At 62.0% G+C, this 54544-nt stretch carries 58 protein-coding genes (2 of these 58 only partly in view); 29 read left to right on the forward strand and 29 right to left on the reverse strand.

Annotation, left to right across the window (positions count from 1 at the left end):
- The 4 genes from rng to tldD form a co-directional block, all read left to right on the forward strand.
- Positions 1-105, forward strand: partial view of a ribonuclease G gene (rng, locus tag LMH93_RS05035; RefSeq protein ID WP_003255158.1) — the 3' portion only. 1353 nt of this gene lie to the left of the window's left edge; only the last 105 of its 1458 coding nucleotides appear in the window; the start codon falls outside the window, past its left edge; the stop codon is at positions 103-105.
- Between the two features lie 82 nt (positions 106-187).
- Positions 188-4009, forward strand: a complete 3822-nt coding sequence (locus LMH93_RS05040) for a YhdP family protein (RefSeq protein WP_230064880.1) — start codon at positions 188-190, stop codon at positions 4007-4009.
- A gap of 8 nt (positions 4010-4017) precedes the next feature.
- Positions 4018-4869: a carbon-nitrogen hydrolase family protein gene (locus LMH93_RS05045; RefSeq protein WP_108192159.1), complete on the forward strand. Its 852-nt coding sequence runs from the start codon at positions 4018-4020 to the stop codon at positions 4867-4869.
- 2 nt (positions 4870-4871) lie between these two features.
- The gene (gene tldD / locus LMH93_RS05050) at positions 4872-6311 is read left to right on the forward strand and encodes a metalloprotease TldD (RefSeq protein WP_003255154.1); all 1440 of its coding nucleotides are present in this window, start codon (positions 4872-4874) and stop codon (positions 6309-6311) included.
- A 57-nt stretch (positions 6312-6368) separates the two neighbouring features.
- On the opposite strand, the gene yjgA is transcribed toward tldD, so the two are convergent.
- Positions 6369-6890, reverse strand: coding sequence for a ribosome biogenesis factor YjgA (yjgA, locus tag LMH93_RS05055; RefSeq protein ID WP_003255152.1), 522 nt, complete (start codon positions 6888-6890; stop codon positions 6369-6371).
- 109 nt (positions 6891-6999) lie between these two features.
- Here yjgA and pmbA point away from each other — a divergent pair, with 109 nt between their 5' ends.
- From pmbA to LMH93_RS05085, 6 genes are all read left to right on the forward strand, one after another.
- Positions 7000-8346 carry a metalloprotease PmbA gene (gene pmbA, locus LMH93_RS05060; protein ID WP_003255150.1) on the forward strand — a complete coding sequence of 449 codons (1347 nt, stop codon included), beginning with the start codon at positions 7000-7002 and terminating at the stop codon, positions 8344-8346.
- Between the two features lie 246 nt (positions 8347-8592).
- Positions 8593-8994, forward strand: a complete 402-nt coding sequence (locus tag LMH93_RS05065) for a hypothetical protein (RefSeq protein WP_012051310.1) — start codon at positions 8593-8595, stop codon at positions 8992-8994.
- Positions 8987-10363 carry a class II fumarate hydratase gene (locus LMH93_RS05070; RefSeq protein WP_014755434.1) on the forward strand — a complete coding sequence of 459 codons (1377 nt, stop codon included), beginning with the start codon at positions 8987-8989 and terminating at the stop codon, positions 10361-10363. The genes LMH93_RS05065 and LMH93_RS05070 overlap by 8 nt, the downstream gene beginning before the upstream one ends.
- Before the next feature lie 27 nt (positions 10364-10390).
- Positions 10391-10852 carry a DUF2753 domain-containing protein gene (locus LMH93_RS05075; RefSeq protein WP_230064881.1) on the forward strand — a complete coding sequence of 154 codons (462 nt, stop codon included), beginning with the start codon at positions 10391-10393 and terminating at the stop codon, positions 10850-10852.
- Position 10853: 1 nt separating this feature from the next.
- Entirely contained in the window at positions 10854-11465 is a 612-nt protein-coding gene (locus LMH93_RS05080) for a superoxide dismutase (RefSeq protein ID WP_230064882.1), read from the forward strand.
- A gap of 11 nt (positions 11466-11476) precedes the next feature.
- Positions 11477-12370: a ZIP family metal transporter gene (locus LMH93_RS05085; protein ID WP_003255142.1), complete on the forward strand. Its 894-nt coding sequence runs from the start codon at positions 11477-11479 to the stop codon at positions 12368-12370.
- 27 nt (positions 12371-12397) lie between these two features.
- On the opposite strand, the gene LMH93_RS05090 is transcribed toward LMH93_RS05085, so the two are convergent.
- The 10 genes from LMH93_RS05090 to LMH93_RS05135 all read right to left on the reverse strand — a co-directional run bounded on the left by LMH93_RS05090 (position 12398) and on the right by LMH93_RS05135 (position 19409).
- On the reverse strand, positions 12398-12670 hold the full coding sequence (locus tag LMH93_RS05090; RefSeq protein WP_003255140.1) for an HPr family phosphocarrier protein: 273 nt from the start codon (positions 12668-12670) through the stop codon (positions 12398-12400).
- A gap of 18 nt (positions 12671-12688) precedes the next feature.
- Entirely contained in the window at positions 12689-13543 is an 855-nt protein-coding gene (gene rapZ / locus LMH93_RS05095; protein WP_003255139.1) for an RNase adapter RapZ, read from the reverse strand.
- A gap of 2 nt (positions 13544-13545) precedes the next feature.
- Positions 13546-14010, reverse strand: coding sequence for a PTS IIA-like nitrogen regulatory protein PtsN (gene ptsN, locus LMH93_RS05100; RefSeq protein WP_019750560.1), 465 nt, complete (start codon positions 14008-14010; stop codon positions 13546-13548).
- A gap of 12 nt (positions 14011-14022) precedes the next feature.
- Positions 14023-14331 (reverse strand): ribosome hibernation-promoting factor, HPF/YfiA family, encoded by a 309-nt coding sequence (hpf, locus tag LMH93_RS05105; RefSeq protein ID WP_003255135.1) that lies wholly within the window; start codon positions 14329-14331, stop codon positions 14023-14025.
- Positions 14332-14410: 79 nt separating this feature from the next.
- Positions 14411-15904: an RNA polymerase factor sigma-54 gene (locus LMH93_RS05110; protein ID WP_003255133.1), complete on the reverse strand. Its 1494-nt coding sequence runs from the start codon at positions 15902-15904 to the stop codon at positions 14411-14413.
- Between the two features lie 175 nt (positions 15905-16079).
- Positions 16080-16805: an LPS export ABC transporter ATP-binding protein gene (gene lptB, locus LMH93_RS05115; protein ID WP_003255132.1), complete on the reverse strand. Its 726-nt coding sequence runs from the start codon at positions 16803-16805 to the stop codon at positions 16080-16082.
- Entirely contained in the window at positions 16806-17330 is a 525-nt protein-coding gene (gene lptA, locus LMH93_RS05120; RefSeq protein WP_003255131.1) for a lipopolysaccharide transport periplasmic protein LptA, read from the reverse strand. It abuts the gene before it with no gap.
- A complete protein-coding gene (lptC, locus tag LMH93_RS05125; RefSeq protein WP_003255130.1) occupies positions 17317-17889 on the reverse strand; it encodes an LPS export ABC transporter periplasmic protein LptC in 573 nt (190 codons plus the stop codon). Before lptC ends, lptA begins: the two co-directional genes overlap by 14 nt.
- Before the next feature lie 8 nt (positions 17890-17897).
- Positions 17898-18422, reverse strand: a complete 525-nt coding sequence (locus LMH93_RS05130) for a KdsC family phosphatase (RefSeq protein ID WP_020192841.1) — start codon at positions 18420-18422, stop codon at positions 17898-17900.
- A 12-nt stretch (positions 18423-18434) separates the two neighbouring features.
- Positions 18435-19409 carry a KpsF/GutQ family sugar-phosphate isomerase gene (locus LMH93_RS05135; protein WP_003255128.1) on the reverse strand — a complete coding sequence of 325 codons (975 nt, stop codon included), beginning with the start codon at positions 19407-19409 and terminating at the stop codon, positions 18435-18437.
- A 248-nt stretch (positions 19410-19657) separates the two neighbouring features.
- Between LMH93_RS05135 and LMH93_RS05140 the strand changes: the two genes are divergently transcribed.
- The 10 genes from LMH93_RS05140 to hisC all read left to right on the forward strand — a co-directional run bounded on the left by LMH93_RS05140 (position 19658) and on the right by hisC (position 27739).
- Positions 19658-20467, forward strand: coding sequence for an ATP-binding cassette domain-containing protein (locus LMH93_RS05140; protein WP_003255127.1), 810 nt, complete (start codon positions 19658-19660; stop codon positions 20465-20467).
- The gene (mlaE, locus tag LMH93_RS05145) at positions 20467-21264 is read left to right on the forward strand and encodes a lipid asymmetry maintenance ABC transporter permease subunit MlaE (protein ID WP_003255125.1); all 798 of its coding nucleotides are present in this window, start codon (positions 20467-20469) and stop codon (positions 21262-21264) included. Before LMH93_RS05140 ends, mlaE begins: the two co-directional genes overlap by 1 nt.
- Positions 21264-21749, forward strand: a complete 486-nt coding sequence (mlaD, locus tag LMH93_RS05150; protein ID WP_003255124.1) for an outer membrane lipid asymmetry maintenance protein MlaD — start codon at positions 21264-21266, stop codon at positions 21747-21749. The genes mlaE and mlaD overlap by 1 nt, the downstream gene beginning before the upstream one ends.
- 9 nt (positions 21750-21758) lie before the next feature.
- Positions 21759-22406: an MlaC/ttg2D family ABC transporter substrate-binding protein gene (locus LMH93_RS05155; protein WP_003255123.1), complete on the forward strand. Its 648-nt coding sequence runs from the start codon at positions 21759-21761 to the stop codon at positions 22404-22406.
- A complete protein-coding gene (locus LMH93_RS05160) occupies positions 22403-22705 on the forward strand; it encodes an STAS domain-containing protein (RefSeq protein WP_003255122.1) in 303 nt (100 codons plus the stop codon). Before LMH93_RS05155 ends, LMH93_RS05160 begins: the two co-directional genes overlap by 4 nt.
- Before the next feature lie 117 nt (positions 22706-22822).
- Complete coding sequence (locus tag LMH93_RS05165) at positions 22823-23062, forward strand: BolA family protein (RefSeq protein WP_003255121.1); 240 nt, start codon at positions 22823-22825, stop codon at positions 23060-23062.
- 23 nt (positions 23063-23085) lie between these two features.
- Entirely contained in the window at positions 23086-24351 is a 1266-nt protein-coding gene (gene murA / locus LMH93_RS05170) for a UDP-N-acetylglucosamine 1-carboxyvinyltransferase (RefSeq protein ID WP_003255119.1), read from the forward strand.
- A 91-nt stretch (positions 24352-24442) separates the two neighbouring features.
- Positions 24443-25078 carry an ATP phosphoribosyltransferase gene (gene hisG, locus LMH93_RS05175; RefSeq protein ID WP_003255118.1) on the forward strand — a complete coding sequence of 212 codons (636 nt, stop codon included), beginning with the start codon at positions 24443-24445 and terminating at the stop codon, positions 25076-25078.
- A 286-nt stretch (positions 25079-25364) separates the two neighbouring features.
- Complete coding sequence (gene hisD, locus LMH93_RS05180; RefSeq protein ID WP_003255117.1) at positions 25365-26690, forward strand: histidinol dehydrogenase; 1326 nt, start codon at positions 25365-25367, stop codon at positions 26688-26690.
- Positions 26691-26692: 2 nt separating this feature from the next.
- Positions 26693-27739 (forward strand): histidinol-phosphate transaminase, encoded by a 1047-nt coding sequence (gene hisC, locus LMH93_RS05185; protein WP_004574500.1) that lies wholly within the window; start codon positions 26693-26695, stop codon positions 27737-27739.
- Positions 27740-28272: 533 nt separating this feature from the next.
- Here the strand turns inward: hisC and LMH93_RS05190 are convergent.
- Positions 28273-29457 carry an alkaline phosphatase family protein gene (locus LMH93_RS05190; RefSeq protein ID WP_230064883.1) on the reverse strand — a complete coding sequence of 395 codons (1185 nt, stop codon included), beginning with the start codon at positions 29455-29457 and terminating at the stop codon, positions 28273-28275.
- A gap of 139 nt (positions 29458-29596) precedes the next feature.
- Here LMH93_RS05190 and LMH93_RS05195 point away from each other — a divergent pair, with 139 nt between their 5' ends.
- The 4 genes from LMH93_RS05195 to LMH93_RS05210 all read left to right on the forward strand — a co-directional run bounded on the left by LMH93_RS05195 (position 29597) and on the right by LMH93_RS05210 (position 32461).
- Positions 29597-30247 carry a FadR/GntR family transcriptional regulator gene (locus LMH93_RS05195; protein WP_004575660.1) on the forward strand — a complete coding sequence of 217 codons (651 nt, stop codon included), beginning with the start codon at positions 29597-29599 and terminating at the stop codon, positions 30245-30247.
- 13 nt (positions 30248-30260) lie between these two features.
- Positions 30261-31541, forward strand: coding sequence for a CynX/NimT family MFS transporter (locus LMH93_RS05200; protein ID WP_230064884.1), 1281 nt, complete (start codon positions 30261-30263; stop codon positions 31539-31541).
- A 109-nt stretch (positions 31542-31650) separates the two neighbouring features.
- Positions 31651-32127, forward strand: a complete 477-nt coding sequence (locus tag LMH93_RS05205; RefSeq protein WP_003255111.1) for a nuclear transport factor 2 family protein — start codon at positions 31651-31653, stop codon at positions 32125-32127.
- On the forward strand, positions 32120-32461 hold the full coding sequence (locus tag LMH93_RS05210) for a GIY-YIG nuclease family protein (RefSeq protein WP_003255109.1): 342 nt from the start codon (positions 32120-32122) through the stop codon (positions 32459-32461). The genes LMH93_RS05205 and LMH93_RS05210 overlap by 8 nt, the downstream gene beginning before the upstream one ends.
- Here LMH93_RS05210 and yejK read toward each other — a convergent pair.
- The gene (gene yejK / locus LMH93_RS05215) at positions 32409-33416 is read right to left on the reverse strand and encodes a nucleoid-associated protein YejK (protein ID WP_021781869.1); all 1008 of its coding nucleotides are present in this window, start codon (positions 33414-33416) and stop codon (positions 32409-32411) included. The genes LMH93_RS05210 and yejK overlap by 53 nt on opposite strands.
- Before the next feature lie 369 nt (positions 33417-33785).
- Between yejK and LMH93_RS05220 the strand changes: the two genes are divergently transcribed.
- Positions 33786-34067: an HU family DNA-binding protein gene (locus tag LMH93_RS05220; RefSeq protein ID WP_003255106.1), complete on the forward strand. Its 282-nt coding sequence runs from the start codon at positions 33786-33788 to the stop codon at positions 34065-34067.
- Positions 34068-34114: 47 nt separating this feature from the next.
- Here the strand turns inward: LMH93_RS05220 and rlmF are convergent, their stop codons facing one another.
- The 5 genes from rlmF to LMH93_RS05245 all read right to left on the reverse strand — a co-directional run bounded on the left by rlmF (position 34115) and on the right by LMH93_RS05245 (position 40635).
- Positions 34115-35068 (reverse strand): 23S rRNA (adenine(1618)-N(6))-methyltransferase RlmF, encoded by a 954-nt coding sequence (gene rlmF / locus LMH93_RS05225; RefSeq protein ID WP_004575659.1) that lies wholly within the window; start codon positions 35066-35068, stop codon positions 34115-34117.
- Positions 35069-35246: 178 nt separating this feature from the next.
- Entirely contained in the window at positions 35247-38093 is a 2847-nt protein-coding gene (locus LMH93_RS05230; protein ID WP_064615018.1) for a valine--tRNA ligase, read from the reverse strand.
- A 198-nt stretch (positions 38094-38291) separates the two neighbouring features.
- Positions 38292-38657 (reverse strand): DNA polymerase III subunit chi, encoded by a 366-nt coding sequence (locus tag LMH93_RS05235; protein ID WP_230064885.1) that lies wholly within the window; start codon positions 38655-38657, stop codon positions 38292-38294.
- A 5-nt stretch (positions 38658-38662) separates the two neighbouring features.
- Positions 38663-39091, reverse strand: coding sequence for a DNA polymerase III subunit chi (locus tag LMH93_RS05240; protein WP_004575657.1), 429 nt, complete (start codon positions 39089-39091; stop codon positions 38663-38665).
- A 50-nt stretch (positions 39092-39141) separates the two neighbouring features.
- On the reverse strand, positions 39142-40635 hold the full coding sequence (locus LMH93_RS05245; RefSeq protein ID WP_004575656.1) for a leucyl aminopeptidase: 1494 nt from the start codon (positions 40633-40635) through the stop codon (positions 39142-39144).
- A 301-nt stretch (positions 40636-40936) separates the two neighbouring features.
- On the opposite strand from LMH93_RS05245, the gene lptF reads away from it, so the two are divergent.
- Complete coding sequence (lptF, locus tag LMH93_RS05250; protein ID WP_003255096.1) at positions 40937-42052, forward strand: LPS export ABC transporter permease LptF; 1116 nt, start codon at positions 40937-40939, stop codon at positions 42050-42052.
- A complete protein-coding gene (lptG, locus tag LMH93_RS05255) occupies positions 42045-43106 on the forward strand; it encodes an LPS export ABC transporter permease LptG (protein WP_003255095.1) in 1062 nt (353 codons plus the stop codon). The genes lptF and lptG overlap by 8 nt, the downstream gene beginning before the upstream one ends.
- A gap of 148 nt (positions 43107-43254) precedes the next feature.
- Here the strand turns inward: lptG and LMH93_RS05260 are convergent, their stop codons facing one another.
- The 10 genes from LMH93_RS05260 to LMH93_RS05305 all read right to left on the reverse strand — a co-directional run bounded on the left by LMH93_RS05260 (position 43255) and on the right by LMH93_RS05305 (position 52997).
- On the reverse strand, positions 43255-43743 hold the full coding sequence (locus tag LMH93_RS05260; protein ID WP_003255094.1) for an RDD family protein: 489 nt from the start codon (positions 43741-43743) through the stop codon (positions 43255-43257).
- Between the two features lie 90 nt (positions 43744-43833).
- A complete protein-coding gene (locus tag LMH93_RS05265) occupies positions 43834-44043 on the reverse strand; it encodes a cold-shock protein (RefSeq protein ID WP_003255093.1) in 210 nt (69 codons plus the stop codon).
- Between the two features lie 357 nt (positions 44044-44400).
- A complete protein-coding gene (gene gcvT / locus LMH93_RS05270) occupies positions 44401-45522 on the reverse strand; it encodes a glycine cleavage system aminomethyltransferase GcvT (RefSeq protein ID WP_230064886.1) in 1122 nt (373 codons plus the stop codon).
- A gap of 27 nt (positions 45523-45549) precedes the next feature.
- Positions 45550-46926, reverse strand: coding sequence for an L-serine ammonia-lyase (locus LMH93_RS05275; protein WP_004575653.1), 1377 nt, complete (start codon positions 46924-46926; stop codon positions 45550-45552).
- Positions 46927-47076: 150 nt separating this feature from the next.
- Positions 47077-49932: an aminomethyl-transferring glycine dehydrogenase gene (gene gcvP / locus LMH93_RS05280; protein WP_230064887.1), complete on the reverse strand. Its 2856-nt coding sequence runs from the start codon at positions 49930-49932 to the stop codon at positions 47077-47079.
- Positions 49933-49943: 11 nt separating this feature from the next.
- On the reverse strand, positions 49944-50327 hold the full coding sequence (gene gcvH / locus LMH93_RS05285) for a glycine cleavage system protein GcvH (protein WP_003255087.1): 384 nt from the start codon (positions 50325-50327) through the stop codon (positions 49944-49946).
- 302 nt (positions 50328-50629) lie between these two features.
- A complete protein-coding gene (locus LMH93_RS05290) occupies positions 50630-51097 on the reverse strand; it encodes a DoxX family protein (RefSeq protein ID WP_230064888.1) in 468 nt (155 codons plus the stop codon).
- Entirely contained in the window at positions 51090-51863 is a 774-nt protein-coding gene (locus LMH93_RS05295; RefSeq protein WP_230064889.1) for an HvfC/BufC N-terminal domain-containing protein, read from the reverse strand. Before LMH93_RS05295 ends, LMH93_RS05290 begins: the two co-directional genes overlap by 8 nt.
- Entirely contained in the window at positions 51860-52693 is an 834-nt protein-coding gene (gene bufB / locus LMH93_RS05300; RefSeq protein ID WP_230064890.1) for an MNIO family bufferin maturase, read from the reverse strand. The genes LMH93_RS05295 and bufB overlap by 4 nt, the downstream gene beginning before the upstream one ends.
- A 16-nt stretch (positions 52694-52709) precedes the next feature.
- Positions 52710-52997: a BufA1 family periplasmic bufferin-type metallophore gene (locus LMH93_RS05305; RefSeq protein WP_003255083.1), complete on the reverse strand. Its 288-nt coding sequence runs from the start codon at positions 52995-52997 to the stop codon at positions 52710-52712.
- A gap of 224 nt (positions 52998-53221) precedes the next feature.
- On the opposite strand from LMH93_RS05305, the gene LMH93_RS05310 reads away from it, so the two are divergent.
- Both LMH93_RS05310 and LMH93_RS05315 read left to right on the forward strand, forming a co-directional pair.
- Positions 53222-53806 (forward strand): sigma-70 family RNA polymerase sigma factor, encoded by a 585-nt coding sequence (locus tag LMH93_RS05310; protein WP_003255081.1) that lies wholly within the window; start codon positions 53222-53224, stop codon positions 53804-53806.
- A complete protein-coding gene (locus LMH93_RS05315; protein WP_230064891.1) occupies positions 53796-54437 on the forward strand; it encodes a DUF1109 domain-containing protein in 642 nt (213 codons plus the stop codon). The genes LMH93_RS05310 and LMH93_RS05315 overlap by 11 nt, the downstream gene beginning before the upstream one ends.
- A gap of 61 nt (positions 54438-54498) precedes the next feature.
- On the opposite strand, the gene gltS is transcribed toward LMH93_RS05315, so the two are convergent.
- Positions 54499-54544 carry the 3' end of a sodium/glutamate symporter gene (gene gltS, locus LMH93_RS05320; RefSeq protein ID WP_014860118.1) on the reverse strand. The gene runs 1160 nt beyond the window's last position, so the window shows 46 of its 1206 coding nt (coding positions 1161-1206); the start codon falls outside the window, past its right edge; it ends in the stop codon at positions 54499-54501.

A 54544-nucleotide genomic window follows, 5' to 3' on the forward strand; every position in this document is an offset into this window, starting at 1 on the left:
GAGTCAGGCAACGTGGCGGAACTGGAAGCCTTTATCGGTCGAACCATTCGCTTCCAGGTCGAGTCGATGTATTCGCAGGAACAATACGACGTGGTGCTGCTCTGAGGTCTTCTGAAACACGCCACTGCATTGTCGTCCTGGCAAAACCGGCACGACGGGCCATCATGGATAAACGACTTGGAGGGCCATGGCCATGGGACGTCTGAACCGCGTTCTTGTTGCTCTGACCCGCTGGGGGTTGGGCATATGTGCCCTGCTGGCCGTATTGGTGGCGCTGTATGTCAGCCTTGGTCGTGAACTGGTGCCGCTGGTAGCCGAGTACCGTGCCGACGTAGAAAGCAAGGCCGAGCAGGCGCTGGGCCTGCCCGTGCATGTCGGTGCCCTGGAAGGGCACTGGAGCGGACTGGCCCCTGTGCTGCGGGTGCGCGACCTGCAATTGGGCGAAGGCACCAAGGCGCTCCGGCTGGACGACGTCATGGTGGTGCCCGACATCTGGGCCAGCCTCACCGCCCGCGAAGTGCGCCTGGCGCGCATCCAGCTGGGCGGGCTGCAACTGATCCTTCGCGAGAACGAGCAGGGCGCCTGGAGCCTGGAAGGCCTGCCGAAGAAGGACGACGCGCCGCTGGACCCTGCCGACTTGCTGCAGCGCCTGCGCCAGCTGGGGCGCATCGATGTGTTCGACAGTCTGGTCACTCTGCACCCCTGGCAGCGCGACCCGCTGACCCTGACTTATGTGAGTGCCGGCCTGCAGGCCGGTGCCACCCGTCAGGCCTTGGATTTGCGTGCGACCCTGCCTAACGGCCAACCCCTGGCGTTGAGCCTGAACAGCCGTATGTCGGCCGACGCTTGGCGTGATGGCGAGGTAGACGCCTATGTCAGCCTGCCGCAAAGTGACTGGGCACATTGGTTGCCGCCCAAGGTGTTGGGTCAGTGGCATGCTGACACCCTGCGGGCGGGCGGTGAGTTCTGGATCGGCTGGGGCAAGGGGCAGTTGCAACGGGCCGTCGTAAGGCTCAATGCACCCAGGCTGGAGGGGGCCTATGCCGGGCGCAAGGCTGCCAACCTGAATAATCTGGCTTTGGGCGCCTGGTTCCAGCGCCGGGAGCAAGGCTTCGATGTGGTCGTCGACTCGTTGGCCATGGACCTCGGCAAGGCCCGCTGGGAGTCTCACCTGCAGTTGCAGCAGCGCCCTGGCCAGAACGCAGCCGATGAAAGCTGGCAGTTACAGGCCGACCGCCTCGACCTCACCCCGCTGACTCCGCTGATCGATGCCCTGGCCCCCCTGCCGGACAAGGTCAAGGATGTGGTCGATGGCTTGAAGGTGACCGGTGCGTTGCGCAATGTGCGCCTCGAGGCCAGGCCCAAGGCCGAGGGTGACCAGCGCCTGCAGTTCGCAGCCAACCTGGAGAAGGTAGGCTTCGATGCTTATCACAACGCCCCGGCGGCCGGTAACGTCAGTGGCAGCATCAGTGGTGACCTGGGCCACGGCGAGCTGCGCCTGGATACCGATGCGTTCATGCTGCATCTGTACCCGATCTTCGCCAAGCCCTGGCATTACCAGAAGGCGAATGCGCGCTTGACCTGGACCTTGGACAAAGACGGTTTCACCCTGATTGCGCCCTACCTCAAGGTGCTGGGCGAGGAGGGCAAGATCGCCGGTGACTTCCTCATTCGCCTGTTGTTCGAGGAAGGCCGCGAGGACTATATGGACCTGCGCGTCGGCCTGACCGAAGGCGATGGCCGCTATACTGCCAAGTATCTGCCCGAGGTGCTCAGCCCGGCCCTCGACGAGTGGCTGCGCAGCGCGATCGTCAAAGGCGCTGTGGATGAAGGCTACTTCCAGTATCAGGGCTCGCTGAACCATGGCGCAGCGCCGCAAGCGCGCAGCATCAGCCTGTTCTTCAAGGTGCATGACGCCGCCCTGGACTTCCAGCCCGGTTGGCCACAGGTGCAGCACGTCGATGGCGATGTGTTCATCGAGGACAGTGGCGTGCGCATCAAGGCCCAGCGAGGCGTGCTGCTCGACACCAAGGTCAGCGATGTGAATGTCGATATCCCGCATGTCGAGGGTGGCCAGCACAGCCACCTCTACCTGGATGGCGATTTCGACGGTAGCTTGGGTGATGGCCTGAAGATTCTCAAGGAAGCGCCAATCGGCACGGGGGAGATTTTCGCCGGCTGGGAAGGTGAGGGGCCGCTGAAGGGCAAGGTCAAACTCGATATCCCACTGGCCCATGGGCAGCGCCCAAAGGTGCAGGTCGACTTCGCCACCAACGATGCGCGCCTGAAAGTGGCCCCGCCAAGCCTGGAGTTGAACCGCCTGAAGGGCGACTTCAGCTTCGACTTCGACAAGGGCCTGAGTGGCAAAGGCATCAGCCTGCAGGCCTTCGGCAAGCCGGTAACGGCGCAAATAACCGCTGAAGGTCAGGCTGGGCAGATGCAGACCCGCATCAATGCCAATGGCCAGGTATCGCTCAAGACACTCACTGACTGGCTGCAGTTCAAGCAGGCCTTGCCGGCCTCCGGTGAACTGCCCTATCAGTTGCAGCTCAGTCTGGGGAGCCGGGACAACCGCCTGAATGTCACTTCCAGCCTCAAGGGGCTGGCCATCGACCTGCCGGCTCCGTTCGGCAAAGCGGCAGCAGATACCCGTGACAGCCGTTTCAACATGAGCCTTCAGGGCCCGGAGCGGCAATTCAACGCTGCCTACGCCGACCTTGCCCGCTTTGCCTATGCTGCACCGGCTGAAACGTTGACTCAGGGCCGTGGCGAGCTAGTGCTGGGCACAGGCGACGCCCGGGTACCTGCCAGCCAGGGGCTGAGGGTGCGCGGGCGCCTGGAGACCCTGGACCTGGCCCCTTGGCAAGAGCAGGCGGGCCGGCTGGCTGGGGACGACCCCGGTGGCAGCGCGCGGCAGAACCTGCAAAGCGTCGACCTGAGCATCGGCCAGTTGAAAGCCTTCGGCATGGACCTGAACCAGGCCGTGATACGCCTGGCCCGGGGCGGCCCGGCCTGGGATTTGCGCCTCGACAGCAAGGAAGTCATCGGTAATGCGCGCGTACCGGATGCCAAGGGCGCGCCCATGGTCGTGCGCATGCAGACCTTGCGGCTGCCTGCCGCCAGCGCCGCTGAACAGCAGGCTGAAGACGGCCCCGACCCGCTTGCCTCGTTCGATCCGCGCAAAGTCCCGGCACTGGACCTGAGCATCGACAAGCTCTATCGCGGTGACGATCTTTACGGCAGCGCTGCGATCAAGCTGCGGCCGACCCCACGTGGCGTCACAGCCAGTGATATCGACCTCGACCTCAAGGGGTTGCGCATCGATGGCGGTGGTGGCTGGGAGGGTGAAACGGGCAAAACCAGCAGTTGGTACAAAGGGCGCCTTGACGGCAAGAACCTGGCGGATGTGCTCAGCGCCTGGGGCTTTGCCCCGACGGTGACCAGCCGCGATTTCCGCCTGGATGTGGATGGCCGCTGGCCGGGTTCGCCGGCCGCGGTGGGCCTGAAACGCTTCTCGGGCAGCATGGATGCAGCACTGCGCACCGGCCAGTTCGTCGAGGTCGAAGGCAGCGCACAGGCGCTGCGGGTGTTCGGCCTGCTCAACTTCAACTCGATTGGCCGGCGCCTGCGTCTGGACTTTTCCGACCTGTTTGACAAGGGCCTGGCCTATGACCGGGTCAAGGGCTTGCTGGTGGCCAGCAGTGGCGTGTACGTGACCCGCGAACCGATTACCGTGACCGGCCCGTCGAGCAACTTCGAGCTCGACGGCACGCTGGACATGGTCAGCGACCGGGTCGATGCTGACTTGCAGGTGAGCCTGCCGGTGACCAACAACCTGCCGCTGGCGGCGTTGATCGTCGGCGCGCCGGCGGTGGGCGGTGCGCTGTTCCTGGTCGATCGGCTGATCGGTGACCGCGTGTCACGCTTTGCCAGCGTGCACTACCGTGTCGAAGGGCCGTGGAAAGAGCCTAGAATCACCTTTGTGAAACCTTTCGAGAAATCCCGCTAGGAGTACCCATGAAGGCAGCGGTAATCCAGATGGTCAGCCAGGACGACGTGCAGACCAACCTGCAGCGTGCCGGTGCCCTGTTGGAGCAGGCCGCATTGGGCGGCGCACGGTTGGCGGTGCTGCCGGAAAACTTTGCCGCCATGGGGCGCAAGGACGCTGCTGCCATCGGCCGTGCCGAAGCTTTGGGGGAAGGGCCCATTCTGCCGTGGTTGAAACGCACCGCCCGCGACCTCAAGTTATGGATTGTTGCCGGTACTTTGCCCTTGCCACCGTTCGGCCAGCCCGATGCCAAGGCCCATGCGTGCTCGCTGCTGGTCGATGAACACGGCGAGGTGGCGGCAAGGTATGACAAGCTGCACTTGTTTGATGTGGACGTGGCCGACAACCGGGGCCGTTACCGCGAGTCGGATGACTACGCGCAGGGTGCTCAGGTGGTGGTGGCTGATACGCCGGTCGGGCGGCTGGGGCTGAGCGTGTGTTACGACCTGCGCTTTCCCGAACTGTACAGCGCGCTGCGCGCTGCCGGCGCGGAGGTGATCACCGCGCCAGCAGCTTTTACCGCAGTGACCGGCGCAGCACATTGGGAGGTGCTGGTGCGTGCCCGGGCCATCGAAACCCAGTGTTACCTGCTGGCTGCGGCACAGGGCGGCGCCCATCCTGGCCCACGGGAAACTCATGGCCATGCGGCGATCGTCGACCCTTGGGGGCGCATTCTCGCAGAACAGGCGCAAGGTGAAGCGGTACTGCTTGCCGAGCGCGACATTGAAGAACAAGCGTCCATTCGGGCGCGCATGCCGGTGGTATCGCACCGGCGCTTTTTTTCGCAGGGCGCGTTGCGACCTGCGCATACCTCGGAGTGACTATGAGCCAGATGTTATCCACCGTCAGTGAGCAGCTCCTGGCCCCAGGCGGCTTGACCCTGGACAGCCTGCAGAGCGTGCTGGGTGAGTTGGCTGGCCCCGGCATCGACGCCGCCGACCTGTATTTCCAGGGCCAGATCTCGGAAACCTGGGCGCTGGAGGACGGTATCGTCAAAGAGGGCAGCTTCAACCTCGACCAGGGCGTGGGCGTGCGTGCCCAGTCCGGCGAAAAAACCGGCTTCGCCTACAGCAACGCGATCAACCTTGAAGCGCTGACCTCGGCAGCCCGTGCCGCCCGTTCGATTTCCCGTGCCGGGCAAAACGGCACGGTGCAAGCCTTCCGCAGCCAGGAGGTGGCCGCTCTGTATACCGCGGACAACCCGCTGGACGTGCTCAGCCGTGCCGAAAAGGTCGAGCTGCTTAAGCGTGTCGATGCCGCCACCCGTGCCCTGGACCCGCGTATTCAGCAAGTCAGCGTGAGCATGGCCGGGGTCTGGGAACGCATTCTGATTGCCGCGGCCGATGGCAGCCTGGCTGCCGACGTACGCCCGCTGGTGCGCTTCAATGTCAGCGTCATCGTCGAGCAGAACGGCCGTCGTGAACGCGGTGGGCAGGGCGGTGGCGGGCGTACCGATTACCGCTACTTCACCGAAGAGCGGGTGATGGGCTATGCCCGCGAGGCCCTGCGCCAGGCCCTGGTGAATCTGGAAGCGATCCCGGCACCGGCCGGTACCTTGCCGGTAGTGCTGGGCTCGGGCTGGTCCGGCGTGCTGTTGCACGAGGCCGTCGGCCATGGCCTGGAAGGCGACTTCAACCGCAAGGGCAGTTCGGCGTTCAGTGGCCGCATTGGCGAGAAAGTGGCGTCGAGCCTGTGCACCATCGTCGACGATGGCACCCTTGAAGGCCGCCGTGGTTCTCTGAGCGTGGATGACGAAGGCACCCCGACCGAATGCACCACGCTGATCGAGAATGGCGTGCTCAAGGGGTACATGCAGGACAAGCTGAACGCGCGCCTGATGGGCATGGCTGTGACCGGCAACGGCCGCCGTGAATCCTACGCGCACCTGCCGATGCCACGCATGACCAACACCTACATGCGAGCCGGCGAAAGCGACCCACAGGAGATTATTGCGTCGGTGAAGAAGGGTATCTACTGCGCCAACCTCGGTGGTGGGCAGGTGGATATCACCAGCGGCAAGTTCGTGTTCTCCACCAGTGAGGCCTACCTGATCGAAGACGGCAAGATTACCGCGCCAGTGAAGGGCGCAACCCTGATCGGCAATGGTCCCGAGGCGATGAGCCGGGTTTCGATGGTCGGTAACGACCTGGCACTGGACAGCGGAGTAGGGACGTGCGGCAAGGACGGGCAGTCGGTGCCGGTTGGGGTCGGGCAGCCTACCTTGAAACTGGATGCGATTACCGTGGGCGGTACCGGGGCTTGATGGCTTCGGGAGCCATTGTAGGAGCGGGCACGCCCGCTCCCACAAGGCCCCAGTCCGTCAGCGCAACCCGCGCTGCAACTCGTCGAGGTCGCGGATGTACTTGAACACCTTGCGCGCGGCGGCAGGCGGCTTGTTCCGCGCCTTCTCGTGCTGGGCATGGCGCACCAGCGAGCGCAGCTGCTGGCGGTCGGTGTCGGGGTACTCATTGACGAAGCGCTCGAGGTCTTCGTCGTTACCGTCGATCAACCGGTCACGCCAGCGCTCCAAGCTGTGGAAACGTTCGTTGTACTGGCGAGTCGAGCTGTCCATCTGTTCGAGCAAGGCGTGGATGGCATCGAGGTCTTGCACGCGCATGAGCTTGCCGACGAACGACATGTGGCGTTTACGGGCGCCATGAGCGGTGTGCTTGCTGGCCTCGGCCAGTGCCTTGCGCAGCTCGTCGGTCAAAGGCAGGCGCGCCAAGGTATCGGCCTTGAGGGTGGTAAGCCGCTCGCCGAGTTCGACCAGCGCATGCAGTTCGCGCTTGATCTGGGTTTTGCTTTTTTCGCCGTCGAAGGCGTCGTCGTTTGAATCAACCATGGTGGCAGTCCGCTAGAAATCGCCGCCATGATAACCAGTCGGGGGCCGCTTGTCCGGCCCGGTCGTAGAATGACCCCAAGCCGTACGCAGAATTTGAGTGGAGAGAACCATGAGTGCAGTCCAGAGCGTAGGTCCGAAAGACCTGCCAGCATTGCAGGAACAGGTCGAGGCGATCATCGCCGAGGCGCGTCGGCAGGGGGCCAGTGCCTGCGAAGTGGCGGTGTCGCTGGAGCAAGGGCTGTCCACCACCGTGCGCCAGCGTGAGGTCGAAACGGTCGAGTTCAACCGCGACCAAGGCTTTGGTATCACCCTTTATGTTGGCCAGCGCAAAGGTTCGGCCAGCACCTCGGCCAGTGGTCCGGAGGCGATTCGCGAGACCGTCACTGCAGCGTTGGCAATTGCCAGGCATACCTCCGAGGATGAATGCTCGGGCTTGGCCGACGCAGCGCTGATGGCGCGTGAAATCCCGGATCTGGACCTGTACCACGACTGGGGTATCGAGCCCGAGAAGGCCATCGAAATGGCCCTGGCCTGCGAGGCAGCGGCGTTCGACGCCGACCCGCGCATCCTCAACGCCGATGGCACCACCCTCAATACCCACCAAGGCTGCCGCGTGTATGGCAACAGCCATGGATTCATCGGTGGTTACGCCTCGACCCGGCACAGCCTGAGCTGCGTGATGATTGCCGAAGGCGACGGGCAGATGCAGCGTGACTACTGGTACGACGTGAACCGCCAGGGCAACCTGCTGGCCGACCCGAGCAGCATCGGCGTGCGCGCTGCCCAGCGTGCCGCTAGCCGCCTTGGCGCCCGACCGGTGCCGACTTGCGAGGTACCGGTGCTGTTCTCGGCCGAATTGGCCGGTGGCCTGTTCGGCAGTTTCCTGTCGGCCATTTCCGGCGGCAACCTGTACCGCAAGTCGTCGTTCCTGGAGGGTACCATTGGCCAGCGCCTGTTCCCTTCCTGGCTGACCCTCGACGAACGCCCGCATATTCCGCGCGCGTTGGGCAGCGCCGCCTTCGACGGTGATGGCCTGGCCACCTATGCCAAACCGTTTGTCGACAAAGGCGAGCTGGTGTCGTACTTGCTGGGTACCTATTCGGGGCGCAAGCTGGGTTTGCCGAGTACGGCCAATTCTGGTGGTGTGCACAACCTGTTCGTCAGCCACGGTGTCGAAGATCAGGCCGCGCTGATTCGCCGCATGGGGCGCGGGCTGCTGGTGACCGAACTGATGGGGCATGGCTTGAACATGGTGACGGGGGACTATTCCCGTGGTGCGGCGGGGTTCTGGGTCGAGAATGGCGAGATTCAGCATGCCGTACAGGAAGTTACCATCGCCGGAAACATGAAGGACATGTTCCAACAGATTGTCGCGATTGGCAGCGATCTTGAAACCCGTAGCAATATTCATACGGGCTCGGTGTTGATCGAGCGGATGACCGTTGCTGGTAGCTGATCTTTAGCCTGCGCCGGCCCTAGCGCGGATCCATCCGCTCCTACACGGTGGTAGACGCACATCGGGGCGGGGACACAGGCCGTTGTAGGAGCGGGTTTACCCGCGAAGAGGCCTACACAGCACTACACCTTTCTCTGCAAATCCGAAGACCCGGCCCCCGCGCCGGGTTTTTATTTCATCACCTTTTTTCTTGAAGTGATTCTGTTTATCACTTAATAATGAATATCATTATCCAGTAACTCGGCGATGATGTTCATGAAATCTGTCCTCCGCGAACTGCCCTACCTGGAAAACTGGCGCTGGCTCAGCCGGCGCATTCGCTGTGCGCTCGACCCCGACGAGCCGCGCCTGATCGAGCATTACCTGGCCGAAGGCCGCTATCTGGTGTGCTGCACCGAAACCTCGCCATGGACGGTGGCGCTGACAGCGTTTCGCTTGCTGCTGGATACCGCCTGCGATCGCATGCTCCCCTGGCATTGGCGTTGTCTGTGCCTGGACCAAGCCTGGCGCCCTCTGCTGGACCTGCGCAACCTCGACCGCCAGGAACAGAACCAACGCTGGCAACCCTACGCCCTGCAGTTGGCCAATTGCCGTCTGCTGCCTTCGATTTCTCCCGATGAACTGATGCAAGGATTTGATGATGAGTGATACCCGTATCGAGCGTGACAGCATGGGTGAGCTGCAGGTGCCGGCCCAGGCCCTCTACGGCGCCCAGACCCAGCGCGCGGTCGACAACTTCCCGATCAGCGGCCAACGTATGCCGGCCCAGTTCATTCGTGCCTTGTTGCTGGCCAAGGCCGCTGCGGCCAAGGCCAACGTCGAACTGGAGCAACTGTCTGCCGGGCGGGGCCAGGCTATCGTCAAGGCTGTCGAGCAATTGCTGGCCGAGGACTTCATCCAGCACTTCCCGGTGGATGTGTTCCAGACAGGCTCTGGCACCAGTTCGAACATGAACGCCAATGAGGTGATCGCCACCTTGGCTACCCATGTACTGGGTGAGGCGGTCAACGCCAATGACCACGTCAACTGTGGCCAGAGCAGCAATGACATCATTCCGACCACCATCCACGTCAGCGCCGCGCTGGCCCTGCACGAGCAGTTGCTGCCAGCCCTGGCGCACCTGGTACAGGTGATCGAGGTCAAGTCGGCACAAGTACATCAATTCGTGAAGACCGGTCGTACTCACCTGATGGACGCGATGCCCGTGCGTATGAGTCAGGTGCTGGATGGCTGGGCAGCGCAAATCAATGCTGCCAAGGCGCACATCGAAGGTGTGCTGCCGCGCTTGCAGGCGCTGGCCCAGGGCGGAACCGCCGTGGGTACCGGCATCAATGCCCATCCGCAGTTCGCTGTCGGTTTCGCTCGCCAGCTCAGTGGCCTGACCAAGATCGAGTTCACGCCCGGCCAGAACCTGTTCGCACTGATCGGCTCGCAGGACACTGCCGTGGCTTTGTCTGGCCAGCTCAAGACCACCGCGGTGGCGTTGATGAAAATCGCCAACGATCTGCGCTGGATGAACTCCGGCCCGCTGGCCGGTCTGGGCGAAATCGAGCTGCAAGCTCTGCAGCCGGGCTCTTCGATCATGCCAGGCAAGGTCAACCCGGTGATCCCGGAGGCCACTGCCATGGTCGCCGCCCAAGTGATTGGCAACGACGCGACCATCGCCGTCGCAGGCCAAGCCGGTAACTTCGAGCTGAACGTGATGCTGCCGGTAATCGCCCGCAACCTGCTGGAAAGCATCGAGCTGATGGCCAATGTCAGCCGCTTGCTGGCCGACAAAGCCATCGCCAGCTTCAAGGTCAACGAAGACAAACTCAAGGAAGCGCTCGCGCGCAACCCGATTCTGGTCACGGCGTTGAATCCGATCATCGGCTACCTCAAGGCCGCCGAAATCGCCAAGACCGCCTACAAGCAGGGTCGTCCAATCATCGATGTGGCGCTGGAGCACACCGACCTGTCCCGCGACCAGCTTGAAGCGCTGCTGGACCCGGAAAAACTCACCGCCGGCGGTATCTGACACTGCGTCACCGCCCAGGAGACAACCATGCAGCACTGGAAACGCACCACGGAAACCGCCAACCGCCTATTCGAACAAGGCGAACTGGTGGACGCCCGGGAACACTACCTGCAAGCCTTGGCGTTGGCCCAGGTGCTGTTCGAGCGCTGGCATGACGTGGATGAAGCGGTGGCTGCATTCGTCATCGCCCACCACAACCTGGCTGACCTGCACTTGCGCCTTAACCAGCCGCATGAAAGTGCCGACTATCTGTGTGCGGCTCATCAGCGACTGCTGCAGGCCTGCCAGGAAGCGCGCCTGCCTCAGGCACTGCGTGATGCCGCCTTGCGCCACAGTGTGCGCACTTACACCGAGCTGCTGAGTTTCATTGCCGAGTATGGCCAGTACCCGCGTACCGAGCGCTTGCTCAACCGCCACAGCACCGGGGCCAGCGAGCTCGCTGCCCAACCGGATGTGGCACCCAGAACCCATGCCTACGGAATTCACTGACATGCCCCATACCTTGCCTGCATTGCCATACGCCTACGATGCGCTGGAACCACACATTGATGCCCAGACAATGGAAATCCACCACACCAAGCATCACCAGACTTACGTGAACGGCCTCAACGCCGCCCTCGAAGGTACCGAGTGGGCCGAATGGCCGGTGGAAAAACTGGTCGCTGCCGTCAAGCAACTGCCGGAGAACCTGCGTGGCGCCGTGACCAACCACGGCGGCGGTCACGCCAACCACAGCCTGTTCTGGACTGTCATGTCACCTCAGGGCGGTGGCGAGCCTGTGGGCCAGCTGGCGCAAGCCGTCACAGCACAACTTGGCGGCTTCGAGGCTTTCAAGGAGGCTTTCACCAAAGCCGCGTTGACCCGCTTCGGCAGCGGTTGGGCCTGGCTCAGCGTGACGCCGCAAAAAACGTTGGTGGTGGAGAGTAGCGGCAACCAGGACAGCCCGCTGATGCACGGCAATGCGCCTATCCTGGGCCTGGACGTGTGGGAGCACGCTTACTACCTCAAGTACCAGAACCGTCGTCCGGAATACATCGGTGCCTTCTACAACGTCATTGACTGGGTGGAAGTTGAACGTCGTTACCATGAAGCCCTGAAGTGAGTCGGACCGGTATGCGCTCTGAGGTGATGTCTGTCAGCAGTGTGCGCCTGTTCCGCCTGGCGCTTGGGACTTTGCTTTTGCTGGCTGGCGCCGCGTTACTGGTGGCACGGGGCCTCGCCTGGCTAGACCTCGATCCGCGCATGCTGCGCGCCCTGGAGGGCGGTGCTTTATGCGCGCTGGGTACGGCACTGGGCGCAGTACCGGTACTGGTCATTCGCAATATGCCCGTGGCGCTGGCGGATACGCTGTTGGGCTTCGGTGCTGGCGTGATGCTGGCGGCCACCGCGTTTTCCCTGATCATGCCGGGCCTGGCGGCGGCTCAGTCTATTGGCTTCAGCCCTTGGGGGGCAGGTGGCCTGGTCAGTTTTGGCCTGATGTTCGGGGCGTTGTGCCTGTTCCTGGTCGACCTCAAGGTATCCTGGGCTTCGCCTGAAGCGTTGGTGGGCACAGCAAACCAGCCGGTGATTGCAGCGCGCATCTGGCTGTTCGTGATTGCCATCATTGCCCACAACATCCCTGAAGGTATGGCCATTGGTGTGTCGGCCGGGGGAGGTATGGCCGACGCCGACAGCCTGGCCATGGGCATTGCCTTGCAGGATGTGCCTGAGGGGCTGGTGATCGCGCTGGTGCTGGCAGGGGCGGGCATGCCGCGCTTCAAGGCCTTCCTGATCGGCGCAGCCTCAGGCTTGGTCGAGCCGGTGGCGGCGTTGATCTGTGCCTGGCTGGTGAATGTTGCCGAACTGCTGCTGCCGCTGGGGCTGGCCTGTGCAGCGGGGGCGATGTTGCTGGTGGTCACCCAGGAAATCATCCCCGAATCGCGCAGCAACGGCCATCATCGTCTGGCCAGTCTTGGGCTGTGTACAGGCTTCTGTCTGATGATGGTGATGGATACCGCGATGTCCTGATCTTGTGCAAGCGCAGGTTTGCGAGGCCTATTCGCCTTCGTCAAAGAAATTGTTGATCAGTTCGACCAGTGCATCCATGGCGTCGTTGTCCTGCTCACCCTCGGTATGCAGGTGCACCTGGGTGCCTTTGCCTGCGGCCAGCATCATCACCGCCATGATGCTCTTGCCATCCACCAGCTTGTCCGGGGCGCGACCCACCCGTACCTGGCAGGGGAAGCGGCCGGCCACACCGACGAACTTGGCTGCCGCCCGGGCATGCAGACCCAGCTTGTTGATGATGGTGATTTCGCGGGCGGGCATCAGGGGTGGATCCTTGGGCTAGAGGTCGCGATGACGGACCTGGACGTTTTTCAGGGTTTGCTGCAGCTGTTGACCAAGGCGCTCGGTGATGTACACCGAGCGGTGATGGCCGCCAGTGCAGCCGATGGCAATGGTTACGTAGGCGCGGTTACTGGCAGCGAAGCGGGGCAACCATTTGAGCAGGTAGCTGGAGATGTCGTTGTACATGTCTTCGACATCCGGTTGTGCGGCCAGGTAGTCGATCACGGGTTGATCGAGACCTGAGTGCTCACGCAGTTCTGGTTTCCAGTAGGGGTTGGGCAGGCAGCGCACGTCAAAAACCAGGTCGGCGTCGACCGGCATGCCCCGTTTGAACCCGAACGACTCGACCAGAAACGCTGTGCCAGGCTCGGGTTGGTTGAGCAGACGCAGTTTGATCGAGTCACGCAACTGGTACAGGTTCAGGTTGGTGGTGTCGATCTTCAGGTCGGCCAGGTCGGCAATGGGGCCCAACAAATCGCTTTCCACGCGGATCGCTTCCGCGAGCGAGCGGTTGGCGTTGGTCAGGGGGTGCCGCCTGCGGGTTTCCGAGAAACGCTTGAGAAGGACCTCTTCATCGGCATCCAGGTACAACACGTCGCACTGGATGTGCCGTGCGCGGGCTTCTTCAAGCAGCTCGGGAAAACGCATCAGGTGGCTGGGCAGGTTGCGTGCGTCGATCGAAACCGCCACCTTGGGCTGCAGCAATTCGGTGTTGATCAGTGCATTTTCCGCCAACTGCGGCAATAGCCCGGCTGGCAGATTGTCGATGCAATAGAAACCGCTGTCTTCCAGGACATCGAGGGCGGTGCTCTTGCCGGAGCCGGACCGGCCGCTGACGATGATCAGGCGCATGTTCAGTGCTCGTTCTGTACGTCCAGGACAACCTGGAACAGGGCCTCGTCGCTGGTGGCCGCACGCAGTCGATCACGGACCTCCTTGCGATCGAGCATGCTGGCGATCTGACGCAGAAGTTCAAGGTGGGCATCGGTGGCCGCTTCGGGCACCAGCAGCACAAACAGCAGGTCCACCGGCGCGCCATCGATGGCGTCGTAATCGATAGGCGCTTCCAGGTGCAGCAGGGCGCTGACTGGCGCAGAGCATCCTTCAAGCCGGCAGTGCGGGATGGCGATGCCATTGCCAAAACCGGTAGAACCGAGCTTTTCCCGGGCTACCAGTTTTTCGAAGACGTCCTGCATCTCCAGTTCTGGCACTTGGTCGGCGATGACAGTGGCGACCTTTTCCAGGGCGCGCTTCTTGCTGCCGCCCGGCACGTTCACGAGGGAACGGCCGGGGGTCAGGATGGTTTCAAGTCGGATCATGGATGAGGGGGATCAGCGGGCAGCTGCACCTTGCAGCAGGCTTTGCTGTTTTTCCTTGTGTTTTTTCAGTTGGCGGTCGAGCTTGTCGGCCAAGGCGTCGATCGCTGCATACATGTCTTCGTGTTCGGCGTTGGCTACCACTTCGCCGCCGGGAATCTGCAGGGTCGCCTCGACCTTCTGCTGAAGCTTCTCGACTTTCATGATTACCTGCACGTTGGTGATCTTGTCGAAGTGACTCTCCACGCGGGCGAGCTTTTCAAGCACGTAATCGCGCAGTGGCTGGGTGACTTCTACATGCTGTCCACTGATATTGACTTGCATACAGCTTCTCCTTTGTTGCCCGTGCATAAAGAGGCAGGTCTTGCACCTGCCACGAAAACGCTGTGGCACATCTCAGGGGCTACATCAGTCGCTTGCGTTCGCTCGACGGTGCGATGCCGAGGGACTCGCGGTACTTGGCGACGGTGCGACGGGCTACCTGGATGCCTTGTGCCTCCAGTAAACCAGCGATCTTGCTGTCACTCAATGGCTTTTTCTGATTTTCCGCCGCAACCAGTTTCTTGATGATCGCGCGGATCGCCGTGGACGAGCATTCTCCGCCTTCGGAGGTGCTGACATGGCTGGAGAAAAAGTATTTCAGTTCGTAGATGCCACGCGGGGTGTGCATGTATTTCTGCGTGGTAACCCGCGAGATGGTCGATTCGTGCATGCCTACGGCTTCGGCAATGTCATGCAGTACCAACGGCTTCATCGCTTCGTCGCCGTGGTCGAGGAAGCCGCGCTGGTGCTCGACGATCTGCGTGGCAACTTTCATCAGGGTTTCGTTACGGCTTTGCAGGCTCTTGATGAACCAACGCGCTTCCTGCAGCTGGTTGCGCATGAAGGTGTTGTCGGCACTGGTGTCGGCACGGCGCACGAAGCCGGCGTATTGTGGGTTGACGCGCAGGCGTGGGATGGCTTCCTGGTTCAGTTCTACCAGCCAACGGTCGCTGTCCTTGCGCACGATGACGTCGGGCACCACGTACTCGGGCTCGCTGGACTCGATCTGCGAACCAGGGCGCGGGTTAAGGCTTTGCACCAGTTCGATGACCTGGCGCAGCTCGTCTTCCTTGATTTTCATCCGCCGCATCAGCTGGCTGTAGTCACGGCTGCCGAGCAGGTCGATGAAATCGGTGACCAGGCGCTTGGCTTCGGTCATCCACGGGGTTGTAGCGGGCAGTTGGCGCAGTTGCAGCAACAGGCATTCGCCCAGATTGCGGGCGCCGACGCCAGCCGGCTCGAACTGCTGGATGCGGTGCAGTACTGCTTCGACCTCGTCCAGCTCGATATCCAGCTCCGGGTCGAACCCTGCGCAGATTTCTTCGAGTGTGTCTTCCAGGTAGCCCTGGCCGTTGATGCTGTCGATCAGGGTCACGGCAATCAAGCGGTCGGTGTCGGACATCGGCGCCAGGTTCAACTGCCACAGCAGGTGGCTTTGCAGGCTTTCGCCGGCCGATGTGCGCGTGGTGAAGTCCCATTCGTCATCATCGTTGCTCGGCAGGCTGCTGGCGCTGGTCTGGTAGATGTCTTCCCAGGCCGTATCGACCGGGAGCTCGTTGGGGATGCGCTCGCTCCACTCACCGTCTTCCAGGTTGTCGGCGCTGACGGTGCTTTCCTGGAAGCTGTTGTCCTGAACTTCGGCGGCCGGCTTGTTCTCGGCGTTGTCGGCCATCGGGTCGCTGTTGTCGAAGTCCTCGCCGTCTTCCTGACGTTCGAGCATCGGGTTCGACTCCAGCGCTTCCTGGATTTCCTGTTGGAGGTCCAGGGTAGAGAGCTGGAGCAGGCGGATGGCCTGTTGCAACTGAGGTGTCATCGTCAGTTGCTGGCCCATTTTTAGGACGAGCGATGGTTTCATGGCAGGGGCTTAATACCTTGTTCGCCGGCGCGCATGCGCCATCCACTACACGAGGGCGCCGAAGCGCCAGATCAAGCAAGTTTTATGCCTTAAATTGTAGCGTTTGCCTAGAGTACCGTAACAACTTTACCCGCAGTCTCAGGGCTGTTTGCCAGTACTTCAGGCGCGTGCCGGGTCAGAGGCGGAACTCGTGGCCCAGGTAAACTTCTTTGACCAAGTCGTTTGCCAGGATGGTTTCAGCGTCGCCTTCGGCGATCAATCGGCCATCGTTGACGATATAAGCGGTTTCGCAGATATCCAGGGTTTCACGCACGTTGTGGTCGGTAATCAGTACGCCGATACCTTTGGCCTTGAGGTGATGGATGATCTGCTTGATGTCGCCGACCGAAATCGGGTCGACACCGGCGAACGGTTCGTCCAGCAGGATGAACTTGGGTGCGGTCGCCAGGGCGCGCGCAATTTCGACGCGGCGGCGTTCACCACCGGACAGGCTCATGCCGAGGTTGTCCCGGATGTGGCTGATGTGGAACTCCTGCAGCAGGCTTTCCAGCTCTTTGCGGCGGCCGTCCCGGTCGAGGTCCTTGCGGGTCTCGAGGATGGCCATGATGTTGTCGGCGACCGACAGCTTGCGGAAGATCGAGGCTTCCTGCGGCAGGTAGCCGATACCGGCGCGAGCGCGGCCGTGCATGGGCTGGTGGCTGACATCGAGGTTGTCGATCAGTACGCGGCCCTGTTCGGCCTGGACCAGCCCGACAATCATGTAGAAGCAGGTGGTCTTGCCGGCGCCGTTGGGGCCGAGCAGGCCGACGATCTGGCCGCTGTCGATAGACAGGCTGACATCACGTACTACCTGCCGCCCCTTGTAGCTCTTTGCCAGGTGCTGGGCTTTGAGGGTTGCCATTTACTCGGCCTTCTTCTTGGGCTGGATCACCATGTCGATGCGCTGACGGGGTGTTGTCACATTGCCACCACGGCCGGCGGTCGCCACCTGGGTCTGAGTGTTGTAGACGATCTTTTCGCCTTCGGTGGTATTGCCTTCGCTCTCGACCTTGGCGCGGTCGGTGAGAATGACCAAGTCCTTCTGCGACTGGTACTGGATGGTTACGCCCCAGCCTTTCATCTTGTCCGGCTTGGCTGCGCTCTGCTGCTGCTCGAAGTAGGCCAGGTTGCCCACCGAGGTCACTACGTCGATATCGCCAGAGGCGGAGCGGGTAATGGTCACGGTGTTGCCTTTGATCATCATCGAACCCTGAGTGATGATCACGTCGCCGGTGTAAGTGGCCACGCCTTGTTTGTCATCCAGGTGAGCGTTGTCGGCCTGGATGCGGATAGGCTGGTCACGGTCGTTCGGCAGGGCGAGGGCGCTCGCGCTTCCCAGTGCTGCGCTCAGGCTGAGCAAAAGGGGGAGGGTTTTAACGAGCCTCATACTGTCCTCTTACGTTAGAGAGCAAGTCCATCTTGCCTTCTTTCAAATACGCTTTCATGCCTTTGCCCGTAGTGGTGCCTCCGGCGCCGTCGATTCTAACGGCTTGCTCGGTCTGCGCATATTGCTTCTGCGGGAACACGGTCATGCGTGAGCTGGTAATGATGGTTTCACGCTGCCTTTCATCGGTGCGGGCAATCCGTACCTTGTCGATCAGTTCGACCTCGGTACCGTCAGGATTGACCTCGGCGCGCGTGCTCTGCACATGCCACGGGTACTCGGTGCCGCGGTACAGGTGCAGGTCCGGTGTGGTCACCTGGGTGACTTCGCTGGTCTTGAGGTGTTCGATTCTGTCGGCGGTCATTTCGTATTGCAGCTTGCCGTCGGGCAGGAACTGCACGCTGTGGGCGTTGATCGCGTAGTAATCGATGGCGCTTTCGTCGACTTGGGCCACGGGCTTGTCGAGGAAGCTTTCCGGGCTGACATTCCAGTAGCCAATGGCTACCAACAGGGCGGCTATCGCCCCCAGCAGCACAATGTTTCGGGCTTTCTTGCTGAGCATGGGCAGCCTTACAGGTAGTTGGCGTTGGCAGCGTCCAGGGTGCCCTGGGCCTGCATGATCAATTCGCAGAATTCACGGGCCGCGCCTTCGCCGCCGCGTGCCTGGGTCACGCCGTGGGCGTGCTGGCGTACGAACGGTGCGGCGTTGGCTACGGCCATGCCCAGAGCCACCCGGCGAATCACCGGCAGGTCGGGCAGGTCGTCGCCCAGGTAAGCCACTTGATCATAGCTTAGGCCCAGTTCGGCGAGCAGGCCGTCAAGCACCACCAATTTGTCCTCCCGACCTTGGTAGAGGTGCGGGATACCGAGGTTCCTGGCCCGGCGTTCGACCACGGGGGTCTTGCGCCCGCTGATGATCGCGGTGGTCACGCCCGAGGCCATGAGCATCTTGATGCCCTGGCCGTCGAGGGTATTGAACGTCTTGAATTCGCTGCCATCCTCGAGGAAGTACAGGCGCCCGTCGGTGAGCACGCCGTCCACGTCGAAGACTGCCAGCTTGATGCCTTTGCCGCGTTGCATGAGGTCCTGGTTCATTCCATCGCTCCTTTACATTACGCCGGCGCGCAGCAGGTCATGCATGTTCAGGGCGCCGGTCGGGCGGTCTTCACGGTCCACCACCACCAGGGCGTTGATCTTGTGGTCTTCCATTATCTTCAGGGCTTCGGCGGCGAGCATGTCGGCACGCGCAGTCTTGCCATGAACGGTCATGACCTGGTCGATCAGGGTGGTGTGCACATCGATATTGCGGTCCAGGCTGCGGCGCAGGTCACCGTCGGTGAAGATCCCGGCCAGTTTGCCATCGGCTTCGACGATCACGGTCATGCCCAAACCTTTGTGGGACATTTCCAGCAGCGCGTCCTTGAGCAGGGTGCCGCGTGATACTTGAGGTAGATCGTCGCCGGCGTGCATCACGTTCTCGACCTTCAGCAGCAGGCGGCGGCCCAGCGCGCCTCCCGGGTGCGAGAAGGCGAAGTCCTCGGCGGTGAAGCCGCGGGCTTCGAGCAAGGCGATGGCCAAGGCGTCGCCCAGTACCAGCGCTGCCGTGGTGGAGGAGGTGGGGGCCAGGTTCAGCGGGCAGGCCTCTTGTGCGACACGTGCGTCAAGGTTGACCTCGGCGGCCTGGGCCAGCGGCGAGTCCGGGTTGCCGGTCAGGCTGATCAGCTTGATGCCAAGGCGTTTGATGAACGGCAGCAGGGTGACGATTTCGGCGGTGCTGCCGGAGTTCGACAGCGCAAGGATGACATCATCCCGGGTGATCATGCCCATGTCGCCATGGCTGGCTTCGGCCGGATGCACGAAAAACGCCGGTGTGCCGGTGCTGGCCAGGGTCGCGGCGATCTTGTTGCCGATGTGCCCGGACTTGCCCATGCCGACCACGACGACCCGGCCCTTGCTGGTCAGAATCAGTTCGCAGGCTTTGACGAAATTGTCGTCGATGCGCGCCAAAAGGGCCTCTACGGCCTCGAGTTCCAGGCGCAGAGTGCGTTGGGCGGATTGGATCAGCTCGCTGGATTGGCTCATGTCGAAAAAGCAATGCCTGATGAAAGGGCGACGATTATACGCGCAATGATGAAAACCCTCACCTCCTCGATTGTTGCAGTGAATACCACCAAAGCCTGTCCCTGGGCTGAACGACTGCTTGCCCGGCCTTGGGGCGGGGCTGTCAGCGGTGCTATAGTTCGCCGCTATTCGGCCTGTCAGGGGTGCGTGTGCCTTCCAGATGGAGGCCGGCGTCCATTAGGACGAGGCTGCATTAGCAAGGAGTCTAGATGAGTGTGGATAGCGCCTACGCGGTCGAGTTGAAGGGTGTAACCTTCAAACGTGGTTCGCGCAGCATTTTCAGCAACGTGGACATCAGCATCCCGCGCGGCAAGGTCACCGGCATCATGGGGCCATCGGGTTGCGGCAAGACGACGTTGCTCCGCCTGATGGGCGCACAGTTGCGTCCCGCGAGCGGTGAGGTATGGGTTGCCGGGCAGAACCTGCCGACGCTGTCGCGCAGCGACCTGTTCGACGCCCGCAAGCAGATGGGCGTGCTGTTCCAGAGCGGCGCGTTGTTCACCGACCTCGATGTGTTCGAGAACGTCGCGTTCCCGCTGCGCGTGCATACTCAGCTGTCGGACGAAATGATCCGTGACATCGTGTTGATGAAGCTGCAGGCCGTGGGCCTGCGCGGTGCCATCGACCTGATGCCCGACGAGCTGTCCGGTGGCATGAAGCGCCGTGTGGCACTGGCCCGGGCGATTGCCCTGGACCCGCAGATCCTCATGTACGACGAACCGTTCGTCGGCCAGGACCCGATCGCCATGGGGGTGCTGGTGCGCCTGATTCGCCTGCTCAACGATGCCCTGGGCATCACCAGCATCGTGGTTTCCCATGACCTGGCAGAAACCGCCAGCATCGCCGACTACATTTACGTGGTAGGTGACGGCCAAGTGCTGGGCCAGGGGACGCCTGATGAGCTGATGGGTTCGGACAATCCACGGATCCGCCAATTCATGAAAGGCGACCCGGATGGCCCGGTTCCCTTCCACTTTCCCGCGCCTGACTACCGCGCCGACCTGCTGGGGGCGCGTTGATGCGCAGAAAATCCTTACTCGAACGTGTCCGCCTGCTGGGCCGCTCGGCAATCGACGTGCTGGCCGTGCTCGGGCGTTCGTGCCTGTTCCTGTTCCATGCGCTGGTCGGTCGCGGTGGTATTGGCGGCGGCTTCCAGCTGCTGACCAAGCAGTTGTACTCGGTGGGTGTGCTGTCGCTGGCGATCGTCGTCGTGTCCGGTGTGTTCATCGGCATGGTGCTGGCGCTGCAGGGCTACAGCATCCTGACCAAGTACGGCTCGGAGCAGGCGGTAGGGCAGATGGTCGCCCTGACCCTGCTGCGTGAACTTGGCCCTGTGGTAACGGCGTTGCTGTTTGCCGGGCGTGCCGGTTCCGCGTTGACCGCCGAAATCGGCAACATGAAGTCCACCGAGCAGTTGTCGAGCCTGGAAATGATCGGTGTCGACCCGCTCAAGTACATCGTTGCGCCACGCCTGTGGGCCGGTTTCATCTCGCTGCCGCTGTTGGCGCTGATCTTCAGCGTGGTCGGTATCTGGGGTGGCTCGTGGGTGGCGGTGGACTGGCTGGGTGTCTACGAGGGCTCGTTCTGGGCCAACATGCAGAACAGTGTTTCTTTCACTGACGACGTGCTCAACGGGCTGGTCAAGAGCCTGGTGTTTGCTTTCGTCTCGACCTGGATCGCCGTATTCCAGGGGTACGACTGTGAGCCCACCTCAGAAGGGATCAGTCGTGCAACCACCAAGACCGTGGTCTATGCCTCGTTGGCAGTGCTGGGTCTGGACTTTATTCTGACCGCCTTGATGTTTGGAGATTTCTGATGCAAAACCGCACCCTGGAAATCGGTGTCGGCCTGTTCCTCCTGGCCGGGATCCTGGCGCTGCTGCTGCTGGCCCTGCGTGTCAGCGGGCTGTCGGCCAGCCCGACCACTGATACCTATAAAGTTTATGCGTACTTCGACAATATCGCCGGTTTGACGGTCAGAGCTAAAGTGACCATGGCCGGTGTGACCATCGGCAAGGTCACCGCCATCGATCTGGACCGTGATTCCTACACCGGTCGGGTGACGTTGCAGCTGGACAAGTCGGTCGATAACCTGCCGACCGACTCCACTGCCTCGATCCTGACCGCCGGTTTGCTTGGTGAGAAGTACATCGGCATCAGCGTGGGCGGTGAAGACGATGTCCTCAAGGATGGTTCAACCATCCATGACACTCAGTCGGCACTGGTGCTGGAAGATCTGATTGGCAAGTTCCTGCTCAACTCTGTTGGCAAGGAACCGAAAGAAGCGCAACCGGCTAATTAAGGAGTACCCATGATTTCGATCCTGCGACGTGGCTTGCTGGTGCTGCTGGCGGCCTTCCCCCTGCTGGCCCTGGCTGTGCAGACACCGCACGAAGTGGTTCAAAGCACCACCAATGAACTGCTCGGCGACCTCAAGGCCAACAAGGAGCAGTACAAGTCCAACCCCAACGCCTTCTATGACTCGCTCAACCGCATTCTCGGCCCGGTGGTGGATGCCGACGGTATCTCGCGTAGCATCATGACCGTGAAGTACTCGCGCAAGGCGACCCCGGAGCAGATGCAGCGCTTCCAGGAAAACTTCAAGCGCAGCCTGATGCAGTTCTATGGCAATGCCTTGCTCGAGTACAACAACCAGGGCATCACTGTCGACCCGGCTAAAGCCGATGACGGCAAACGCGCCAGTGTCGGCATGAAGGTTACCGGCAACAACGGTGCCGTGTACCCCGTGCAGTACACCCTGGAGAACATTGGCGGCGAGTGGAAGGTGCGTAACGTGATCGTCAACGGCATCAACATCGGCAAGCTGTTCCGTGACCAGTTCGCCGATGCCATGCAGCGCAACGGCAATGACCTGGACAAGACCATCGACGGCTGGGCTGGCGAAGTGGCCAAGGCCAAGCAGGCTGCCGACAACTCGCCAGAGAAGACCGTCAAATGAGCGAGGCCGCTGTAAGCATGGCAGAGCCGGGCGTGCTGCGTCTGGCTGGCGTGCTGGATTACCGCAGCGGCCCGGCCTTGCGCAAGCAAGGCAAGGTGCTGATCGATGGCTCGCGCGAGCCGCGACTGGTGCTTGATTGCTCGGCTGTCGAGAAGTCGTCGAGTGTCGGCTTGTCGTTATTGCTTGCGTACATGCGTGATGCTCAGGCCACTGGCAAGGCGTGCGAAGTGCGTGGCATGCCTGACGACATGCGGGAAATTGCCGAGGTCTATGATCTCGATGAAGTGCTGGCAAGCTAATGGCCCGGCACGGATGATGGCCCCTCGGTCAGCGAAGCCTTCGTTGGGCTTCGCAGGCGAGGGGCTTTTTTGTATGATGGCCGACCCGTGCGCATCGGGCGCCGATTGAGGTTGAGCATGCAGGCCGTAGAAGTTAAAAGCTTCCTTGAAGAGAAATTGCCGGGTTCCCGGGTCGAAGTTGAAGGCGAAGGCTGCAACTTCCAGTTGAACGTGATCAGCGACGAGTTGGCTGGCCTGAGTCCGGTCAAACGCCAGCAGGCGATCTATGCTCACCTGAATCCGTGGATCGCCAATGGCAGCATCCATGCGGTAACCATGAAATTTTTCAGCAGCGCAGCCTGGGCTGAGCGCACCTGAGCCAACTTGGCGGCGAGACTCCAATGGACAAACTGATTATTACTGGCGGCGCTCGCCTTGACGGCGAGATCCGCATTTCGGGCGCGAAAAACGCAGCCCTGCCGATTCTGGCAGCGACCCTGCTGGCCGATGGCCCGGTCACCGTGGGCAACCTGCCGCACCTGCACGACATCACCACCATGATCGAGCTGTTCGGGCGCATGGGCATCGAGCCTGTGATCGACGAAAAGCTGTCGGTGGAGATCGATCCACGCACCATCAAGACCCTGGTCGCGCCGTACGAGCTGGTCAAGACCATGCGCGCCTCGATCCTGGTGCTGGGCCCGATGGTTGCCCGTTTCGGCGAAGCCGAAGTGGCCCTGCCTGGCGGTTGCGCCATTGGCTCGCGCCCGGTCGATCTGCACATCCGTGGCCTTGAGGCCATGGGGGCGAAGATCGAAGTGGAAGGCGGCTACATCAAGGCCAAGGCGCCTGAAGGTGGCCTGCGTGGCGCGCACTTCTTCTTCGACACCGTCAGCGTGACCGGTACCGAGAACATCATGATGGCCGCTGCCTTGGCCAAGGGCCGCAGCGTGTTGCAGAACGCCGCGCGTGAGCCTGAAGTGGTCGATCTGGCCAACTTCATCAACGCCATGGGCGGGAACATTCAGGGCGCAGGTACCGACACCATCACCATCGATGGTGTCGAACGACTGGATTCGGCCAACTACCGCGTCATGCCGGACCGCATCGAGACCGGTACCTACCTGGTTGCCGCTGCCGTGACCGGTGGCCGCGTCAAGGTCAAGGACACCGACCCTACCATCCTTGAAGCCGTGCTTGAAAAACTCAAGGAAGCGGGTGCCGACATCAACACCGGCGAGGACTGGATCGAGCTGGACATGCATGGCAAGCGGCCGAAAGCCGTGAACCTGCGTACTGCCCCGTATCCGGCGTTCCCGACCGACATGCAGGCGCAGTTCATCTCGCTGAATGCCATTGCCGAAGGCACTGGCGCGGTAATCGAGACCATCTTCGAAAACCGCTTCATGCATGTTTACGAAATGCACCGCATGGGCGCGCAGATCCAGGTCGAAGGCAACACCGCCATCGTCACTGGCGTCAAGGCCCTGAAGGGTGCCCCGGTCATGGCCACCGACCTGCGTGCTTCCGCCAGCCTGGTGCTGTCGGCGCTGGTTGCCGAAGGCGATACCCTGATCGATCGCATCTACCACATCGACCGTGGTTACGAGTGCATCGAGGAAAAACTGCAGATGCTCGGCGCGAAAATCCGCCGCGTACCGGGCTAGTACCCCGCGGGTGCAAGGACGCACCTTTTGAATTGAATGCGGCCAGGTCGATGACCTGGCCGGCAGCAGCCGCTTAAGGACCGACGTTCCAATGTTGACCATCGCGCTTTCCAAAGGCCGTATTCTCGACGATACCTTGCCGTTGCTCGCCGAGGCCGGCATCGTGCCGACCGAAAACCCGGACAAGAGCCGCAAACTGATCATCCCGACCACGCAGGACGATGTGCGCCTGCTGATCGTGCGTGCCACCGACGTGCCGACCTATGTCGAGCATGGTGCTGCCGACCTGGGTGTGGCCGGCAAGGACGTGCTGATGGAGTACGGCGGCCAGGGCCTGTATGAGCCCCTGGACCTGCAGATTGCTCAATGCAAGCTGATGACCGCGGGCGTAGTCGGCGCCGCCGAGCCCAAGGGCCGCCTGCGTGTGGCCACCAAGTTCGTCAACGTAGCCAAGCGTTACTATGCCGAACAAGGTCGCCAGGTCGACATCATCAAGCTGTATGGCTCGATGGAGCTGGCGCCGCTGATCAACCTTGCCGACAAGATCATCGACGTGGTCGACACCGGCAACACCCTGCGTGCCAACGGCCTGGAACCTCAGGAACTGATCGCCACGATCAGCTCGCGCCTGGTGGTCAACAAAGCCTCCATGAAAATGCAGCACGCCCGTATCCAGAGCCTGATCGACACGCTGCGTCAAGCGGTCGAATCGCGACACCGCGGTTGACTCCTGCGCGCGACCTTCGCTGTCGCGCCCGTCTATCCGCGTCATAGCCATTTTTCTCGGGTGCCCGCGCGGATGGACTGGTAGCTTGGGATTGTGCGAAAAGTCGCCGAGCGGCGATCATGCAAGAACGAAAACAGGCGAGGAACGGCCGGGGTCGCGCCCGACTTTGCTGGTTGCAAATGAGCATTCCGAGCCTGTTTTTAACGTAGCATGATCGTCGCGCAGGCACTTTTCGCACAATCCCCTAGGGCGCCTGAGCATTCGCTAATATTACGAGGCCCTCGCCATGACCGTGTCCACTGCAATTGCCCGTCTCAACGCCGCTGATCCGGATTTCGCCCGACATCTGGATCATCTGCTGAGCTGGGAAAGTGTGTCCGATGACGCGGTCAATCAGCGCGTGCTCGACATCATCAAGGCCGTGCGTGAACGCGGTGATGCGGCGCTGGTGGAATTCACCCAGCGCTTCGATGGTGTTGACGCCAAGTCGATTGACGACCTGATCCTCAATCGTGCGCGCCTGGAACTGGCGCTGACCCGTATTACACCGGTCCAGCGCGAGGCCCTGGAAAAGGCCGCCAACCGTGTGCGCATTTATCACGAGCGGCAGAAGCAGGATTCCTGGCAGTACACCGAGGCCGACGGCACCGTGCTCGGCCAGAAGGTCACCCCGCTGGACCGTGCTGGCCTGTATGTGCCGGGCGGCAAGGCGTCGTACCCGTCGTCGGTGCTGATGAACGCCATCCCGGCCAAGGTCGCGGGCGTGGCTGAAGTGGTGATGGTGGTACCGACCCCGCGTGGTGAGGTCAACGAGCTGGTGCTGGCGGCTGCCTGCATCGCCGGTGTCGACCGGGTGTTCACCGTCGGTGGTGCCCAGGCCGTGGCTGCGCTGGCCTACGGTACTGAAAGCGTGCCGCAGGTGGACAAGATCGTCGGCCCGGGCAACATCTACGTTGCCACCGCCAAACGCCACGTGTTCGGCCAGGTAGGCATTGACATGATCGCCGGCCCCTCGGAAATTCTCGTGGTGTGCGACGGTCAGACCGACCCGGACTGGATTGCCATGGACCTGTTCTCCCAGGCCGAGCACGACGAAGACGCCCAGGCCATCCTGGTCAGCCCGGATGCCGCCTTCCTCGATCGTGTGGCTGCCAGCATCGACAAGCTGATGCCGACCATGGAACGTGCCGATATCATCGAGAAGTCGATCAATGGCCGTGGTGCGCTGATCCAGGTGCGTGACATGCAGCAGGCCATGGACGTGGCCAACCGCATTGCACCGGAGCACCTGGAGCTGTCCGTGGCCGACCCGCAAGCCTGGCTGCCACACATTCGCCACGCTGGCGCGATCTTCATGGGCCGCCACACCAGCGAAGCGCTGGGCGATTACTGCGCTGGCCCTAACCACGTGCTGCCCACTTCAGGTACCGCGCGTTTTTCGTCGCCGCTGGGGGTGTATGACTTCCAGAAGCGTTCGTCGATCATCTTCTGCTCCGAACAGGGCGCGTCCGAACTGGGCCACACTGCCTCGGTCCTGGCCCGTGGCGAGTCGCTGACCGCCCACGCCCGCAGTGCTGAATACCGTATCCTGACCCAAGAGAAGGGGAACTGAGCATGAGTCGATTCTGGAGCCCCTTCGTCAAGGACCTGGTGCCTTACGTGCCGGGCGAGCAACCCAAGCTGGCCCGCCTGGTCAAGCTGAACACCAACGAAAACCCCTATGGCCCGTCGCCCAAGGCGCTGGAGGCCATGCGCGGCGAGCTGAACGATAACCTGCGCCTGTACCCGGACCCGAACGGTGACCGTCTCAAGCAAGCGGTGGCCGAGTACTACGGCGTGACCCCGGCGCAAGTGTTTGTCGGCAACGGCTCGGACGAGGTGCTGGCGCACATCTTCCACGGCCTGTTCCAGCACGATGCGCCCCTGCTGTTCCCGGACATCAGCTACAGCTTCTACCCGGTGTACTGCGGCCTGTACGGCATTGCCTTCGAACAGGTGGCGCTGGATGAGCAGTTCCAGATCCGTATTGAGGACTACAAAAAGCCCAACGCTGGCATCATCTTCCCCAACCCCAACGCGCCGACCGGTTGCCTGATGCCGTTGCAGGTGGTGGAGCAGCTGCTGCAGGCTAACCGTGATTCGGTGGTGGTGGTGGATGAGGCCTACATCGATTTCGGTGGTGAAACGGCGATCAGCCTGGTGGACCGCTACGATAACCTGCTGGTTACCCAGACGCTGTCGAAGTCGCGCTCGCTGGCGGGGCTGCGAGTGGGCCTGGCGGTGGGGCACCCGGACCTGATCGAGGCCTTGGAGCGGATCAAGAACAGCTTCAACTCCTATCCGCTGGACCGTGCAGCTATCGTCGGTGCGGCGGTGGCGTTCGAAGACCGTGAGTACTTCGAGGACACCTGCCGCAAGGTGATAGACAGCCGCGAGGTGTTGGTCGGTCAGCTGCAGGCCAAGGGCTTTGAGGTGCTGCCGTCGGCTGCCAACTTCATCTTCGCCCGCCACCCGCAGCAGGATGCCGGCGAGCTGGCGGCACGCTTGCGCGAGCAGGGCGTGATCGTGCGTCACTTCAAGCAGCCGCGTATTGCCCAGTTCCTGCGGATCACCATCGGTACGCCGGAAATGAACCAGGCACTGCTGGATGCGTTGAGCTGACGTGTAGGAGCGGGTTTACCCGCGAATACGGTAGCGGCGGCAGCGGCGAACGGTCGGTGGAAATTGGCCAGCAGGCCCGGCCCATTCGCGGGTGAACCCGCTCCTACAACAGCCTGTGCGCGTCCATCGTAGGAGCGGGTTTACCCGCGAATACGGTAGCGGCGGCAGCGGCGAACGGTCGGTTGAAATTGGCCAGCAGGCCCGGCCCTTTCGCGGGTGAACCCGCTCCTACAACAGCCTGTGCGCGTCCAATGTAGGAGCGGGTTTACCCGCGAATACGGTAGCGGCGGCAACGGTGAACGGCGGGTGGAAACTGGCCAGCAGGCCCGGCCCTTTCGCGGGTGAACCCGCTCCTACAACAGCCTGTGCGCGTCCAATGTAGGAGCGGGTTTACCCGCGAATACGGTAGCGGTGGCAACGGTGAACGGCGGGTGGAAACTGGCCAGCAGGGCCGGCCCTTTCGCGGGTGAACCCGCTCCTACGGGGATCGCGCCAGCCCTTGAGGAGCGACAGAACTGTTGCTTCTCAAGGGCTTAATAGCGGCGGTCTTCGATCACAAATGGCTTGGCTGCCGGCCTGTTGCGCACCGCCGCCGGTGTACCATCCAGCACCAGTGCATAATCGTTCTGCTTGTCCATCCCCTCCGGATCGATCCATTGATCGTCTCTGGCCGCAACCTGGGCAACCACATGGCCGTTCTTGATAATGGTCAGATAACCCTTGGCGTTACTGTTCCAGCGTAGCCGTCCTTTGTTTTCATCGGCCCGCGCCTTGCGCACGCCGGTATCACCCAGTAAAGGCGTGCCGTCCAATAGCCATTCCGGCTGCAGCTTGAGGCCCATGTGGCGCAGCACCGTGGGCGCTACCGAGGTCTGCGCGGGAAGCCCGTACAGGCCGCCGGGCCCAGGCATCTCCACAGGAATGCTCAGCTCGGTCAGTTCCTGATTCAACGGCTTATTGCTGGCGATGAAGATACTCTTTTCCTGCTCCGAAGCGCCGCCATGGCCTTTCCCCCAATAGTCCCGGCCATGGTTGGTGCTGACGAGTACCAGCCAATCTTCCTGTGGGAACATGCGACGCCGCTGGTCTACCTTGTCCAATAGCCGCCCGATCTCGCTGTCGGCCTTGCGCAACGCCTGCGCATAGTGCTCACCGTAACCCCTTTGATGGCCGATCTGGTCAGGTTCGTCCAGTTGAATGAACGTGAAGTCAGCGGGTGTGTCACCCAGGATCTGTAACGTACGCGCAATCACCTGTTCATCTGGCAAACCACTTTCGCGTACATCGGCGTCATGGGCGTCCTCCAGCAGAAATGCCGTGTTGATGGGTGACCAGTTGACGATGCTGGAGAGGTAGGCATTGGGGTAGGCCAGGCGTAGCCGCTTGAACAGGCTGGGAAACGCCGGGTTGACCCGTTGCGAGTCGTTGTCCGATTCAACGCCATGCTTGTTGCTCCACACGCCGGTCAGCAAAGTGATCCAGCCAGGGCCGCTCAACGTGAGCTGCTCGCTGGCTTTACCATTGATACCCCCGGCGTAAGCCTTGCCGTAGTAAAGCCGCTGCTCCAGGTTGGTTGCATCGCCCAGTTGCAAATACTGCTGCAGTTGCACGCCATCAAGGCCGATGAGCAAGGTCTTGGGGCGGCTCGGGTGGCGGGCCGGGTCACAGCCTGGCTGCAGGGCCAGGAACAGCAGTAACAGCAAACTCGCCATTCGCATGTGGGCGCATCCTTGAAAGCACGTAACGAGCGTTGCAACAAAGGGGCATGCCCACAACTGGCAGAAATACCAGGTGGTTTACGTCTTCGCCTGCAATCCAGTAAGCTGCGGCAATTCATCGGATGATTGGTTGAGTGACATGAATACAGAGCTGACCAAGCGTTCCCTGGTGGAGTTGGCGGTAGAGCGCATGCGCGAATGCATCGTGCTGGGCGATTGGCAGGTCGGCCAGCGCCTGCCTACCGAGCCAGAGCTTGCCTTGCAACTGGGCATTAGCCGTAACACGGTGCGTGAGGCCATGCGCGTGCTGGCGTTCAGTGGCCTGGTGGAAATTCGCCAGGGAGACGGCAGCTACCTGCGCACTGCCCAGGACCCGCTGCAGGCGGTGCACGCGATGTCCCGATGTACGCTCGAGCAGGCCCGCGAGACCCGCCATATCCTCGAGGCGGAGGCCATCGGCCTGGCGGCTTTGCGTCGTAACGATGCCGACCTGCAAGCGCTGAAGGATGCCCTGGAAGGCAGTGCCGGGCACTTTCACGGCGATGTCGATGCCTATGTCGCCTGCGATCTGGTCTTCCACCAGCGGCTGGTCGATGCCGCCCATAACCCGGCATTGAGCGAGCTGTACCGTTACTTCTCCGGGGTCGTGGCTGCCGCTCTGCAACACAATATGGCCACCGTTCCGCGCTGCCAGGCCACGTTCGACTTGCATGGGCAGATCCTCGACGCCATCGAGCAACGTGACGCTGAACGGGCCAAGCGCCTGAGCCGTACCCTCATTGAATCCTGACACCGAGAAGGCCATGGCTGAATCCATCACCCGTAATACCCCATCGAACGAGCGGGATCTCGATGAGCTGCTGATCGACGCTGAAGCTGACGACGAACAGGTCCAGCAACAGGCTGTGGTGTTGCGGCGGCCCTGGCTGTTGCTGCTGGGCCTGGTGCTGGTGGCCTTGAACCTGCGCCCGGCATTGTCGAGCATGGCGCCGGTGCTGGGCCAAGTATCTGAAGGCTTGGGGCTGAATGCTTCGCAGGCGGGCTTGCTGACCACCTTGCCGGTGCTCTGCCTGGGCCTGTTTGCTCCCTTGGCGCCAGTGCTGGCGCGGCGCTTTGGCAGCGAGCGGGTGATTCTTGGCATCCTCGTCACCCTGGCGCTTGGCCTCGTGGTACGAAGTACCTTTGGGGCTGTCGGGGTGTTCCTCGGCAGCCTGATGGCAGGGGCCAGCATCGGCATTATCGGCGTATTGTTGCCAGGTATCGTCAAGCGCGACTTTCCGCAACACGCTGGCACGCTGACCGGTGTATACACCATGGCATTATCCCTGGGCGCGGCCATGGCCGCGGGTGCCACCGTGCCGTTGGCCCAGCATTTCGACGGCAGCTGGGCACTAGGGTTGGGCTTCTGGGTGCTGCCGGCTTTGCTGGCCATGCTGGTGTGGCTGCCACAGGCCCGTCAGGGGCATGGGCTGCACAGGGTGGCCTATCGCGTGCGAGGCTTGTGGCGTGACCCACTGGCCTGGCAGGTGACCCTGTATATGGGCCTGCAGTCATCACTGGCCTACATCGTGTTCGGTTGGTTGCCATCGATCCTGATCGGTCGCGGCCTCAGCCCTACCGAGGCAGGGCTGGTGCTGTCGGGGTCGGTAATCGTGCAGTTGATCAGCTCGCTCAGTGCCCCCTGGCTGGCCACCCGCGGCAAGGACCAGCGGCTGGCAATCGTGCTGGTCATGTCAGGTACGCTGGCGGGGCTGTTCGGTTGCCTGTATGCGCCACTTTCCGGGTTGTGGGGGTGGGCCATTGTGCTGGGCCTGGGGCAGGGCGGTACCTTTGCCCTGGCGCTGACCTTGATCGTGCTGCGCTCGAAAGATGCCCACGTGGCGGCGAACTTGTCGAGCATGGCCCAAGGGGTGGGTTATACCCTGGCCTCGATGGGGCCTTTCGCGGTGGGCCTGGTGCATGACCTGACCGGCGGCTGGGCGGCATTGGGTTGGATTTTTGCGGTACTGGGCGTTGGCGCCGTCGTGTTCGGGCTGGGTGCCGGGCGGGCACTGCAGGTGCAGGTGACCTGCGAAAAAGTCTGAGGCCTGTTTTTGCAGTACCGTCCTCTTGCCTGCCAAGAGGAGGGTACTGGCATAAGCCATCGGGGCAGATTATCGTGCAGTTTTCGAACCTAGGACGGACAAGCCCACAATGAGCGATGCCAACCGCGCCCTGATTACCCGTTTCTACCAGGCTTTCCAGCGCCTGGATGCCGACGCCATGCTGGCCTGCTACAGCAGCGATATCGTTTTCAGCGACCCGGTGTTCGGCACCCTGCGCGGCAAGGACGCAGGCGATATGTGGCGGATGCTCACCACCCGCGCCAAGAACTTCACCCTGACATTCGACAGCATACGTGCAGATGAGCACAGTGGCAGCGCGCACTGGGTGGCTACCTACCTGTTCAGCCAGACCGGCCGTGTTGTGGTCAACGATATTCAGGCACGCTTTGTCATGCGTGATGGGCTGATTTGCCAGCATGACGATACCTTTGACCTGTGGCGCTGGTCGCGGCAAGCGTTGGGTGTTCCTGGAATGCTGCTGGGGTGGTCGCCGCTGATGCAGAACAAGGTCCGCCTGCAGGCATTCAAGGGGTTGCGCGCATTCCAGCAGGCCCAGGGTGAGTGAAGTCGTCGAACCTGCCGTTGGTAAGCCCTGGTTTGTCTATCTGGTAAGGGCAGCCAATGGCTCGTTGTATTGCGGCATCAGCGATGACCCGCAGCGTCGGTTCGCCGCGCATCAGAAAGGGCAGGGCGCCCGCTATTTCAAGACCAGCCCGGCCCAGGCGCTGGTGTACGTGGAGCAGTGGCCGGACAAGGGCGCGGCGCTGCGCCAGGAGCGGTTGGTGAAGCGGCTGCGCAAGTCAGCGAAGGAGGCACTGGTGGCCTCCTTTGGCGGCTTGGGGGAAATCAGTCCTTGCGGCGCTTCAGCTGATCCACCAAGGTTGTCGGCAGCCCCTTGATGATCAAGGTCCCCGCCGCTTCGTCATACTCCACCTTGTCCCCCAGCAAATGTGCCTCGAAGCTGATCGACAGCCCCTCGGCACGCCCGGTGAAACGGCGGAACTGGTTGAGGGTGCGTTTGTCAGCAGGAATTTCCGGCGACAGGCCGTAGTCCTTGTTGCGGATGTGGTCGTAGAACGCTTTGGGGCGGTCTTCGTCGATCAGGCTGGACAGCTCTTCAAGCGTCACCGGCTCGCCCAGCTTGGTCTGGGTGGTGGCGTACTCGACCAGGGTCTGGGTCTTTTCGCGGGCGGATTCTTCCGGCAGGTCTTCGCTTTCGACGAAATCGCTGAAGGCCTTGAGCAGGGTACGGGTTTCGCCCGGGCCGTCGACGCCTTCCTGGCAGCCGATGAAGTCGCGGAAGTAATCCGACACCTTCTTGCCGTTCTTGCCCTTGATGAACGAAATATACTGCCTGGAGTTCTGGTTGTTCTTCCACTCCGACAGGTTGATGCGTGCTGCCAGGTGCAGCTGGCCAAGGTCGAGATGACGGGAAGGGGTCACGTCGAGCTCGGCATTCACCGCCACGCCTTCGCTATGGTGCAGCAGGGCGATCGCCAGGTACTCGGTCATGCCTTGCTGATAGTGGGCAAACAGGATGTGGCCGCCGGTGGACAGGTTGGACTCTTCCATCAGCTTCTGCAGATGCTCGACAGCCACGCGGCTGAAGGCGGTGAAGTCCTTTTCTTCATCCAGGTACTGCTTCAGCCAGCCGCTCAGCGGGTAGGCGCCCGATTCGCCGTGGAAAAAGCCCCAGGCCTTGCCTTGCTTGGCGTTGTAGCTGTCATTGAGGTCGGCCAGGAGGTTTTCGATGGCATCGGAGGCAGCCAGTTCGGAGTCGCGAGCATGCAGCACGGCGGGGCTGCCATCGGGCTTTTTGTCGATCAGGTGAACGATGCAATGACGGATTGGCATGGAATTCTCGGCGAGCTGCAAAAGTTGCCAAGTTTAACCTAGACCTGAGGTGATGCAGTGGCCGTATGTTGGCAGATATGTCGGTTGTTCGTTTTTTGTTCAATTTTGTGTGTTTTCAGCTGAAACCCCCGAAAAACCTGCATTTAATCAAAGTGCGAAGCGGATATTTATCCATTCATGTGGTAGTTTTGCGCGGTCTTGCGCCCCTCGTGTGCGCATTGCTGGCAGCATGCTGTCGTCGTGTCGAACCAAACGCCGATTTTCGTATCTACATACGCAATTGGCGCGGCCCTCCATTTCAAGGGGCTGGCCCGATAACGTCGTAGTCCGCTGCATAACCATCGAATTTGATAGGGAAGGAACACCACCATGGCATTGACCAAAGACCAACTGATTGCCGACATCGCCGAATCGATCGCCGCGCCAAAAGCCACCGCCAAGAACGCTCTGGAGCAACTGGGCCAGATCGTTGCCGACCAACTGGAAAACGGCGCTGAAATCACTCTGCCAGGCATCGGCAAGCTGAAAGTCTCCGAGCGTCCTGCCCGTACCGGCCGCAACCCTTCGACTGGCGCTGCCATCGAAATCGCTGCCAAGAAAGTCGTCAAGTTCGTTCCAGCCAAAGTGCTGACCGACGCTATCAACAAGTAATTGTTGTTTTGACGAAACCGCGCCCGGCTTGCCCGGGCGCGGTTTTTTCATGCCTGTGATTTACGCTGGGCGTGCCAGGCCTGGCGTGCGGCGTCGTCATGGAAGCTCCAGGCGACCATGCGGCTCTGTTTCTGCCCCTGGCCCATCTCGATGATGCGCACGGCCTTGGCGCCGGACTTCTTCAACGCGGCCTCGATGCCCGGCAGGTTGCTGGCCTTGGACACCAGGCTGGTGAACCACAGCACCCGTTCGGCGTACTGCACGCTTTCGCCAATCAACTGGGTGACAAAGCGGATTTCGCCACCTTCGCACCACAGTTCATTGTTCTGGCCACCGAAGTTCAGCACCGGCAGCTTGCGTTTGGGGTCCTGCTTGCCGAGGTTCTTCCATTTGCGCTGGCTGCCGCGGGTGGCTTCGTCGCGTGAGGCATGGAAGGGCGGGTTGCACAGGGTCAGGTCAAAGCGTTCGCCCTCCTGCAGCAGGCCGCTGAGGATGTGCGCTCGGTTGGCCTGCTGGCGCAGGGTAATGGCTTTGCCCAGGCCATTGGCCTGGACGATAGCCTTGGCCGAGGCCAGAGCCACGGGGTCGATGTCTGAACCGAGGAAGCGCCAGCGGTAGTCGCTGTGGCCCAGCAGTGGATAGATGCAGTTGGCCCCCACGCCGACGTCCAGCGCACGCACTTGGGCGCCCCTTGGGACGTCGCCAGCATTGTCATCGGCCAACAGGTCGGCGGCTACGTGGATGTAGTCGGCACGGCCAGGAATGGGCGGGCACAGGTAATCGGCTGGGATGTCCCAGTGCTGGATGCCGTACTGGGCCTTGAGCAGTGCACGGTTGAACACGCGGACGGCTTCGGGGTTGGCAAAGTCGATGCTGGGCTTGCCGTGGGGGTTGGTGATGGTGAAACGGGCCAGGTCAGGGTGGGCCTTGATCAGGCTGGGGAAGTCGTAGCGACCCTGGTGGCGGTTGCGCGGGTGCAGGGTGGGTTTGTTCGGGGTCATGGCAGTGTCCAGCCCTATACGAGCGGTGGCTTGAAGAACCTGGGGCTGCTACGCAGCCCTTTCGCGACACAAGGCCGCTCCCACAGGGTGGTGGCGCCTTGAAGGTTGGCGCCGTCCTGTGGGAGCGGCCTTGTGTCGCGAAAGGGCCGTGCAGCGGCCCCAACGGTCTCTCTAGTGATTACAGCGCTGAAATCCGCGCATGCTGCTCGGTGAAGTTGGCCAGGGCCTGTTCGGACTCGGCCAGCTTGGCGCGTTCCTTCTCGATCACCGCAGGCGGGGCCTTGTCGACGAAGGCTGCGTTGGACAGCTTGCCGCCAACACGTTGCACTTCACCTTGCAGACGCTGGATTTCCTTGTTCAGGCGCGCCAGCTCGGCATCCTTGTCGATCAGCCCGGCCATTGGCACCAGCACTTGCAGGTCACCGACCAGGGCGGTAGCGGACAGCGGCGCTTCGTCGGCATCACCCAGTACGGTGAACGACTCGACCTTGGCCAGCTTCTTGAGCAGCGCTTCGTTTTCCTGCAGGCGGCGCTGGTCGTCGGCGTTGGCGTTCTTCAGGAACAGCGGCAGCGGCTTGCCGGGGCCGATGTTCATTTCGGCGCGGATATTACGCAGGCCGACCATCAACTCTTTCAGCCACTCGATGTCGCCTTCGGCAGCGGCGTCAATGCGCGCTTCGTTGGCCACTGGCCATGGCTGCAGCATGATGGTCTTGCCGTCGATGCCGGCCAGCGGCGCGATGCGCTGCCAGATTTCTTCGGTGATGAACGGCATGAACGGATGCGCAAGACGCAGTGCCACCTCCAGCACGCGCACCAAGGTGCGGCGGGTGCCACGGGCGCGCTCTACCGGGGCGTTTTCGTCCCACAGTACCGGTTTGGACAGCTCCAGGTACCAGTCGCAGTACTGGTTCCAGATAAACTCGTACAGCGCCTGGCTGGCCAGGTCGAAGCGGAACTGCTCCAGCTGGCGGGTTACTTCGGCTTCGGTACGCTGAAGTTGCGAGATGATCCAGCGGTCTGCCAGCGACAGCTCGTAGGCTTCGCCGTTCTGGCCGCAGTCTTCACCCTTGTCCAGCACGTAGCGGGCAGCGTTCCAGATCTTGTTGCAGAAGTTGCGGTAGCCTTCGACGCGGCCCATGTCGAACTTGATGTCGCGGCCGGTCGAGGCCAGCGAGCAGAAGGTGAAGCGCAGGGCGTCGGTGCCGTAGCTGGCAATACCTTCGGGGAACTCGGCCTTGGTCTGCTTGGCGATCTTCTCGGCAAGCTTGGGCTGCATCATGCCGCTGGTGCGTTTTTCCAGCAGGGCGTCGAGGGTGATGCCGTCGACGATGTCCAGCGGGTCCAGCACGTTGCCCTTGGACTTGGACATCTTCTGGCCCTGGCCGTCACGTACCAGGCCGTGCACGTACACGGTCTTGAACGGTACCTGCGGGGTGCCATCTTCGTTCTTGATCAGGTGCATGGTCAGCATGATCATGCGCGCAACCCAGAAGAAGATGATGTCGAAGCCAGTCACCAGCACGTCGGTGGAGTGGAACTTCTTGAGGAATTCGGTCTGTTCCGGCCAGCCCAGGGTGGAGAATGTCCACAGGCCCGAGCTGAACCAGGTGTCGAGTACGTCGTCATCCTGACGCAGGACCACGTCGGCGCCCAGCTTGTGCTTGGCGCGTACTTCTTCCTCGTTGCGGCCAACGTAGACCTGGCCGGCCTCGTCGTACCACGCAGGAATGCGGTGGCCCCACCACAGTTGGCGGCTGATGCACCAGTCCTGGATATCGCGCATCCAGGAGAAGTACATGTTCTCGTATTGCTTGGGCACGAACTGGATACGGCCATCTTCCACGGCGGCGATGGCAGGCTCTGCCAGCGGCTTGGTGGAAACGTACCACTGGTCGGTCAGCCACGGCTCGATGACCGTGCCGGAGCGGTCGCCTTTCGGCACTTTCAGGGCGTGGTCGTCGATGCTGACCAGCAGGCCCTGGGCGTCCAGGTCGGCGACGATCTGCTTGCGCGCGACAAAGCGGTCAAGGTTGGCGTACTGGGCCGGCAGTTGGGTGTCGACCTGCTCGTTAACGCTGCCGTCGAGGTTGAAGGCCTGGGCGCTGGCCAGCACGAAGGCGTTCTTGTCGAAGATGTTCAGCAGCGGCAGGTTATGACGCTTGCCGACTTCGTAGTCGTTGAAGTCGTGGGCCGGGGTGATCTTCACGCAACCGGTACCGAACTCGGGGTCGCAGTAGTCATCGGCGATGATCGGGATGCGGCGGCCGACCAATGGCAGTTCGACGAATTTGCCGATCAGTGCCTGGTAGCGTTCGTCGTTCGGGTTGACGGCCACGGCAGCGTCACCCAGCAGGGTTTCCGGACGCGTGGTGGCAACTACCAGGTAGTCCTGGCCTTCGGCGGTCTTGGCGCCGTCGGCCAGCGGGTAGCGCAGGTTCCACAGGTGGCCTTTCTCGTCGTGGTTTTCCACTTCGAGGTCGGAGATGGCCGTGTGCAGCTTGGTGTCCCAGTTGACCAGGCGCTTGCCGCGGTAGATAAGGCCGTCTTCATGCAGGCGCACGAACGCTTCTTTAACCGCTTCGGAGAGGCCGTCGTCCATGGTGAAGCGCTCGCGGCTCCAGTCTACCGATGAGCCCAGGCGGCGAATCTGGCGGCTGATGTTGCCGCCGGACTGATCCTTCCATTCCCAGACTTTTTCCAGGAACTTTTCGCGGCCCAGGTCATGACGGTTCTGGCCTTTGGCTTCAAGTTGGCGCTCGACCAGCATCTGCGTGGCGATACCCGCGTGATCGGTACCCGGCTGCCACAGGGTGTCGCGGCCTTGCATGCGGCGGAAACGGATCAGGGCGTCCATGATCGCGTTGTTGAACCCGTGGCCCATGTGCAGGCTGCCGGTTACGTTCGGCGGCGGGATCATGATGGTGTAGGACTCGCCTGCACCTTGTGGAGCGAAATAGTTCTCGGACTCCCAGGTGTTGTACCAGGAAGTTTCGATTGCGTGCGGCTGGTAGGTCTTATCCATGCGCGGCGGGACCCTGTGCATTTATTCGGGAAAGCCGGGAAGTATAACCAAGCTGGGGGCCGCAGGCGACAAGCTGCTGACAACTGTGGGAACAGAGTCGCCTGCTTCGCGGGCAAGTCCGCTCTTACGGGCAAAGCGCAGGCTCAGAACCTGTGGGAGTGGGCGCGCCCGCGAAGCAGGCGACACCGTTGCCCGGTTCTACTCGGAACGCTTGATCAGCCGCTCGATCCGCGCATCCAGCCGGCGCTTGATTTCGTTCTCGATATGCGGGGTAAAGTCGTTGATCACGTCCTGCATGATCATCTGCGCTGCGGCGCGCAGCTCGCTTTCCAGGTGCAGCAGGGTGTCCTGGCGGCGGGTCTGCGGGTCGTCCTCGGGTTCGGCAGCTACAGGTTCGGCGCGCGCCGCGGGGTCGCTGGCGGCTTCGTCCAGCAGCAACGGAATCTGCTCTACCGTCTCGGTCAGCAGCGGCGGTTGCAGGTCGGCGTCGCCAAGCAGCTGACGGATCGACTCGAGGTCATCGAGCAGATGGGCGGAATCGGGCAAAGGGGAGGGCTTGTCCATCGTCGTCAAAGTCGCTGTAAGCGGTGGTCTTGCAGAGCATAGCCCTGTTCACGGTAGAAACGGAATCGCTCACGGGCTGATTGGCGGATAGCCGGCTCTTCAACAACGATTTCGGCCACCCGCTCGAACTGCCCGACAAAGCCCGGCACGCTGGCGCCGAGGTTGATCAGCAGGCCGTGGTGCTCGCCGGCGTTGTCAGCCAGGCCCAGAACCACGTCAGCATCGGCATGCACCTCGGCGAGGTCGTGGGGCACGAAGGCCTCGCCCTTGAAGCGCCACAAGCGTTGGTCCAGTTCACTGCGCTGTTCTGCATCCTGGCAGTGCAAATAGACCTGGTGGCCAAGGCGCCAGGCCTTCTCGCACAGCTTGCAGGCGAAATCGAGCCGCGCCGACAGCGAGTCGGTGGGCAGAATGTAGAAGTCGACTTTGCTCATGGTGGGAATCGCCGGCCGGTGGCGCGCAAGGCACCACCGGCTTCACGGCTTCAGGCGCCAGCGCGGTCCAGCAGGTACTGGGTCAACAGAGGTACCGGGCGGCCAGTGGCGCCCTTGTCCTTGCCGCCACTGACCCAGGCGGTGCCGGCGATGTCCATGTGCGCCCAGTTGTAGGCTTTGGCGAAGCGCGACAGGAAGCAACCCGCGGTGATCGTACCGGCCTTCGGCCCACCGATGTTGCCCATGTCGGCGAACGGGCTGTCCAGCTGCTCCTGGTATTCATCGAACAGCGGCAGCTGCCAGGCACGGTCGTCGGCGCGCTTGCCGGCATCGAGCAACTGCCCGACCAGGTCGTCGTTATTGCCCATCAGGCCGGAGGTGTGGCTGCCCAGGGCGACGATGCAGGCGCCGGTCAGGGTGGCGATGTCGATCACCGCCTGCGGCTTGAAGCGCTCGGCGTAGGTCAGGGTGTCGCACAGCACCAGGCGGCCTTCAGCGTCGGTGTTGAGGATTTCCACGGTCTGGCCGCTCATGGTGGTGACGATGTCACCTGGGCGGGTGGCGCCGCCGCTTGGCATGTTCTCGGCGCAGGCCAGCAGGCACACCAGGTTGATCGGCAGCTGCAGCTCGAGCACTGCACGCAGGGTGCCGAACACGCTGGCGGCGCCGCACATGTCGTACTTCATTTCATCCATGCCGGCGCCTGGCTTGAGGCTGATGCCGCCGGTGTCGAAGGTAATGCCTTTACCCACCAGCACGAATGGCTTGTCGGCCTTTTTGCCGCCCTGGTAATTGAGCACGATCAGGCGTGGCGGCTGGTCGCTGCCCTGGCCCACGGCGTAGAACGCGCCCATGCCCAGGTCCTTGATCTTTTTCTCGTCCAGCACTTCAACCTTGAGGGCCTTGTGCGCCTTGCCCAGTTCCTTGGCCTGTTCGGCCAGGAAGCTTGGGTGGCAAAGGTTGGGTGGCAGGTTGCCGAGGTCACGGGTGAAGGCCATGCCGCTGGCGATGGCGCTGGCATGCTTGACCGCACGCTCGACTTCGGCCTGGCCGGCTTTGTCGGCCAGCAGGGTGACCTTTTTCAGCGCACGCGGCTCGGCTTTCTGGCTTTTGAAACGGTCGAACACATATTCGCCGTCCAGCAGGGTTTCGGCCAGCAGGCGGTATTTGCCGTAATGGGCGTCGCGGTTGCTGACCGCGATATCGTCCAGGGCCAGTACTGCGTCAGCGCCGTTCAGGCCCTTGAGCACGCCAGCGACACTGGCCACCAGTTTGCGCCAGGCGCGGTCGCCCAAGGCTTCTTCCTTGCCGCTACCCACCAGCAGCACGCGCTCGGCCTTCAGGCCCGGGAGGTTCTGTAGCAGCAGGGTCTGGCCCGGCTTGCCGGCCAGGTCGCCGCGCTTGAGCACGGCGCTGATGGCGCCTTCGCTGGCCTGGTCGACAGCCTTGGCAACAGCGCCGAGCTTGCGGTTTTCACCTACCGGAAGGACCAGTGTGGCGGTTTTTACGGATGCAGCAGCTACGCTTTTTACAACCAGTTCCATGTCAGGATCCCCGAATGATCGATACGAATGGCGCTGTGTGTTCCAGCGCTCTGGACGGGCCTGGCCGCGTCGTCGCGCACCAGCGGAAAAGCTGCCAGTTTGAGCCTGTGGCAAGCGTGCTGACAACCCCGTTGTGCACCTTCGTACGCGGCCAAGTGACAGGGGCGGTCAATCACAGGATAATGCGCGCACTTTACATGGAGGTTCGCCTTTGGCGAACCGGCATTGGTCTTGGATGTACTAAGTCATTGTTTGGCGCCATTGCATGGCAGTCCGCCCTGACAACCCAGGAGTGTCTGGTTTGATCGTCTTTCGTTATCTGTCCCGCGAGGTCCTGGTCACCTTGAGCGCCGTCAGCGCTGTGCTGTTGGTGATCATCATGAGCGGGCGCTTCATCAAGTACCTGGCCCAGGCTGCCCAGGGCGTGCTCGACCCTGGCGTGTTGTTCCTGATCATGGGCTTCCGCTTGCCAGGCTTCCTGCAACTGATCCTGCCTCTGGGGCTGTTCCTCGGCATCCTCCTGGCTTACGGGCGCCTGTACCTGGAAAGTGAGATGACCGTGCTGTCGGCCACTGGCATGAGCCAGCAGCGCCTGCTGGGCATGACCATGGCGCCGGCTGCCCTGGTTGCCCTGCTGGTGGCCTGGTTGAGCCTGAGCCTGGCCCCGCTGGGCGTGGCCCAGGTGCAGCAGATCATCAGCCAGCAGGATGCCCTGACCGAGTTCGACACCTTGGTGCCGGGCCGCTTCCAGACCTTGCGTGATGGTTCGCGGGTAACCTATACCGAGCAATTGTCGGATGACCGCATCAACCTGGGCGGGGTGTTCATCTCCGAGAAGCGCTTCAATCAGGACAAGACCAAGGACCGCGCCCCCTCGGTGCTGGTCGCCGAGAAGGGCCACCAGGAAATCCAGGCCGACGGCAACCGCTACCTGGTGCTGGAAAACGGTTACCGCTACGACGGCAACCCGGGCCAGGCCGACTACCGCGCCATCAAATATGACACCTACGGCGTGCTGCTGCCCAAGCCGGAAGTCGCCGAGGAAGTGACCGAGCGCGAAGCTATTCCCACCGTCGAACTGATCGGCAAGGAGGGCCTGCGTGAGCGCGCCGAGCTGCAATGGCGGCTGTCGCTGCCGATCCTGGTGTTCGTCGTCACCCTGCTGGCGGTGCCGCTGTCGCGGGTCAACCCGCGCCAGGGCCGTTTCCTCAAGCTGCTGCCGGCAATTCTTCTGTACATGGCCTACCTGACAATGCTGATTTCCGTACGCGGCGCCCTCGAGAAGGGCAAACTGCCGATCGCCCTGGGCATGTGGTGGGTACACGGCTTGTTCCTGCTGATAGGCCTTGGCCTGATGTATTGGGAGCCGCTGCGCCTCAAACGCGCCGCCCGCCGTGCGGAGGTGGCCCATGGCTAAGCTCGATCGCTACATCGGCCAGAGCGTGCTGCTGGCCATTCTGGCCGTGCTGGGGATCATCCTCGGCCTGGCTTCGCTTTTCGCCTTCATCGATGAGATGGGCGACCTGAGTGACACCTATACGGTGCTGGAGGCAGGCAACTTTGTCCTGCTTACCGCACCTCGGCGGCTGTATGAAATGCTGCCAATGGCCGCCCTGATCGGTTGCCTGATCGGCTTGGGCAGTCTGGCCAGCAGCAGCGAGCTGACCATCATGCGTGCGGCCGGCGTGTCCATCGGTCGTATCGTCTGGGCGGTGATGAAACCCATGCTGGTGCTGATGCTGGTGGGGCTGCTGATTGGCGAATATGTGGCACCGGTGACCGAGAACAAGGCTCAGGCCGACCGTTCCCTGGCCCAAGGTGGTGGTGAAGCACAAAGTTCCAAACGTGGCATGTGGCACCGCCAGGGCGAGGAGTATGTGCACATCAACGCCGTACAGCCCAATGGCCTGCTGCTGGGCGTGACGCGCTACCGCTTCGACAGCGAGCGCAAGATTGTCACCTCGAGCTTTGCCCGCCGTGCGCAGTACCAGAACGACCACTGGTTGCTCGCTGATGTGCGTACCACCTATTTCCGTGGCGACCACACCGAGGTGGTCAACGCGCCGGAGGAGCGCTGGGATGTTTCGCTCACCCCAGAACTGCTCAATACCGTGATCCTCGCGCCGGAGTCGCTTTCGATTACCGGCTTGTGGGACTACATCCACTACCTGTCTGACCAGGGCCTGAACAACTCCCGATACTGGCTGGCATTCTGGACCAAGGTGTTGCAGCCGATGGTAACGGCGGCCCTGGTGCTGATGGCGATCTCGTTCATCTTTGGCCCGCTGCGTTCGGTTACCCTTGGTCAGCGCGTGTTCACGGGTGTGCTGGTGGGCTTCGTGTTTCGCATTGGCCAGGACCTGCTCGGGCCTTCGAGCCAGGTATTCGGCTTCCCACCGCTGCTGGCGGTGGTGATACCGGCGGGCATCTGTGCCTTGGCCGGTGTGTGGTTGTTGCGCCGGGCAGGGTAATAGCCAGAGCTGCACAAGAAAGCCGACCTCAGGGTCGGCTTTTTCATGGCTGTTTATCTGGCCCGGCCCGTTCGCGGGTAAACCCGCGCCTACAAGTATCGCGCGGGCGTCAGGAAAGGGCCCGAACCGGCAACGCCAATCCTCTGGCTCATTTCTTCTGTTTAGGTACCCGCACCAACTGGCTTTCCGAATAGATGTCATGCCAACCACGCTTGCGCTTGTCGATCAGCACCCAGAAAAAACCCAGCCCCAGGCACAGCCACGAGGCAATCGACACGACGAACCGCAAGAGCGCCTGCCACAGGCTGATGGCCGAGCCATCGGCATTCTGCACCCGAACGCCCCATACCTGCATACCCAGCGTCTGCCCACCGTGGGTCCAGAACTTGGCAAAGAAGCCGAACAGGGCAAACAGCAGTACCGTAGACAGCAATGGGTCGCCATCCAGTGCACCGGCCTCGGTCAGCTCGCGCATACGTGCTTCGCCGATGATCGACATCTGAATCATCTTGTAGGCGCCGGCGGTCACGATCAGCAGCGCGGTGCACAGTAGAAAGTCATAGAACATCGCTGCCAGGCGCCGGCCCAGGCCGACCGGCGGAAAATCACCCTGGGGTGTGAGCAGAGGCTTGGACATGCAGGACAGCTCCAGAAGACGAGCCTGCTATTCTACGGGCAAAAAAAAACCCCTGCACTTGGCAGGGGCTTTTCAAAGTCTGGCGCTGGATCAGACAGGTTGAACCTTGTCAGCCTGCATGCCTTTCTGGCCCTGAACTGCTTCAAAGGTAACCTTCTGGCCTTCTTTCAGGCTTTTGAAGCCGCTACCTTCGATAGCGCGGAAGTGCACGAACAGATCCGGACCGCTTTCTGGGGTGATGAAGCCGTAACCTTTTTCGTCATTGAACCACTTGACGGTACCGTTCTGACGCTCAGCCATTGTCTTATTTCCTATGAAGCTTAAATTTTGATGACAGTTTCTTTCGCACTTTTTTGTAAGCGAAAGATTACTGGGCTGGGTTGCAGGAAGTAAGAGACGTCGAACGGGTTGTAGCAAATCTCGGCTACTGGCCCAGGTCACGAACTGTTGCGACCCATGCAAACACAGTGCAGTGACTCTACGCCAACTCCCGAGCGAAAAACAAGCCCTTGGTCGTATGGAAAACTGGCCGCTTGCCGATAACCGACCGATTTGTCGGAAACGGCATGGCGCCTGGCCTGGCGCCATGTTCAAAAGTTATTGGGCAGGTTCGAAAACGAATATGTCGACGCTGCCCAAAACCTTCACAAAGCTGTTTCAGCCACGGTAGTAACGTGGTGTCACGAAAGGCATTTTGCTGACTTTCAAGGCCACCTTCTTTCCACGCACCACGGCAAACAGTGCGGTGTCGAGTGCAGCATGTTCACTATCGATATAACCCATTGCGACAGGTGCGGCGAGTGTCGGGCCAAAGCCCCCGCTGCACACTTTGCCTACCGCTTTATCGTTTGCGTCGACAATGTCCGCACCTTCACGAACAGGCGTACGCTCCTGCGGCAACAGGCCGACACGTTTGCGCTCAACACCATCGCGCACGTGGGCGAAGATCGTCTCGGCACCCGGGAAGCCGGCAGCGCGTGCACCCTCGGCACGGCGCACCTTGGAAATTGCCCACAGCAGGCTGGCTTCGATCGGCGTAGTCTCGCTGTTCATGTCGTGGCCATACAGGCACAGGCCAGCTTCCAGGCGCAGCGAGTCGCGTGCGCCCAAGCCGATCGGCTGTACTTCCGGCTCGGCCAGCAGGCGGCGAGCCAGGGCGTCGGCAGCGTTGACCGGTACCGAGATCTCGTAGCCGTCTTCGCCGGTGTAGCCCGAGCGGCTGACGAAGCAGTCCACACCCAGCAGTGTTACTCGGCGGAACTGCATGAAGGTCATGCCGGCCACTTCTGGAGCCAGGCGTTCCAGCACCTTGACTGCAGCCGGGCCTTGCAGGGCGAGCAGGGCACGCTCCTCGAACAGCGGCTGCACCTCGCAACGGTTGCCAATGTGGGATTGCAGGTGAGCCAGGTCCTGCTCCTTGCAGGCGGCGTTGACTACCAGGAACAGGGTGTCCTCGCCCAGGTTGGCCACCATCAGGTCGTCGAGAATGCCGCCTTGCTCATTGGTGAACATGGCATAACGCTGCATGCCCACCGGCAGGTCGATGATGTCCACCGGTACCAGGCTTTCCAGCGCCTTGGCGGCGTCAGCGCCACGCAGAACGATCTGGCCCATGTGCGAGACGTCGAACAGGCCGGCCTGTTCGCGGGTGTGCAGGTGTTCCTTGAGCACGCCCAGCGGGTACTGCACCGGCATGTCGTAGCCGGCGAACGGCACCATGCGTGCACCCAGTTCCAGGTGCAAGGCATGCAGTGGGGTCTTGAGCAGTGTTTCGGACATCGATGACTCCTTGCTGTCATTGTTGGGTCAACATTCGATGATGTTGACGGCCAGGCCGCCACGGGCGGTCTCTTTGTATTTGCTTTTCATGTCGGCGCCGGTCTGGCGCATGGTGCGGATGACCTTGTCCAGCGACACGTAGTGCTGCCCGTCGCCGCGCAGGGCCATGCGTACCGCGTTGATGGCCTTCACCGAGCCCATGGCATTGCGCTCGATACAGGGCACCTGTACGAGGCCGCCGATCGGGTCGCAGGTCAGGCCCAGGTTGTGTTCCATGCCTATTTCGGCTGCGTTCTCCACCTGCTGCACGCTACCGCCCATCACTTCGCACAGCGCACCGGCGGCCATCGAACAGGCAACGCCGACCTCGCCCTGGCAGCCCACTTCGGCCCCGGAGATGGAGGCGTTTTCCTTGTACAGGATGCCGATGGCTGCGGCGGTGAGCAGAAAGCGCACCACCCCGTCCTCGCTGGCACCGGGGACGAAGCGCATGTAGTAGTGAAGGACTGCCGGGACGATGCCCGCTGCACCATTGGTAGGGGCGGTGACCACACGACCGCCGTAGGCGTTTTCCTCGTTCACCGCCAAGGCGTAGAGGTTGACCCAGTCGAGCACTGACAGGGCATCACGCAGGCTGGCTTCCGGGTGGCCGCTCAGTTGGCGGTACAGGGCCGGTGCGCGGCGTTTGACCTTGAGCCCTCCCGGTAATATGCCCTCATGCTGGCAACCTGCCGCGACGCAATCTTGCATCACCTGCCAGATGCGCAGCAGCCCGGCTCGGGTTTCTGCTTCAGGGCGCCAGGCGGTCTCGTTGGCCAGCATGACCTGGCTCACCGACAGGTCATGCGCGGTGCAGTGGCCGAGGAGCGCCTTGGCGGTCTTGAACGGATAGGCCAGCACCGTGGTGTCTTCGACGATGCGGTCATGGCCGGCAGCGTCCTCGTCGACCACGAAACCACCGCCTACCGAGTAATACTCGCGGCTTCGGATTTGCAGGCCTGCGTCGTCGAAGGCGCGAAATATCATGCCGTTGGGGTGGTAGTCCAACGGCTTGCGGATCATCGCCAGGTGCTGCTTTTCGATAAACGCAATGCTGTGTTCGCCCAGCAGGTTGATGCGTCCGCTGTCGCGGATGACCTGCAGGCGGGCGGGAATGCTGTCGGTGTCGATAATGTCCGGGTGTTCGCCTTCAAGGCCCAGCAGCACGGCTTTGTCACTGCCGTGGCCTTTGCCTGTGGCGCCCAGTGAGCCATACAGCTCGGCTTTGACGCTGGCAGTGCGGGCCAGCAGGCCGTCACGGCGCAGCCCTTCGGCAAACCGCGCAGCGGCGCGCATCGGGCCGACCGTGTGGGAGCTGGAGGGGCCGATGCCGATCTTGAACAGGTCGAAGACGCTCAGTGACATGTTGACCTCCTGCCAGTTTGTTGGGCGGACGTTGAGCCCTGTAGGCGCGGGTTTATCCGCGAATGCGGTGGTATTGCCACCCTCGCATTCGCGGGTAGACCCGCGCCTACACAGAGCCCGCCACTCAAGCCAGGTGGCGGGGAGGGGCTATCAGGCGTCCTGATAGCTCTCGATCGACGGGCAGGCGCACACCAGGTTGCGGTCGCCGAACACGTTGTCGACCCGGCCGACCGGCGGCCAGTACTTGCCTTCCACCAGGCTCGCCAGGGGGTATACCGCCTGCTCGCGGCTGTAGCCATGGGTCCATTCGCCAACCAGCTCAGCCGCAGTGTGCGGTGCGTTTTTCAGCGGGTTGTCGTCCTTGTCCAGGCTACCGTCCTCCACCGCGCGGATTTCTTCGCGGATCTGGATCATCGCGTTGCAGAAGCGGTCCAGTTCTTCTTTGGACTCGCTTTCGGTCGGTTCGATCATCAGCGTGCCAGCCACCGGGAAGGACATGGTCGGGGCGTGGAAGCCAAAGTCGATCAACCGCTTGGCCACGTCGTCGACACTGATGCCGCTGGTGTCCTTCAGTGGGCGCAGGTCGAGAATGCACTCGTGAGCCACCAGGCCGTTACCGCCGGTATACAGAACAGGATAGTGCTCTTCCAGGCGGCGGGCGATGTAGTTGGCGTTGAGGATTGCCATCTGCGAGGCACGTTTGAGGCCGGCACCGCCCATCATGCGGATATACATCCATGTGATGGGCAGGATGCTGGCGCTACCGAACGGCGCAGCGCATACCGCGCCTTGGGTGTTTTCCAGCTGTGCATGGCCTGGCAGGAACGGCGCCAGGTGCGACTTGACGCCAATCGGGCCTACGCCCGGGCCACCACCACCGTGCGGGATGCAGAAGGTCTTGTGCAGGTTCAGGTGGGAAACGTCGCCGCCGAACTTGCCGGGTGCGCACAGTCCGACCATGGCGTTCATGTTGGCGCCGTCGATGTACACCTGGCCACCGTTGTCGTGGATGATCGCGCAGATTTCGCCGATCGCTTCCTCGAACACGCCGTGGGTCGACGGGTAGGTGATCATGATTGCGGCCAGGCGCTCGCGGTGCTCGATGGCTTTGGCGCGCAGGTCCTCGACATCGACGTTGCCACGGGCGTCACAGGCGGTAACCACGACACGCATGCCAGCCATGTGTGCGGTGGCCGGGTTGGTGCCATGGGCCGACGACGGGATCAGGCAGATATCGCGGTGGCCTTCACCCCGGCTGCGGTGGTAGGCGCGGATCGCCAACAGCCCGGCGTATTCGCCCTGCGAGCCGGCGTTGGGCTGCAGCGACACGGCATCATAGCCAGTGGCCGCGCACAGCATGGCCTCCAGTTCGGTGGTCATCTGCAGGTAGCCCTGGCTCTGCTCGGCCGGGGCGAATGGGTGCAGGTTGCCGAACTCGGCCCAGGTGACCGGGATCATCTCGCTGGCGGCGTTCAGCTTCATGGTGCACGAGCCCAGCGGAATCATGCTGCGGTCCAGCGCCAGGTCCTTGTCGGCCAGGCGGCGCAGGTAGCGCATCAGCTCGGTTTCGCTGTGGTAGCGGTTGAATACCGGGTGTTCGAGGATGGCCGACTGGCGCAGCAGGGCGGCAGGCAGCAGGGAACCGGTGCTGGCGGCCAGTGCGGTGAAGTCAGGCTGTGCCTGCTCGCCACCCAACAGCTGCCACAGCGATTCGACGTCAGCCTGAGTGCTGGTTTCGTCCAGAGACAGGCCCACATGGGCGGCATCGATCTGGCGCAGGTTGATGCCCTGGGCGCGTGCCTTGTCATGCAGGCTGGCGGTGGCAGTGCCGGTGGCCAGGGTCAGGGTATCGAAGGCGCTGGCGCCCACCACTTGTACGCCCAGCGCCTTCAGGCCGGCGGCGAGGATCGCGGTCAGGGCATGGGTGCGCTCGGCAATGCGCTTGAGGCCGGCAGGGCCGTGGTACACGGCGAACATGCTGGCGATGTTGGCCAGCAGCACCTGGGCGGTGCAGATGTTGCTGGTGGCCTTTTCGCGGCGGATGTGCTGCTCGCGGGTCTGCATGGCCAGACGCAGGGCGGTTTTGCCGAAGCGGTCGATCGACACGCCGACCAAGCGGCCAGGCATGTCGCGCTTGAACGCGTCGCGGGTGGCGAAGTAAGCCGCGTGCGGGCCACCGAAGCCCAGTGGCACGCCGAAGCGCTGGGCGCTGCCGATGGCCACGTCGGCGTCGAACTCGCCCGGTGGGGTCAGCAGGGTCAGGGCCAGCAGGTCTGCTGCTACGGCGACCAGGGCGTTGGCCGCGTGGAAGCGCTGCACGACCTCGCTGTAGTCGAACACTTCACCGTTGCTGGCCGGGTATTGCAGCAGGGCGCCGAAGAAGGCGCTGACGTCGCCCAACTCGCGTTCGTCGCCAACCACAACCTCGATACCCAGCGGCTCGGCACGGGTGCGCAGCACGTCAAGGGTTTGCGGGTGACAATGCACGGAGGCGAAGAAGGCATGGCTGGACTTGTTCTTCGACAGGCGCTTGCAGAAGGTCATGGCCTCGGCCGCAGCAGTGGCTTCGTCGAGCAAGGAGGCGTTGGCGATAGGCAGGCCAGTGAGGTCGCTGATCAGGGTCTGGAAGTTCAGCAGCGCTTCCAGGCGGCCCTGGGAAATTTCTGGCTGATACGGGGTGTAGGCGGTGTACCAGGCCGGGTTTTCCAGCAGGTTGCGCAGGATCGGTGCCGGGGTGTGGGTGTTGTAGTAGCCCTGGCCGATGTAGCTTTTGAACAGCTGGTTCTTGCTGGCGATGGCCTTGAGTGCGGCGAGTGCGTCGGCCTCGCTCTGGCCGTCGTGCGAGCCAAGCACGCTGGTGCCTTTGATGCTGTCGGGGATGACCGCAGCGGTCATGGCGTCCAGCGAGTCGAAGCCCAGTGCAGTGAGCATGGCCTGTTCGTCAGCGGCGCGCGGGCCTATGTGACGGGCGATGAATTCGTTGGCGGTGCCGAGGTTGATGGTCATGGTGGGATTCCTCAGGCGTCGTCGTTGGCTTTGAGCAGGCGGTCGTAGGCGTCCTGGTCGAGCAGAGCGGTGACGGCTTCTGCATCGGCAGGGATGAAGCGGAAGAACCAGCCTTCGCCCATCGGGTCTTCGTTGACCAGTTCCGGGCTGTCTTCAAGCTGGCCGTTGACCTCGACCACTTCACCCGTCAGTGGCATGTACACGCCGCTGGCGGCCTTGACCGATTCGACGGTGGACGCTTCGCTGCCTTTCTCATACTGCTGCAACTCTGGCAGTTGCACGAAAACCACGTCGCCCAGGGCATTCTGGGCGTAGGCGGTGATGCCCACGGTGACGCTGCCATCGGCTTCGACGCGCAGCCATTCGTGATCTTCAGTGAAACGCAACTCGCTCATGGGGAATCCTCGGGAAGCAGGGCGTTGGGGGCGCGGTGGCGCCGCGCTCTTAGGGTAGGATTCCCTTAGCAATAATGCGGCCAACCTATAAAACTTCTTATTTATCAATATGTTACGTAAATAAGCGGAGAAGCCGTATTTTTTGTATGGAATGATATCGTTACAGGTGCTCATGGGAGGAAAAGGGTTTGAGCATCAAACCCTTGTGCACCCACGTCGAGGAGGGTGTGTATCGTTTTCGTTGCGACGTATTGAAAACGATACACATGGTGTCCGGCAGGCCTGGTGCCAATGGCCTCCGGTCATCTCACTTTCAGCAAATGATCCAGCGAAAACGCGCCGGCGCCACGGGCGACCAGGAGCAGCAAGAGCCCTGCCCAGGTCAGGTGGGTGGGCCACGCATCGGGGTAGACGAACACTTCGATCACCAACGTCATGCCCAGCAGTGCCAGCGCTGATAGCCGGGTCATCAGCCCGAGCACCAGCAATAGCGGGAACAAGTGCTCAGCGTAGGCGGCCAGGTGCGCTGCAAGCCAGGGTGAGAGTAGCGGCAGCGCGTACTCGGTGCGGAACAGCTCATAGGTGCTGGGTGTAAGGGTGAGGAAACCCTCCACTTTGGTGCGTCCGGAAAGAAAGAATACCGAGGCGATCCCGAACCGGGCGACCAGGCACAACAGGTCATCGCTCAAACGGTGCTCGAGGCTCTGTGCAATGTGGTTCCAGGCGCGCCGCAGGCTGCTGGCCGGGGGCGTGAAGTCGGCACTAGCCATGAGGGTGTTCTCCTGTGAAGGCGAGTGGGCGAAAAGCCTGGGCTGTCATCAGGCGCCCGAGCATCTCGGTGAAATCCAGGTCGGTTTCAGCGTGTTGCGCCAGTTCCGAGGCCTGCATCAGCGACTGTCCGGCCGCACAGGCCTTGAGAAACGCATGGCCACCTTTCCCCAGCGGCTGATGGGATACGCCATCAGCGGTGCCGACAAACAGCACCCCTTCGCCCACCCATGGCTGGTCATGGGGCCACGCAACCTGCTCGCGGGCGCAGCGCCACAGGGTGTACACAGGATGCGCTTCGCACCAGTACCAGCGAGCACTGGCACGGGGGGGCAAGCAACCGTGATCAAGATCACTGGGGGTCATGCCTGCCAGTTCGACAAGGTTCAGGCACGTTTCGTACGGCGCGCTGAAGGCTTCTGTCCAATGCAGGTCCAGGCGGGCGACATCCGCCAGATACGGCACAGCGTGCTGTGACTGAATGTCTTCGAGGAAATCCGGGAAGGTTGCGCCATAGCAGATCAGCCGGGGATCGCTGGGGGGGAATTGCCGCGCGTAAACTGCCGCGGCCTCATCCATCCAGGCGCGCCCGACGAGTGTGCACACGCTCGGAAAGTTTGCGCGCAGCGCATCCACGCAGCCGGCCAGCACCGTGTTGCGATAAACCGCGAACGCCGCCTGTTCGGTCACTCCCGAAAGCTGGGGAGCAGGACGGGAATAGAGTGCCTCGATGAACGCGTGCTGGAACTGACCAAGGGAAAGGTTCATGGCAATACACCCGGGCAAGTCATGATCGACTGTGCGATGGACCGTTCAGCAAGCAGCTCGGTGAACGGGGGAAGCTTGTCGTCACGTTCAATGAGTGTCGGGCGCGGGCCGACACGGGAAACCAGTTGGCGGTACAGCGCCCACACAGGCTCGGCCACCTGTGCATCATGAGAGTCGATCAACAGGCTGCCTTGGTCATCATCGCTGTGCCCGGCCAGATGAACTTCTGTGATGGCTTGCGCTGGAAAGCGGTCCAGGTAGGCAGTTGCCGAAAACCCCAGATTGTGAGCACTCACATAGACGTTGTTGATGTCCAGCAGCAGGCCACAACCGGTGCGACGTGTCAGTTCGTCAAGAAAGTCGATCTCGTCCCAGTCATGGCCCTGCAGCTGCAAGTAATGACTGGGGTTTTCGATGGATATACGCCGGCCCAATACCTCCTGGCATCGCTGGATGTTTTCAGCGATGCGCTGCAGGGCTTCGTTGCTGCGGGGAAATGGCAGCAGGTCTGGATGGTAGTGCCCCTGCCAGGTGGACCAGGCCAGGTGCTCTGACACAAGTACCGGTTCGATCTGATCGCACAGTGCGCGCAGACGCTGCAAATGGTCCTGATCGGGGGGCGCGTCAGCCGCAAGCGAAAGTGCTACACCATGCAATGAGACCGGGTGAAGTGCTGCGATTCGGTTCAGCCAGGCAAGGCGAGGGCCACCGACCATGTAGTTCTCCGGGTGAACCTCAAACCAGAGCCCTTCGAGATTGCACGCCAGCGCCTGGTCGTAGTGCTCGGCCTTCAGGCTGATTCCGGCGCCCATTCGTGCGTCTGCGTTCATGGTCGGTTTCCCCTGATCAAGACTTTTGAGGTGTCAGCGAGCCCATGCCGGCAGGTGTCTTGATCGATGTGCAGGTGCCGGCGGGGACGTTTTTCCAGTGCATGCCGTCGTAGTCCTTCTTCGCACTGCCGGCGCAGCTGGTACCGGCGCCGGCCTTGCAATCGTTCTTTCCTGCCATGGCGACGCCGTAGCATTTCTCCATGGCAGCGCCACTGCCTGCGGGTTGCGTGCTGTCGGCCGCCATGGCAACGCCTGCAAGCGAGGCGAGAGCGAGTGCTGCAGTGGTGAGGGCGAGGGTTTTCATGGGTCAATCTCCTGAGAATGTGGCCGTGGTCTTTACCGGCGGCTCATGGAGTAGTTCGTGCCTTGCGTAAAACGGGTTACAGCCTTGGAAGAAATTTTTTCAGGGCGTGTCTTCACGACCTGATGTTGAAGCCAAGGGCATGGCATATTTGCAGCACCTGCGTGCCACACGCCGGGAGCGGATGAATCAAGTCAATTGTATTCAGGGTGTAACCCAGGCGACCCATGCAGCGAACTAACTCACAGGATGAGCTCGAGGCTCGCGAGGCCCGGTTGAAAGCACTGTTGCTTCGGGGGCTGACAGGCGACCAGCTGGCCTATCAGGATTTTCTTGGCACGCTTGCGCTGCATGTACGTGCGTTTCTGCGCAGCCGTCTGAGCAGGCGCCCGGCCGAGATAGAGGACATGGTGCAGGATGTGCTGCTGGCGGTGCATAACGCGCGCCACACGTACCAGCCGCAGCAGCCGTTGACCGCCTGGGTGCAGGCGATCGCCCGTTACAAGCTGGCGGATCATCTGCGAAGTGTTTCACGTCGCGACGCCCGGCATGATGTGCTGGACGATGATGCGCAACTGTTTGCCGTCTCGGAGGTTGAATCAGCCGAGGCCAGCCGAGACCTGACCAAGCTGCTCAAGCAACTGCCAGAGCGGCAGCGACTGCCGATTGTTCATGTCAAGCTGGAGGGGTTGTCCGTCGAGGAGACGGCACAACTTACCGGGCTTTCCAGTTCAGCGGTAAAGGTGGGGATACATCGAGGTCTGAAAGCGCTATCCAGGCTGATTGGAGGAGCCAACAACCATGAAGACTGACGATTTGATCGCCTTGCTGGCTGCAGGCGAAGGGCCAGTACCGCGCCACGCCGTTTGCAATCGGATGGCAGTGGCTGTGCTGGGCGGGCTGACCGCCGCACTGCTGCTGACAATTACCCTTTACGGTGTACGCAGTGATATCACAGAGGTCGCACAAACCCCGTTGTTCTGGGGCAAAGTCGCCTTTCCAACCAGCTTGGCGTTGATCGGGCTGTGGTTGACGAGCCGCTTGGCCAGGCCAGGAGGGAAGGGCGCTGCAGGCTGGAAGATGCTTGGCTTGCCACTGCTGCTGGTCTGGTGCGGGGCGGCGGTCAGCATCGCCGGGGCGCCTGTGGAGGCGCGCGCCGACCTGTTGTTCGGGCGCACATGGCGTACCTGCGCACTGAATATCACGTTGCTGTCGGTGCCGGCCTTTGTCACCGTGTTCTGGGCACTGAAAGGTCTGGCGCCCACCCGGTTACGGCAAGCGGGCGCTGCCGGTGGCCTGCTGGCGGGCTCGACCGCAACGGTTGCCTACTGCCTGCATTGTCCGGAAATGGGCGTACCGTTCTGGGGTGTGTGGTATGTCCTAGGCATACTCGTGCCGACGGTATTCGGTGCCTGGTGGGGCCCCCGCATGCTGCGTTGGTAGGCTGTACCGGCAGGCCCCACGCCACTCAGAACGATGTCATTCAAGGGGAGCGTGAGATCGCTTAACCCGCAACAAACCAGGGCAATGCCAGGTACAGCTTGATCACG

This window comes from Pseudomonas sp. CIP-10 (assembly GCF_020911845.1).
Classification (GTDB): Bacteria; Pseudomonadota; Gammaproteobacteria; order Pseudomonadales; family Pseudomonadaceae; genus Aquipseudomonas; species Aquipseudomonas alloputida.

What these genes read in the sequence shown, in the direction of transcription:
- lptA (WP_003255131.1), bottom strand. Translation starts at nt 17,330, where the DNA reads ATGAGGCTCGTTAAAACCCTCCCCCTTTTGCTCAGCCTGAGCGCAGCA.
- LMH93_RS05065 (WP_012051310.1), top strand. Translation starts at nt 8,593, where the DNA reads ATGATGTTCATGAAATCTGTCCTCCGCGAACTGCCCTACCTGGAAAAC.
- LMH93_RS05240 (WP_004575657.1), bottom strand. Translation starts at nt 39,091, where the DNA reads ATGAGCAAAGTCGACTTCTACATTCTGCCCACCGACTCGCTGTCGGCG.
- LMH93_RS05045 (WP_108192159.1), top strand. Translation starts at nt 4,018, where the DNA reads ATGAAGGCAGCGGTAATCCAGATGGTCAGCCAGGACGACGTGCAGACC.
- LMH93_RS05040 (WP_230064880.1), top strand. Translation starts at nt 188, where the DNA reads ATGGCCATGGGACGTCTGAACCGCGTTCTTGTTGCTCTGACCCGCTGG.
- LMH93_RS05130 (WP_020192841.1), bottom strand. Translation starts at nt 18,422, where the DNA reads ATGAACCAGGACCTCATGCAACGCGGCAAAGGCATCAAGCTGGCAGTC.
- lptC (WP_003255130.1), bottom strand. Translation starts at nt 17,889, where the DNA reads ATGCTCAGCAAGAAAGCCCGAAACATTGTGCTGCTGGGGGCGATAGCC.
- LMH93_RS05310 (WP_003255081.1), top strand. Translation starts at nt 53,222, where the DNA reads ATGCAGCGAACTAACTCACAGGATGAGCTCGAGGCTCGCGAGGCCCGG.
- hisG (WP_003255118.1), top strand. Translation starts at nt 24,443, where the DNA reads ATGTTGACCATCGCGCTTTCCAAAGGCCGTATTCTCGACGATACCTTG.
- LMH93_RS05075 (WP_230064881.1), top strand. Translation starts at nt 10,391, where the DNA reads ATGCAGCACTGGAAACGCACCACGGAAACCGCCAACCGCCTATTCGAA.
- LMH93_RS05140 (WP_003255127.1), top strand. Translation starts at nt 19,658, where the DNA reads ATGAGTGTGGATAGCGCCTACGCGGTCGAGTTGAAGGGTGTAACCTTC.
- LMH93_RS05090 (WP_003255140.1), bottom strand. Translation starts at nt 12,670, where the DNA reads ATGCCCGCCCGCGAAATCACCATCATCAACAAGCTGGGTCTGCATGCC.
- LMH93_RS05230 (WP_064615018.1), bottom strand. Translation starts at nt 38,093, where the DNA reads ATGGATAAGACCTACCAGCCGCACGCAATCGAAACTTCCTGGTACAAC.
- LMH93_RS05220 (WP_003255106.1), top strand. Translation starts at nt 33,786, where the DNA reads ATGGCATTGACCAAAGACCAACTGATTGCCGACATCGCCGAATCGATC.
- LMH93_RS05085 (WP_003255142.1), top strand. Translation starts at nt 11,477, where the DNA reads ATGCGCTCTGAGGTGATGTCTGTCAGCAGTGTGCGCCTGTTCCGCCTG.
- LMH93_RS05165 (WP_003255121.1), top strand. Translation starts at nt 22,823, where the DNA reads ATGCAGGCCGTAGAAGTTAAAAGCTTCCTTGAAGAGAAATTGCCGGGT.
- bufB (WP_230064890.1), bottom strand. Translation starts at nt 52,693, where the DNA reads ATGAACGCAGACGCACGAATGGGCGCCGGAATCAGCCTGAAGGCCGAG.
- LMH93_RS05245 (WP_004575656.1), bottom strand. Translation starts at nt 40,635, where the DNA reads ATGGAACTGGTTGTAAAAAGCGTAGCTGCTGCATCCGTAAAAACCGCC.
- pmbA (WP_003255150.1), top strand. Translation starts at nt 7,000, where the DNA reads ATGAGTGCAGTCCAGAGCGTAGGTCCGAAAGACCTGCCAGCATTGCAG.
- tldD (WP_003255154.1), top strand. Translation starts at nt 4,872, where the DNA reads ATGAGCCAGATGTTATCCACCGTCAGTGAGCAGCTCCTGGCCCCAGGC.
- rlmF (WP_004575659.1), bottom strand. Translation starts at nt 35,068, where the DNA reads ATGACCCCGAACAAACCCACCCTGCACCCGCGCAACCGCCACCAGGGT.
- hisC (WP_004574500.1), top strand. Translation starts at nt 26,693, where the DNA reads ATGAGTCGATTCTGGAGCCCCTTCGTCAAGGACCTGGTGCCTTACGTG.
- gcvP (WP_230064887.1), bottom strand. Translation starts at nt 49,932, where the DNA reads ATGACCATCAACCTCGGCACCGCCAACGAATTCATCGCCCGTCACATA.
- LMH93_RS05135 (WP_003255128.1), bottom strand. Translation starts at nt 19,409, where the DNA reads ATGAGCCAATCCAGCGAGCTGATCCAATCCGCCCAACGCACTCTGCGC.
- LMH93_RS05195 (WP_004575660.1), top strand. Translation starts at nt 29,597, where the DNA reads ATGAATACAGAGCTGACCAAGCGTTCCCTGGTGGAGTTGGCGGTAGAG.
- LMH93_RS05260 (WP_003255094.1), bottom strand. Translation starts at nt 43,743, where the DNA reads ATGTCCAAGCCTCTGCTCACACCCCAGGGTGATTTTCCGCCGGTCGGC.
- hisD (WP_003255117.1), top strand. Translation starts at nt 25,365, where the DNA reads ATGACCGTGTCCACTGCAATTGCCCGTCTCAACGCCGCTGATCCGGAT.
- LMH93_RS05110 (WP_003255133.1), bottom strand. Translation starts at nt 15,904, where the DNA reads ATGAAACCATCGCTCGTCCTAAAAATGGGCCAGCAACTGACGATGACA.
- LMH93_RS05265 (WP_003255093.1), bottom strand. Translation starts at nt 44,043, where the DNA reads ATGGCTGAGCGTCAGAACGGTACCGTCAAGTGGTTCAATGACGAAAAA.
- murA (WP_003255119.1), top strand. Translation starts at nt 23,086, where the DNA reads ATGGACAAACTGATTATTACTGGCGGCGCTCGCCTTGACGGCGAGATC.
- mlaE (WP_003255125.1), top strand. Translation starts at nt 20,467, where the DNA reads ATGCGCAGAAAATCCTTACTCGAACGTGTCCGCCTGCTGGGCCGCTCG.
- LMH93_RS05235 (WP_230064885.1), bottom strand. Translation starts at nt 38,657, where the DNA reads ATGGACAAGCCCTCCCCTTTGCCCGATTCCGCCCATCTGCTCGATGAC.
- LMH93_RS05155 (WP_003255123.1), top strand. Translation starts at nt 21,759, where the DNA reads ATGATTTCGATCCTGCGACGTGGCTTGCTGGTGCTGCTGGCGGCCTTC.
- yejK (WP_021781869.1), bottom strand. Translation starts at nt 33,416, where the DNA reads ATGCCAATCCGTCATTGCATCGTTCACCTGATCGACAAAAAGCCCGAT.
- hpf (WP_003255135.1), bottom strand. Translation starts at nt 14,331, where the DNA reads ATGCAAGTCAATATCAGTGGACAGCATGTAGAAGTCACCCAGCCACTG.
- LMH93_RS05070 (WP_014755434.1), top strand. Translation starts at nt 8,987, where the DNA reads ATGAGTGATACCCGTATCGAGCGTGACAGCATGGGTGAGCTGCAGGTG.
- ptsN (WP_019750560.1), bottom strand. Translation starts at nt 14,010, where the DNA reads ATGATCCGACTTGAAACCATCCTGACCCCCGGCCGTTCCCTCGTGAAC.
- LMH93_RS05295 (WP_230064889.1), bottom strand. Translation starts at nt 51,863, where the DNA reads ATGAACCTTTCCCTTGGTCAGTTCCAGCACGCGTTCATCGAGGCACTC.
- LMH93_RS05275 (WP_004575653.1), bottom strand. Translation starts at nt 46,926, where the DNA reads ATGTCACTGAGCGTCTTCGACCTGTTCAAGATCGGCATCGGCCCCTCC.
- LMH93_RS05205 (WP_003255111.1), top strand. Translation starts at nt 31,651, where the DNA reads ATGAGCGATGCCAACCGCGCCCTGATTACCCGTTTCTACCAGGCTTTC.
- gcvT (WP_230064886.1), bottom strand. Translation starts at nt 45,522, where the DNA reads ATGTCCGAAACACTGCTCAAGACCCCACTGCATGCCTTGCACCTGGAA.
- rapZ (WP_003255139.1), bottom strand. Translation starts at nt 13,543, where the DNA reads ATGCGCCTGATCATCGTCAGCGGCCGGTCCGGCTCCGGCAAGAGCACC.
- yjgA (WP_003255152.1), bottom strand. Translation starts at nt 6,890, where the DNA reads ATGGTTGATTCAAACGACGACGCCTTCGACGGCGAAAAAAGCAAAACC.
- lptG (WP_003255095.1), top strand. Translation starts at nt 42,045, where the DNA reads ATGGCTAAGCTCGATCGCTACATCGGCCAGAGCGTGCTGCTGGCCATT.
- LMH93_RS05305 (WP_003255083.1), bottom strand. Translation starts at nt 52,997, where the DNA reads ATGAAAACCCTCGCCCTCACCACTGCAGCACTCGCTCTCGCCTCGCTT.
- LMH93_RS05200 (WP_230064884.1), top strand. Translation starts at nt 30,261, where the DNA reads ATGGCTGAATCCATCACCCGTAATACCCCATCGAACGAGCGGGATCTC.
- gcvH (WP_003255087.1), bottom strand. Translation starts at nt 50,327, where the DNA reads ATGAGCGAGTTGCGTTTCACTGAAGATCACGAATGGCTGCGCGTCGAA.
- LMH93_RS05315 (WP_230064891.1), top strand. Translation starts at nt 53,796, where the DNA reads ATGAAGACTGACGATTTGATCGCCTTGCTGGCTGCAGGCGAAGGGCCA.
- LMH93_RS05160 (WP_003255122.1), top strand. Translation starts at nt 22,403, where the DNA reads ATGAGCGAGGCCGCTGTAAGCATGGCAGAGCCGGGCGTGCTGCGTCTG.
- lptB (WP_003255132.1), bottom strand. Translation starts at nt 16,805, where the DNA reads ATGGCAACCCTCAAAGCCCAGCACCTGGCAAAGAGCTACAAGGGGCGG.
- LMH93_RS05080 (WP_230064882.1), top strand. Translation starts at nt 10,854, where the DNA reads ATGCCCCATACCTTGCCTGCATTGCCATACGCCTACGATGCGCTGGAA.
- mlaD (WP_003255124.1), top strand. Translation starts at nt 21,264, where the DNA reads ATGCAAAACCGCACCCTGGAAATCGGTGTCGGCCTGTTCCTCCTGGCC.
- LMH93_RS05290 (WP_230064888.1), bottom strand. Translation starts at nt 51,097, where the DNA reads ATGGCTAGTGCCGACTTCACGCCCCCGGCCAGCAGCCTGCGGCGCGCC.
- LMH93_RS05190 (WP_230064883.1), bottom strand. Translation starts at nt 29,457, where the DNA reads ATGCGAATGGCGAGTTTGCTGTTACTGCTGTTCCTGGCCCTGCAGCCA.